The organism is Bacteroides sp. MSK.20.12 (genome assembly GCF_019052435.1).
Lineage (GTDB): Bacteria > Bacteroidota > Bacteroidia > Bacteroidales > Bacteroidaceae > Bacteroides > Bacteroides xylanisolvens.
Genome location: NZ_JAHQVH010000007.1, coordinates 115,344 through 159,057, shown reverse-complemented (window position 1 = coordinate 159,057; position 43,714 = coordinate 115,344). Strand labels below are relative to the sequence as shown.

At 43.7% G+C, this 43,714-nt stretch carries 44 protein-coding genes; 29 read left to right on the top strand and 15 right to left on the bottom strand.

The annotated features are described in order from the left end of the window. Positions 1-73: 73 nt before the first annotated feature. Positions 74-1,051 carry an energy transducer TonB gene (locus KTR06_RS06140; protein WP_217290065.1) on the bottom strand — a complete coding sequence of 326 codons (978 nt, stop codon included), beginning with the start codon at positions 1,049-1,051 and terminating at the stop codon, positions 74-76. A 120-nt stretch (positions 1,052-1,171) separates the two neighbouring features. On the opposite strand from KTR06_RS06140, the gene pheS reads away from it, so the two are divergent. The 8 genes from pheS (at position 1,172) to KTR06_RS06100 (ending at position 11,261) form a co-directional block, all read left to right on the top strand. After that, positions 1,172-2,191, top strand: a complete 1,020-nt coding sequence (pheS, locus tag KTR06_RS06135; protein ID WP_117683590.1) for a phenylalanine--tRNA ligase subunit alpha — start codon at positions 1,172-1,174, stop codon at positions 2,189-2,191. Positions 2,192-2,332: 141 nt separating this feature from the next. Then, on the top strand, positions 2,333-3,532 hold the full coding sequence (locus KTR06_RS06130) for an MFS transporter (RefSeq protein ID WP_151923500.1): 1,200 nt from the start codon (positions 2,333-2,335) through the stop codon (positions 3,530-3,532). Then, positions 3,529-4,206, top strand: a complete 678-nt coding sequence (gene nth, locus KTR06_RS06125; protein WP_217290064.1) for an endonuclease III — start codon at positions 3,529-3,531, stop codon at positions 4,204-4,206. The genes KTR06_RS06130 and nth overlap by 4 nt, the downstream gene beginning before the upstream one ends. Before the next feature lie 93 nt (positions 4,207-4,299). Beyond that, positions 4,300-5,559: a phosphoglycerate kinase gene (pgk, locus tag KTR06_RS06120; RefSeq protein ID WP_004300866.1), complete on the top strand. Its 1,260-nt coding sequence runs from the start codon at positions 4,300-4,302 to the stop codon at positions 5,557-5,559. A 117-nt stretch (positions 5,560-5,676) separates the two neighbouring features. After that, the gene (locus KTR06_RS06115) at positions 5,677-6,654 is read left to right on the top strand and encodes an ABC transporter substrate-binding protein (RefSeq protein ID WP_217290063.1); all 978 of its coding nucleotides are present in this window, start codon (positions 5,677-5,679) and stop codon (positions 6,652-6,654) included. Between the two features lie 24 nt (positions 6,655-6,678). After that, positions 6,679-7,722 (top strand): OprO/OprP family phosphate-selective porin, encoded by a 1,044-nt coding sequence (locus KTR06_RS06110; RefSeq protein WP_217290062.1) that lies wholly within the window; start codon positions 6,679-6,681, stop codon positions 7,720-7,722. Between the two features lie 139 nt (positions 7,723-7,861). Beyond that, positions 7,862-9,046 carry a DUF418 domain-containing protein gene (locus KTR06_RS06105; protein ID WP_004314226.1) on the top strand — a complete coding sequence of 395 codons (1,185 nt, stop codon included), beginning with the start codon at positions 7,862-7,864 and terminating at the stop codon, positions 9,044-9,046. 7 nt (positions 9,047-9,053) lie between these two features. Next, a complete protein-coding gene (locus tag KTR06_RS06100; protein ID WP_217290061.1) occupies positions 9,054-11,261 on the top strand; it encodes a tetratricopeptide repeat protein in 2,208 nt (735 codons plus the stop codon). A 143-nt stretch (positions 11,262-11,404) separates the two neighbouring features. Here the strand turns inward: KTR06_RS06100 and KTR06_RS06095 are convergent, their stop codons facing one another. From KTR06_RS06095 to KTR06_RS06075, 5 genes are all read right to left on the bottom strand, one after another. Continuing rightward, positions 11,405-11,986, bottom strand: coding sequence for a Maf-like protein (locus KTR06_RS06095; protein ID WP_151923497.1), 582 nt, complete (start codon positions 11,984-11,986; stop codon positions 11,405-11,407). A 70-nt stretch (positions 11,987-12,056) separates the two neighbouring features. Then, the gene (locus KTR06_RS06090; RefSeq protein WP_008026011.1) at positions 12,057-12,578 is read right to left on the bottom strand and encodes an HAD family hydrolase; all 522 of its coding nucleotides are present in this window, start codon (positions 12,576-12,578) and stop codon (positions 12,057-12,059) included. Next, positions 12,559-13,353 carry a Rossmann-like and DUF2520 domain-containing protein gene (locus KTR06_RS06085; protein WP_217290060.1) on the bottom strand — a complete coding sequence of 265 codons (795 nt, stop codon included), beginning with the start codon at positions 13,351-13,353 and terminating at the stop codon, positions 12,559-12,561. Before KTR06_RS06085 ends, KTR06_RS06090 begins: the two co-directional genes overlap by 20 nt. Before the next feature lie 7 nt (positions 13,354-13,360). Next, positions 13,361-13,696, bottom strand: a complete 336-nt coding sequence (locus tag KTR06_RS06080; RefSeq protein WP_004314220.1) for a hypothetical protein — start codon at positions 13,694-13,696, stop codon at positions 13,361-13,363. 2 nt (positions 13,697-13,698) lie between these two features. After that, on the bottom strand, positions 13,699-14,235 hold the full coding sequence (locus tag KTR06_RS06075) for a nitroreductase family protein (RefSeq protein WP_008771322.1): 537 nt from the start codon (positions 14,233-14,235) through the stop codon (positions 13,699-13,701). Positions 14,236-14,415: 180 nt separating this feature from the next. Between KTR06_RS06075 and KTR06_RS06070 the strand changes: the two genes are divergently transcribed. Beyond that, complete coding sequence (locus KTR06_RS06070) at positions 14,416-14,640, top strand: hypothetical protein (protein ID WP_008026002.1); 225 nt, start codon at positions 14,416-14,418, stop codon at positions 14,638-14,640. A gap of 89 nt (positions 14,641-14,729) precedes the next feature. On the opposite strand, the gene KTR06_RS06065 is transcribed toward KTR06_RS06070, so the two are convergent. Further along, positions 14,730-15,272 carry a carbonic anhydrase gene (locus KTR06_RS06065; protein WP_004300877.1) on the bottom strand — a complete coding sequence of 181 codons (543 nt, stop codon included), beginning with the start codon at positions 15,270-15,272 and terminating at the stop codon, positions 14,730-14,732. A 150-nt stretch (positions 15,273-15,422) separates the two neighbouring features. Between KTR06_RS06065 and KTR06_RS06060 the strand changes: the two genes are divergently transcribed. The 7 genes from KTR06_RS06060 (at position 15,423) to KTR06_RS06030 (ending at position 22,799) form a co-directional block, all read left to right on the top strand. Beyond that, on the top strand, positions 15,423-16,421 hold the full coding sequence (locus KTR06_RS06060) for a GNAT family N-acetyltransferase (RefSeq protein WP_015533022.1): 999 nt from the start codon (positions 15,423-15,425) through the stop codon (positions 16,419-16,421). A gap of 175 nt (positions 16,422-16,596) precedes the next feature. Beyond that, on the top strand, positions 16,597-17,001 hold the full coding sequence (gene mce, locus KTR06_RS06055) for a methylmalonyl-CoA epimerase (RefSeq protein ID WP_002561104.1): 405 nt from the start codon (positions 16,597-16,599) through the stop codon (positions 16,999-17,001). Positions 17,002-17,029: 28 nt separating this feature from the next. After that, complete coding sequence (locus KTR06_RS06050) at positions 17,030-18,583, top strand: acyl-CoA carboxylase subunit beta (protein WP_004300890.1); 1,554 nt, start codon at positions 17,030-17,032, stop codon at positions 18,581-18,583. Positions 18,584-18,614: 31 nt separating this feature from the next. Beyond that, a complete protein-coding gene (locus KTR06_RS06045) occupies positions 18,615-19,535 on the top strand; it encodes an OadG family transporter subunit (protein ID WP_008644873.1) in 921 nt (306 codons plus the stop codon). A gap of 24 nt (positions 19,536-19,559) precedes the next feature. Further along, positions 19,560-19,991 (top strand): biotin/lipoyl-containing protein, encoded by a 432-nt coding sequence (locus KTR06_RS06040; RefSeq protein ID WP_004300895.1) that lies wholly within the window; start codon positions 19,560-19,562, stop codon positions 19,989-19,991. 1 nt (position 19,992) lies between these two features. Continuing rightward, the gene (locus KTR06_RS06035; protein WP_004300899.1) at positions 19,993-21,153 is read left to right on the top strand and encodes a sodium ion-translocating decarboxylase subunit beta; all 1,161 of its coding nucleotides are present in this window, start codon (positions 19,993-19,995) and stop codon (positions 21,151-21,153) included. Between the two features lie 305 nt (positions 21,154-21,458). Next, positions 21,459-22,799, top strand: coding sequence for a lipopolysaccharide assembly protein LapB (locus KTR06_RS06030; RefSeq protein ID WP_217290059.1), 1,341 nt, complete (start codon positions 21,459-21,461; stop codon positions 22,797-22,799). Between the two features lie 91 nt (positions 22,800-22,890). Here the strand turns inward: KTR06_RS06030 and KTR06_RS06025 are convergent, their stop codons facing one another. Then, positions 22,891-23,895 carry a class II fructose-bisphosphate aldolase gene (locus KTR06_RS06025; protein WP_008648889.1) on the bottom strand — a complete coding sequence of 335 codons (1,005 nt, stop codon included), beginning with the start codon at positions 23,893-23,895 and terminating at the stop codon, positions 22,891-22,893. Positions 23,896-24,329: 434 nt separating this feature from the next. Here KTR06_RS06025 and KTR06_RS06020 point away from each other — a divergent pair, with 434 nt between their 5' ends. Continuing rightward, complete coding sequence (locus KTR06_RS06020; RefSeq protein ID WP_004300906.1) at positions 24,330-24,584, top strand: type B 50S ribosomal protein L31; 255 nt, start codon at positions 24,330-24,332, stop codon at positions 24,582-24,584. 152 nt (positions 24,585-24,736) lie between these two features. Here the strand turns inward: KTR06_RS06020 and KTR06_RS06015 are convergent, their stop codons facing one another. Continuing rightward, positions 24,737-25,951, bottom strand: coding sequence for an ATP-binding protein (locus KTR06_RS06015; RefSeq protein ID WP_211146343.1), 1,215 nt, complete (start codon positions 25,949-25,951; stop codon positions 24,737-24,739). Between the two features lie 193 nt (positions 25,952-26,144). Between KTR06_RS06015 and KTR06_RS06010 the strand changes: the two genes are divergently transcribed. From KTR06_RS06010 to KTR06_RS05990, 6 genes are all read left to right on the top strand, one after another. After that, positions 26,145-26,552 carry a hypothetical protein gene (locus KTR06_RS06010; protein ID WP_004321524.1) on the top strand — a complete coding sequence of 136 codons (408 nt, stop codon included), beginning with the start codon at positions 26,145-26,147 and terminating at the stop codon, positions 26,550-26,552. A gap of 730 nt (positions 26,553-27,282) precedes the next feature. Next, positions 27,283-27,714, top strand: a complete 432-nt coding sequence (locus KTR06_RS06005; protein WP_004311393.1) for a hypothetical protein — start codon at positions 27,283-27,285, stop codon at positions 27,712-27,714. Between the two features lie 307 nt (positions 27,715-28,021). Continuing rightward, entirely contained in the window at positions 28,022-28,387 is a 366-nt protein-coding gene (locus tag KTR06_RS06000) for an SH3 beta-barrel fold-containing protein (RefSeq protein WP_004311392.1), read from the top strand. 338 nt (positions 28,388-28,725) lie between these two features. After that, the gene (locus KTR06_RS24460) at positions 28,726-29,505 is read left to right on the top strand and encodes a Lin1244/Lin1753 domain-containing protein (RefSeq protein WP_254306397.1); all 780 of its coding nucleotides are present in this window, start codon (positions 28,726-28,728) and stop codon (positions 29,503-29,505) included. Between the two features lie 74 nt (positions 29,506-29,579). Continuing rightward, positions 29,580-30,029, top strand: coding sequence for a hypothetical protein (locus tag KTR06_RS24455; protein WP_254306396.1), 450 nt, complete (start codon positions 29,580-29,582; stop codon positions 30,027-30,029). A 28-nt stretch (positions 30,030-30,057) separates the two neighbouring features. Next, the gene (locus KTR06_RS05990) at positions 30,058-31,857 is read left to right on the top strand and encodes a toprim domain-containing protein (protein WP_217290058.1); all 1,800 of its coding nucleotides are present in this window, start codon (positions 30,058-30,060) and stop codon (positions 31,855-31,857) included. Positions 31,858-31,860: 3 nt separating this feature from the next. Here the strand turns inward: KTR06_RS05990 and KTR06_RS05985 are convergent, their stop codons facing one another. Continuing rightward, a complete protein-coding gene (locus KTR06_RS05985) occupies positions 31,861-32,055 on the bottom strand; it encodes a DUF4248 domain-containing protein (protein ID WP_004304415.1) in 195 nt (64 codons plus the stop codon). A 50-nt stretch (positions 32,056-32,105) separates the two neighbouring features. Between KTR06_RS05985 and KTR06_RS05980 the strand changes: the two genes are divergently transcribed. The 6 genes from KTR06_RS05980 to KTR06_RS05955 all read left to right on the top strand — a co-directional run bounded on the left by KTR06_RS05980 (position 32,106) and on the right by KTR06_RS05955 (position 38,608). Beyond that, positions 32,106-32,252, top strand: a complete 147-nt coding sequence (locus KTR06_RS05980; RefSeq protein ID WP_008771318.1) for a hypothetical protein — start codon at positions 32,106-32,108, stop codon at positions 32,250-32,252. Positions 32,253-32,288: 36 nt separating this feature from the next. Then, complete coding sequence (locus tag KTR06_RS05975; RefSeq protein WP_117683581.1) at positions 32,289-32,798, top strand: HU family DNA-binding protein; 510 nt, start codon at positions 32,289-32,291, stop codon at positions 32,796-32,798. A gap of 49 nt (positions 32,799-32,847) precedes the next feature. Continuing rightward, on the top strand, positions 32,848-32,943 hold the full coding sequence (locus tag KTR06_RS05970) for a smalltalk protein (RefSeq protein WP_149939068.1): 96 nt from the start codon (positions 32,848-32,850) through the stop codon (positions 32,941-32,943). 190 nt (positions 32,944-33,133) lie between these two features. Next, positions 33,134-34,189 (top strand): efflux RND transporter periplasmic adaptor subunit, encoded by a 1,056-nt coding sequence (locus KTR06_RS05965; protein WP_004304417.1) that lies wholly within the window; start codon positions 33,134-33,136, stop codon positions 34,187-34,189. A 66-nt stretch (positions 34,190-34,255) separates the two neighbouring features. Next, positions 34,256-37,288, top strand: coding sequence for an efflux RND transporter permease subunit (locus KTR06_RS05960; protein ID WP_195355330.1), 3,033 nt, complete (start codon positions 34,256-34,258; stop codon positions 37,286-37,288). Between the two features lie 48 nt (positions 37,289-37,336). Next, positions 37,337-38,608 carry a TolC family protein gene (locus KTR06_RS05955; protein WP_217290057.1) on the top strand — a complete coding sequence of 424 codons (1,272 nt, stop codon included), beginning with the start codon at positions 37,337-37,339 and terminating at the stop codon, positions 38,606-38,608. A gap of 107 nt (positions 38,609-38,715) precedes the next feature. Here KTR06_RS05955 and KTR06_RS05950 read toward each other — a convergent pair whose 3' ends face one another. The 5 genes from KTR06_RS05950 to KTR06_RS05930 form a co-directional block, all read right to left on the bottom strand. Further along, the gene (locus tag KTR06_RS05950; protein ID WP_217290056.1) at positions 38,716-39,057 is read right to left on the bottom strand and encodes an addiction module toxin RelE; all 342 of its coding nucleotides are present in this window, start codon (positions 39,055-39,057) and stop codon (positions 38,716-38,718) included. Further along, complete coding sequence (locus KTR06_RS05945; RefSeq protein ID WP_217290055.1) at positions 39,047-39,310, bottom strand: hypothetical protein; 264 nt, start codon at positions 39,308-39,310, stop codon at positions 39,047-39,049. Before KTR06_RS05945 ends, KTR06_RS05950 begins: the two co-directional genes overlap by 11 nt. 131 nt (positions 39,311-39,441) lie before the next feature. After that, a complete protein-coding gene (locus KTR06_RS05940) occupies positions 39,442-40,677 on the bottom strand; it encodes a sodium ion-translocating decarboxylase subunit beta (RefSeq protein ID WP_004300937.1) in 1,236 nt (411 codons plus the stop codon). Continuing rightward, entirely contained in the window at positions 40,677-42,512 is a 1,836-nt protein-coding gene (locus tag KTR06_RS05935; protein WP_087322475.1) for a biotin/lipoyl-containing protein, read from the bottom strand. The genes KTR06_RS05940 and KTR06_RS05935 overlap by 1 nt, the downstream gene beginning before the upstream one ends. Positions 42,513-42,538: 26 nt before the next feature. After that, entirely contained in the window at positions 42,539-42,799 is a 261-nt protein-coding gene (locus tag KTR06_RS05930; RefSeq protein ID WP_004300941.1) for an OadG family protein, read from the bottom strand. Between the last annotated feature and the right edge of the window lie 915 nt (positions 42,800-43,714).

Sequence of the window (43,714 nt, the reverse complement as noted above, 5' to 3'; positions counted from 1 at the left end):
GATTCTGTGTAAGGAGTGTACTTCTTTTTTAATTCTTTCATGGGAATTTCGCATTGAAGAAGTGTCAACTTATTTAGTACACTACACTATCCGCCGGCTTTCCTCCCGCCAATGCAGGGGACCATTTCGGCATCCCTTTAACAATGCGGAGAGCCTCCTCTGCAAATTCCGGATGAGTGGAACGTAGAATATGAGGACGAAGGATAACCCCTTCCTTATCAATAGTAAACTCACACAAAGCATAACCCGAAACATTCTTCTCTAAAAGTCCTGCCGGATAAACCATTTCATTGGCAATATATTCTTCCGGACTCTTCGCAGAGAAATGAGCAGGTTCTTCCACCTGCCTTCCGGAAAGCGTCTTTGCGCGGGGACCTACCGGATAAATTCCAACATACATCGGTTGTTTATAAGCATCCGGTTCTTCCTTACTACGCTGTTGCAATGCTTTCAATAAAGAAGCAGCCTCTTCCGCCAATGTCTGTTCCAAAATATTCTCTCCCCGAGATAACATATATGCCGACTGACAAACCAATACAAGACGTTCCATCAACGTTCCTTTTTCCGGCGACCATTTTCGTCCCATCCGCTCTTTGCCTTTTGCGTCCGTAGAAGAAAAATAATAGACAATTCCATCTAAACCAGCCGTAGAACCATCCAGATCCTGCACCTGCTCTGTCACCAAACGAAAGATGGCCCCTAAAGACTGATACAGGGAAGCACTGATGACAACCGATTTAGTATCCACCGTCACTGTCCCCTTCTCCGCCTGCCAATAGGTACGGGATAGTGTATTCGAAATCAGCGTATAACGCCCGTTTTTCCTTTCTACCGACATTGCATACTCCGGCGAAAAGGAAGGGATAGCTGCGAAACGCGCGTATGGCTGTTTCTGAAAGCCAGTATTAAGTAAAGAAAACACACTACGGTAATATTCGCCTAACTCGCCTGTATAAGAAGAAAAAGGTTTCACCGGCTCCAAATAGTCAATCTGGGCCGCCAGGCGAAAAGAAAAGGTTAAAAGCAGAAGACAGAAAACAATCTTTTTCATAAGTTGCCGGATTTTCGGTACATATCGGCAACAAAGATACAAATTATTTCGATGGTTCGTGATAAAATTATATCTTTGCACGGTTTTTACTAAGAAACTGAATAACAATACATCGAAAATATGATAGCTAAGATTGAACAACTTCTGAAAGAGGTGGAAGCCTTACACGCCTCCAATGCCGAAGAACTCGAAGCTCTCCGCATCAAATACCTAAGTAAGAAGGGAGCCATTAACGACTTAATGGCAGATTTCCGTAATGTAGCTGCCGATCAGAAAAAAGAAGTCGGCATGAGACTGAATGAACTGAAAACAAAAGCGCAGGACAAAATCAACGCGCTGAAAGAATTGTTTGAAAGTCAGGACAATGATTGTGACGGATTGGATTTAACGCGTTCGGCTTATCCCGTGGAACTTGGTACACGCCACCCGCTCACCATTGTAAAGAACGAAATCATCGATATCTTTGCCCGCCTGGGATTCAGCATCGCTGAAGGTCCGGAAATTGAAGATGACTGGCATGTATTCTCGGCACTGAACTTTGCCGAAGATCATCCGGCACGCGATATGCAGGACACTTTCTTTATCGAAGCTCACCCGGACGTAGTATTGCGCACGCATACTTCTTCCGTACAGACCCGTGTGATGGAAACTTCACAACCTCCTATCCGCATCATCTGTCCGGGACGTGTGTATCGTAACGAAGCAATCAGCTATCGCGCACACTGTTTCTTCCATCAGGTAGAAGCGTTGTATGTAGACAAAAACGTATCGTTCACCGACTTGAAACAAGTATTGTTGCTTTTCGCTAAAGAAATGTTCGGTGCTGATACAAAGATTCGTCTGCGTCCGTCTTACTTCCCGTTCACTGAACCTAGTGCGGAAATGGACATCAGCTGTAATATCTGCGGCGGTAAAGGTTGTCCGTTCTGTAAACACACCGGCTGGGTAGAAATCCTCGGTTGCGGTATGGTAGACCCGAACGTACTTGAATCTAACGGTATAGACAGCAAAATATACAGCGGTTATGCTCTCGGTATGGGTATCGAGCGTATCACAAACCTGAAATATCAGGTGAAAGACCTCCGTATGTTCTCTGAAAATGATACTCGCTTCCTGAAAGAATTCGAAGCGGCATATTAATTTACGATTGGACAATTTACGATTTACGATTGATGGTAACGTCTCTCGTAAATCGTAAATTTTCAATCACTCTATATTTTCACTATCCGAATGGGCACTCCCAATCGTAAATAGTAAATCGTCTAATCGTAAATAATTCCAATGGCAAAGGATAGACTCATTACTCCCAGTTATTGTTTCATCTTGGCAGCCAACTTCCTGCTCTACTTCGGCTTTTGGTTGTTGATTCCTGTTTTGCCGTTCTATTTATCAGAATTCTTCCAAACTGGAAATTCCACTATTGGCATTGTACTTTCCTGCTATACGGTAGCCGCTCTCTGCATCCGTCCGTTTTCCGGTTATCTGCTCGACACGTTTGCCCGTAAACCTCTTTATCTGTTTGCTTACTTCATCTTTATGATGATGTTCGGTGGATATTTAATAGCCGGCTCCCTTACCTTATTTATTATATTCCGAATCATTCATGGCATCTCTTTCGGAATGGTTACAGTAGGAGGAAACACGGTAGTGATAGACATTATGCCATCTTCCCGCCGTGGAGAAGGTTTAGGCTATTACGGGCTTACCAACAATACAGCTATGTCCATCGGGCCGATGTTCGGACTGTTTCTGCACGATGCAGGAGTCTCTTTTGCTACGATCTTCTGTTACGCATTCGGTTCCTGCATTTTGGGTTTTCTATGTGCCAGTCTGGTAAAAACGCCCTATAAACCTCCTGTGAAACGTGAACCGATTTCACTCGACCGTTTTATTTTGATGAAAGGATTGCCAGCCGGATTTAGCCTATTGTTACTTTCCATCCCTTACGGAATGACGACCAACTATGTCGCCATGTATGCCCGCCAAATAGGATTGAACACGCAAACCGGATTCTTCTTTACCTTTATGGCTGTCGGCATGGCAATCTCCCGCATCTTTTCGGGAAAACTGGTGGATCGCGGAAAAATAACACAAGTAATAATAGCCGGATTATATCTGGTTGTTTGCAGTTTCTTCCTGCTTTCAGCCTGTGTGTATCTGATTCAATGGAATGATACTGTTTGCAATATCCTGTTTTTTGGTATCGCATTGTTGATGGGGGTCGGATTTGGAATCATGTTTCCGGCATTTAATACGTTGTTTGTCAACCTTGCCCCCAATAACCAGCGGGGAACAGCCACTTCCACTTATCTTACCTCTTGGGACGTAGGAATCGGTATCGGTATGCTGACCGGTGGATATATCGCAGAAATTAGTACATTTGATAAGGCTTATCTTTTCGGAGCCTGCCTGACGGTAGTTTCCGCCCTCTATTTCAAACTAAAAGTGACGCCTCATTACCATAAAAACAAGCTACGATGAGAAAGAAAGAACGTTATGAGAAAGTAATCGCCTGGTTTCAGGACAATGTACCTGTAGCCGAGACCGAACTGCATTACAACAATCCGTATGAGTTGCTGATCGCTGTTATTCTTTCTGCACAATGTACGGACAAACGGGTGAATATGATCACTCCCCCTTTGTATAAAGATTTTCCGACTCCGGAAGCGCTGGCAGCCACTACGCCGGAAGTTATTTTCGAATATATACGAAGTGTGTCCTATCCGAACAACAAAGCCAAACATCTGGTCGGTATGGCAAAGATGCTGGTGAATGACTTCAACAGTCAGGTGCCCGACAATCTGGATGATTTGATAAAGTTGCCCGGTGTAGGAAGAAAAACAGCCAATGTCATCCAGTCGGTTGTGTTCAATAAGGCTGCAATGGCGGTAGATACACACGTATTCCGTGTCAGCCATCGCATCGGACTGGTGCCGGATAGTTGCACTACCCCGTTCAGTGTGGAAAAAGAATTGGTGAAGAATATTCCGGAAAAACTAATACCGATTGCCCACCATTGGCTCATTCTGCATGGTCGTTATGTTTGTCAGGCACGCGCTCCCAAATGTGACACCTGTGGTTTGCAAATGATGTGCAAATATTTCTGTAACACCTATAAAGTTACAAAAGAGGAACCAAAAGCCAAGAATAAATAACGATTTAATAGCAAGGAACCGAAATAAATAGTAACTTTGCGGTCGTTCTAAAAGAAGAATTTTAAAAACACTTTTAAATAAAAATAGAGTATTATGCAGACAATTGACAAATTCAATTTTGCCGGTAAAAAGGCATTTGTTCGCGTGGACTTCAATGTACCCCTGGACGAAAACTTCAACATTACAGATGACACTCGTATGCGTGCAGCTCTTCCTACTTTGAAGAAGATCCTGGCAGACGGCGGAAGCATCATCATTGGCTCTCACCTGGGCCGTCCGAAAGGCGTTGCCGATAAATTCTCTTTGAAACATATCATCAAGCATCTGTCTGAATTGCTGGGCGTTGAAGTTCAGTTCGCTAACGACTGCATGGGCGAAGAAGCTGCTGTAAAAGCTGCTGCTCTGCAACCGGGAGAAGTGCTGTTGCTCGAAAATCTTCGCTTCTATGCTGAAGAAGAAGGCAAACCAAGAGGTTTGGCAGAAGATGCAACTGACGAAGAAAAAGCTGCTGCCAAGAAAGCAGTAAAAGAAAGCCAGAAAGAATTTACCAAGAAATTGGCTTCTTACGCTGACTGCTACGTAAACGACGCATTTGGTACTGCTCACCGTGCACACGCTTCTACAGCATTGATCGCTAAATATTTCGATGTAAACAACAAGATGTTCGGTTACCTGATGGAAAAAGAAGTGAAAGCCGTTGACAAAGTATTGAACGACATCAAACGTCCGTTCACTGCTATCATGGGTGGTTCTAAAGTTTCTTCTAAAATCGAAATCATCGAAAACCTGTTGAGCAAGGTAGACAACTTAATCATCGCCGGTGGTATGACTTATACATTTACTAAAGCGATGGGTGGTAAAATCGGTATCTCTATCTGTGAGGACGACAAACTTGACCTGGCTTTGGATTTGATGAAGAAAGCAAAAGAAAAAGGTGTAAACCTGGTATTGGCTGTTGACGCTAAGATTGCTGACGCATTCTCTAACGACGCAAATACTAAATTCTGTGCTGTTGACGAAATTCCTGACGGATGGGAAGGTCTTGACATCGGTCCTAAGACTGAAGAAATCTTCGCTAACGTTATCAAAGAATCTAAGACTATTCTTTGGAACGGTCCTACAGGCGTATTCGAATTTGACAACTTCACTCACGGCTCACGTGCAGTAGGTGAAGCAATCGTTGAAGCCACTAAGAACGGCGCATTCTCACTTGTGGGTGGTGGCGACTCTGTAGCTTGTGTTAACAAGTTCGGTTTGGCTAGCGGTGTATCTTACGTTTCAACCGGTGGTGGCGCATTGCTCGAAGCAATCGAAGGAAAAGTTCTTCCGGGTATCGCTGCTATCCAAGAATAATAGAACTAGATAATTAGTTAATTTTTTAAATAGTTAATGATAAGAGGGCAGTTCTTTGTGAAAAGAGTTGCCCTTATTTATAAAAAACGGAGTTCCTCTTATTTACAAAAACGAGGTATGAAAAGACCGATACTACTCTTTTGGTTCATCCTTCTCTTCCTTTACTCCTGTCAGAGTAAAAAAGGAGACGGCTCTTTTTTACCTCTAACCGAACTGCAACCACTCACCCTGGGCATGATGCCTACACTGGACGGACTCCCTTTCCATATAGCTAAAACACAAGGCATCTACGATTCATTAGGGCTGAACCTGACTATTCTTTCATTCAACTCTGCCAACGACCGGGACGCTGCTTTCCAGGCCGGGAAAATGGACGGCATGATTACCGACTATCCCAGCGCAGTAATGCTGCAAGCTATCCATCATGCTGATTTAGGGCTCGTCCTGAAAAATGATGGTTATTTCTGTTTCATTGTCTCTAAAGAAAGTAATATCAATCAACTGGAACAGCTCAAGGAAAAGAATATTGCTGTGTCACGCAACACAGTTATCGAATATGCTACCGCCCAGTTATTAAGCAAAGCCGGAATCAGTCTTTCAGAAATGAATATGCCGGAAATCGGCCAGCTTCCTCTCCGGCTGCAAATGTTGCAGTACAATCAGATTGACGCCTCTTTCCTGCCCGACCCTGCCGCATCCATCGCCATGAACAGCCAGCATCGTTCATTGGTAAGTACACAGGAATTGGGCATTGATTTTACGGCTACCGCTTTTTCACGAAAAGCGCTCAACGAAAAAAGAAAAGAAATCGAACTACTCATCACAGGTTATAATCTGGGAGTAGATTATATAAAAATGCATCCACAGAAGGAATGGGAGCAAGTGCTGATAGAAATAGGTGTACCGGAAAATCTGACAGGACTCGTCGCCCTCCCCAATTATCAAAAAGCAAAACGCCCTTCGGCTGAAGGGATAGATAAAGCTATACACTGGTTGAAAGAAAACCACCGAATCCCCGAAACCTACTCTGAAAAGAATCTGATTGACACAACGTATATCCCCACAGTATCAACCATAATACAGTATCAACCATAATCAAAATCAAATAACAACTAACTCATGCGAAAAACACTACTCCAATTCTTAACCTTTGTATTATGCATTACAGGTATGCAAAATCCTCTCCTGGCACAGGAGCAGACACCACTAAATCAAGTTGTCAACACACTGAAAGAACGGATTAGTCTCTCCGGATATGCCCAATTGGGATATACTTATGACGATGCAGCGAACCCGGACAATACATTCGACATCAAACGAATCATTTTCATGGCACACGGAAAGATCACCAAACGGTGGACTTGTGATTTTATGTATGACTTCTACAATGGGGGCATGTTACTCGAAGTGTATACCGATTATCAGTTTCTCCCCGGACTTACGGCACGTATCGGTGAATTCAAGGTTCCCTATACCATAGAAAATGAATTATCTCCTACCACAGTAGAACTCATCAATTGTTATTCACAGTCTGTTTGTTATCTGGCGGGAGTAAGCGGTAGCGATAAGTGTTACGGAATGACGTCCGGACGGGATATCGGTATGATGCTTCACGGAAAATTATTTCGTGACTTCCTGCAATACAAAGTGGCCGTAATGAACGGACAAGGATTGAACACCAAAGACAAAAACAGTCAAAAAGATGTAGTCGGTAACTTGATGGTTAATCCGCTGAAATGGTTATCCGTAGGTGGTTCGTTTATCCGCGGAACAGGACATGCCATAGCAGATTCGGAATATACCGGAATTAAAGCCGGAGAAAATTACGCCAAGAAACGCTGGAGTGCAGGAGGGGTTGTCACCACTTCCACCTTTAATCTGCGCACGGAATATCTTGCCGGAAAAGACCGGAGTGTGAAAAGCGAAGGTTTCTATGCAACAGGCAGTGTACGCTTCGCCCGGAATTTCGATTTCATCGCTTCGTTCGATTATTTCAACCCGAACAAAGCTGCTGATTTCAAACAGAATAACTATATTGCAGGCGTACAATACTGGTTCTACCCTAGATGCCGCTTACAAGCACAATATACCTTTTGCGACAAGAAAGGAGACGGACAAAAAAACTCCAATCTGATACAGGCACAGGTGCAGGTAAGGTTTTAATCAAGTATTAAGTATCAAGTATTAAGTATCAAGTATTAAGTATTAGCATCCGGTATTAGGGCTGGAGTAGCAGAATTGAAACAGCGGAATCAAATAATTATAGAATATCAACCTTATAAATAACAGAAACGAAGAAATCATGGAACACAAAATCGCGGAAACCAACGCCCGAATAGACGTGGCCGACGTATTAAGAGGATTAGCAGTAATGGGAATTATTCTCTTACACAGTATTGAACATTTTAATTTCTACTCTTTCCCAGAAGAAGTACCTTTTGAATGGATGAAATTTACCGATCAGGCTATTTGGAGAGGATTATTCTTCACATTCAGTAACAAAGCATACGCTGTGTTTGCCCTGCTCTTCGGTTTCAGTTTCTACATTCAGGACAACAACCAACAACGGAGAGGGAAAGATTTCCGCTTGCGTTTTTTATGGAGATTATTCATTCTCTTCATGATAGGACAGTTCAATGCCGCTTTCTTTACCGGTGAAATATTGACTATGTATGCGATTTTAGGAATTATCCTTCCGATATTCTGCCGGATGAGCGACCGCACGGTTGTCATCTTCGCTACTTTATTAATTCTACAACCTATCGACTGGGTGAAATTGATTTATGCTTTGTGTAATCCTGACTATGTGGCAGGAAAAAGTTTGGCAGGTTATTATTTCAGCATTGCTTTCGACGTACAAAAGAACGGAACTTTCCTCGAAACAGTCCGCATGAATATGTGGGAAGGACAACTGGCCAATATGACCTGGGCACTGGAACATGGACGTATCTTACAGACACCGGGGTTATTCTTATTCGGAATGCTTGTCGGTCGCCGCAAATATTTCCTGTACAGCGAACAGAACGAACGCCTGTGGTTAAAGGCATTGGCCGTTTCGCTTCTCTGCTTCTTCCCCATCTACGGATTGAACAATATGCTGCCGGAATTCATCGAACGAAGTGCCATCCTTGTTCCCTTGCAATTGATATTAAGTTCATTCAGCAGCCTTAGCTTCATGGTATTGCTGGTAACAGGATTACTGCTGACTTTCTACCGTGTGAAAGACCGCAGTTTCTTTATGCGTTTCACATCTTATGGTAAAATGAGTTTAACGAACTACCTCGGGCAATCTATTTTCGGTTCTCTTTTGTTCTATCATTGGGGATTTGAACTTGGACGATATTTAGGAATCACTTACAGTTTCCTTTTTGGCATCCTTTTTGTTCTATTACAAATGGTATTTTGTTCGTGGTGGCTCCGACACCATAAGCACGGTCCTTTTGAAGGTCTCTGGAAACGTTTGACCTGGATTGGAAAAAATAAATAATTAAAGAATGATGAACGAAAAAACGATTAATGAACAATACGCATATATACGTACTTTACTTGAAGAGAAAAGACTCAAAGAAGCCTTAATGCAGTTGGAATCTTTGCTGTGGCAATGTCCTGACTGGGATTTGCGCACTCGCCTGGAACAATTGCAGACCTCTTACAAATATATGCTGGAATACATGAAACAGGGAGCAAACGACCCTGACCGGTGGAATCTGTATCAAAAAATGGTAGCAGACACCTGGGGAATTGCCGACCAATCACGTTTGCTCATGTTGGACAACGCTTCATCAAGATATTATCATGAGGTACGCCGCACTCCCAGATCGACGGACTTGTCGAACTATGGTATCAAAACAATATTACACATATTGGAGTCATTTAATGACGACTTGGCAGTCAGCGGATTACTGTCTGACGAAAAGATGGATGAAGTTTTAAGACGGCATGAAGATACGCTCAAGTTTATGTTTATAAGAACATGGACAAACAGTGCATGGACTCCCGAGGACGAGGAAGACGCAAAAGCTATGCTTGCCTCGGAATTACTTCCGGGAGATGACTTATGCTTATTTGTCAGTGCCCTCACATTGAGCTTGATGGAATGTTTCGACATACGAAAAATAATGTGGCTGCTCAATGCTTACGAACACCCTAACGTCAACGTCAGCCAACGGGCATTGGTAGGTACAATGATTATCTTCCACATCTACAGAAGCCGTCTTTCTTTTTATCCGGAACTTATCAAAAGGGTAGATCTCATGGAGGAAATACCTTCATTCAGAGAAGACGTCGCACGTATTTACCGCCAAATGCTATTGTGTCAGGAAACGGAAAAAATTGATAAGAAGATGAGGGAAGAGATTATTCCTGAAATGCTGAAGAATGTTTCCTCCATGAAAAATATGCGATTCGGTTTTGAAGAAAACGATGAAGAAAACAATGATATGAACCCGGATTGGGAAGATGCGTTCGAGAAGTCCGGCCTGGGAGATAAATTGCGTGAAATGAACGAATTGCAATTAGAGGGCGCAGATGTGTATATGAGCACTTTTGCCGCATTGAAAAATTATCCGTTCTTCCGTGAGGTGCATAACTGGTTTTATCCATTCAGCAAGCAACAGTCCAATGTGCTCAAAGCAATGAAACAAGCGGGAAATCAAGGCGGCAGTTTACTGGACTTAATTCTTCAATCGGGCTTTTTCAGCAACAGCGATAAGTACTCGCTCTTTTTCACGATTCATCAATTGCCACAGTCGCAACAAGATATGATGTTGAGTCAGTTGAACGAACAGCAGGTGGCAGAATTGGCAGAGAAATCGAATGTTGAAACAATGAAGAGGTTCAATGAACGTCCGGGAACGGTCAGTAACCAATACCTGCACGACTTGTACCGTTTCTTCAAACTTAGTGTACGCAAGAGTGAGTTCAGAGATATTTTTAAAGAGAAACTCGACCTTCATCACGTTCCTGCACTCGACAATATCTTGTATTGGGAAGATGTATTATTCCCCATTGCCGATTTTTATCTGGCAAAGGAACGTTGGGACGAGGCTATTGAAATTTATGAAGAACTGGAGTCTATTGGAGGATTCGAAGGAGAAAGTGCAGAATATTATCAGAAGTTTGGCTATGCATTACAGAAAAGAAAGAAATATGCAGAAGCTATTCAGGCTTATCTGAAAGCAGATACGCTGAAGCCGGATAATATCTGGAACAATCGCCACCTGGCTATTTGTTACCGGTTAAACAGAAACTATCAGGCTGCACTCACTTATTATAAAAAGGTAGAAGAAGCTGCTCCGGAAGATACCAATGTGACTTTCTATATCGGTAGTTGCCTGGCTGAACTGGGACAATATGAAGAAGCTCTGAATTATTTCTTCAAATTGGATTTCATCGATAACAATTGTATAAAGGCATGGCGCGGCATCGGTTGGTGCTCGTTCATCAGCCAGAAATATGAACAGGCGATGAAATATTATGAAAAGATTATTGAGCAAAAGCCGCTGGCTATTGATTATATGAACGCAGGGCATGTGGCCTGGGTAATGGGAGATATTCAGAAAGCTGCCGTTTTCTACGGAAAAGCCATTACAGCTAGTGGGAACCGGGAAAGATTCTTGGAGATGTTCCACAAAGATGAAGAATCCCTTCTCACACAAGGGATTCGAGAAGAGGACATTCCTCTGATGTTGGATTTATTATAGTCTCCTGCATCTTTCAATTCGGGATATTCAGCAAATGTCCCTGCTTAAGAATACAGAAAAAGGCTGCCTCATTTTCTATTTTGAGGCAGCCTTCTCATATTATTGGGGTAAGTAGAAATATTCAGATAGATTCAGGATCCTTACTATAACTTTTTCAACTCTCCATACAACTTCTGTATGGGAAGTCCCATAATATTATAGAAGCTACCTGAAATTGATTTCACACCGATATACCCGATCCATTCCTGGACACCATAGGCTCCTGCCTTATCCATCGGCTGATAGAGGTCGACATAATACTGGATTTCATCTTCTGACAAGACATCAAACAATACTTCGGAAGAAGCGGTAAAGCTTTTTTGCCATTCGGTAGTAGTCAAGCAAACACCTGTGAAAACTTGATGAGACTTTCCCGAAAGAGCACGAAGCATTTCAATGGCTCCTTCCCTACCTTCCGGTTTTCCAAGTACTTTTCCATCCATCCAGACAATGGTATCTGCTGTAATCAATAATTCTCCCGGCTGCATCATGGTACGGTAGGCATCTGCTTTTTCACGAGCAATATATTCGGGTATTTCAGCACCAACCAATGTATCCGGATATGACTCGTCTACATCCGGCAATGTTCTGACTACATAGTCCACTCCCAAGCCTGACATCAATTCTTTCCGACGGGGAGAATTGGAGGCTAGTATAATCTGATATTTCTTTAAATTATCAAGCATGATTCGATTTATGATTTATAATTTATGGTTTATGGTTGAAAATACTTTTTATTGATGTCACCAGTTGATTTCACCAGCCGAAAGCATCTTCTGCCATCCACAGACCATGAGCTTTCAGTACTTGCTCCACTACATCACGTCCGCAGCCACGTCCGCCGTCTGCATAAGAGATATACTTTGCTACGGATTTCACTTCCGGCACGGCATCTTTCGGACAACATGGAAGTCCACATTCACGCATCACTTCAATATCCGGAACATCATCGCCCATATAGAGAATTTCATCATCGGTCAGTCCGTATTTATCACGAAAATCACGATAGTCGTGTATCTTGACGGCGGATCCCATATACAGATCCTTCACTCCCAGTCCTTCAAAACGGATACGCACTGCTTCTGTACGGCCACCGGTGATGATGGCTATGTGAAGTCCTTTTTTCACAGCCAACTGGATAGCGTACCCATCTTTGATATTCACAGTACGCATCGGCTCTCCGGAAGGATGCAAAGGTACGGTTGTCGAACTCAATACTCCGTCTACATCAAAAGCTAAAGCCTTGATACGGGATAAATCATAGTTGATGGTGCTCATGGATACTTTTGCTCATTAGTTTATATATTTCCTGCAATGCCGGAGAATCTACCAACATGGCAAGATGATTGTTCATCACATTCTCATCGTAACGAACAGCGGGTCCGGTCTGTGCATCACGTGGTGCCAGTTCGTGTACTTTACGTGCCGTTTCATCTATCAGCGGAAGCATGACATCGAAAGGCAAGTTGTATTTTTCAAGCAAATCAGCAGCTAATGCATACATGTGATTTGTGAAGTTGCAGATAAAAACAGCAGCCAAATGAAGGCTTTTACGCTGCTCGGAAGAAGCTTCGTAAACTTTCTCCGAAAGAGTGGCAGCAACAGCTTTCAAGAACTCTACATCTTCCGGTCGTTTCGCTTCAACAAAGAAAGGCACTTCCTGAAAATTGACTTCACGTTGTTTGCTGAATGTCTGCATCGGATAAAATACTCCATACCGTTCTGCATACCCTTCCCAAATACTCATCGGGATACTTCCCGCGGTATGCACCAACAAAGAATTCTGTTTTCCTTCTGTTATCTGCGGCAACAAATCTACTAAAGCGGCATCTTTCAAAGATACAATATACAATTTGGCATCTTTGGAGACTTCCTGTAAATCTGTAGTATATTCAGCTTCAACTTTCTCGGCTAAAGTACGGGCAGATTCCATGGTCCGGCTATATACCTGCACAATACGGAAGCCTTTATGATAGAGAGCCTTCGCCAGATTAGTAGCCAGATTACCTGCGCCAATAAACACAATCGGTGTATCTTCTATACTTCTCTTCATTATTTCCTTACCGTTTTGCAAACCAGAATAAAATGATGCCGACAATGAGCAAAGTCAATGGCAGCAGATACCCGGATAACGAACCCAGCAATGATATTACCAGACTGATATTCATCACCAGCCAAAGACCAAGTAACACAAAACCAATTGATTTATCGCGTTTGAAAATAAGAAAACAGATCGAAGCATACAATAACATATTGTCTTTATTCATCACCCAAGGTAGTCCAATAGTGGAGAAATGAATCAGTTTATCAATCAGATAAAGTGCTCCGATAACGATAAAGGTAACAGCAGTAGCCAAATAAGTATCTTTGCTGTTACTCGCTTTAGCAGCTCCCATATTTATTTTCCTCCGAATTTATTTATGTGAATTTTCTCCCATTGAAGATGTTCTTCGTTGAAAGGTTTACGTTCCATCCCTTTATGTCCGATAGCAATAACGGAAAGAATTTGAAGTTGCAGAGGAATACCCAAGATTCCATGAACAAATTCATCGGAAGGCATTCCGGTAGCAGTGAAACGTTCGCGGACCTGCACCCAGCAGCTTCCCAAGCCGAGATCTTCGGCCTGCAACTGTATCATGATAGAAGCAATAGAAGCATCTTCAATCCAAACATCACTGGCCAACGGATCGGCCATTACCACAATTGCCAAAGCAGCGTCGGCAATGAATGAAGAAGCCTGTTCCTTACAATGAGACAATTCTTTCAATACCTCTTTATCATCAATCACTACAAACTGCCAACTATTACTACGTTTGGAAGAGGGAGACATCAAAGCTGCTTTCATCAACGTAACGACCTGATCTTGTGTCAACTCTTCATCGGTGAACTTCCGCATACTACGACGGTTCTTTATTAATTCACTGAAATTTTCCATATTATTTTCCGGTTTCATTTGATTAATGTATGCAAAGATAATGCAAACCGAGCGTAATAGGAAATAAAAGTATCTTTTTCATTTCTATTGTCAGAAGGGAATCTATGACATGAAAAGAGTGCCAAATACTCCACTAAATGAAGAATATATTGTATCTTTGCACAGATAAATAATTTCATTATGAAAAAGCGAATTACACAAGACGATTACATTAAAGCGAATCGTAAAGCCAGCCGTGAGGCAGAAATTGAGATGTACGGGCACCCTATTTGTCACAAACGAGTGCACCAGTCAAAGAAAGTATATAACCGCAGAAAGATAAAGGCAGCCGATAAAAAGCTGCCTTATTTTTTTGTCTTCAAAATAGCGTCACTATCCTCCAGACATAGCGACACTATACAATAGGAATGGCGTCACTATCATGATAGGATAGCGTCACTATATTTAAGGGATTAAAAAAGAAGTTTATCTATTTACCTAATCTATCTAATTATCTATACAATCCGAGTTAATTCCCCGGTTGTAGAATCAATAATAAACCCGTAGACTGTCACATCTGAAGGGATCAAAGGATGACGCACGATAAAATCTACTGTTCCTCTCACCGACTTTTCTGTATCTTCGAAACCATCCAGCCACGAATGAAAGTCAACTCCGCAGAAACGCATCATGTCAATATAATCCGGATTGATCCCGCGTGCTTTCATTTTTTCGAGCATTACTTCACTGTGCATGTGGCAAGCTCCACAGTCAGAATGAGCAATCACCATTATTTCCTCTACCCCCAACTCAAAAATAGCAACGAGCAAACTACGTATCACGCTACCGAAAGGATGGGAAATAACGCCACCTGCATTTTTTATCATTTTTACATCACCATTCTTAATTCCTAATGCGGCTGGAAGCAAAGCAGTCAGTCGGGTGTCCATACAGGAAAGAATAGCTATTTTCTTATCGGGATATTTATTAGTAATATACGATTCGTATCCCTTGTTCTCAACAAATTGCTTGTTGTAAGCTAAAATTTCTTCTAACATAGTTCCGCTTTTTAAAAGTTCTGTTCGATTACGCAAAGATAGAAAAAATATATAAAGGTGCATTTTTTACAACTATATATATCAAGCAACTCCAACAAATTCTCCGTTTTGTTGTTGAATAAAGAATAAAAAGTGTAAATTTGTACCTAGATGCCACTTAAACTAACCACATATTATCATGGGAAGGACATTCCTGAATTGCCCGGAAAAAACGCCTTCCATTCCAAAGAGTTATTTCAGATTTATGAAGCGACTCCGGGCTATACTCCTTTATTAATAGTGGCAACAGAAGACGGCAGACCTGTGGCACGCCTGCTTGCCGCCATCCGCAAAGCGAAAAAGTGGCTTCCCTCCTCTTTAGTAAAACATTGCGTAGTATATAGCGAAGGTGAATTTCTGGATGAGTCGCTTTCGACCAACAAAGAAAAGGCAGAAGAAATCTTTGGCGATATGCTCGAACATCTCACACAAGAAGCATCGCGCAGCTGTGTCCTGATCGAATTCCGGAACCTCAATAATTCGATGTTCGGTTACCGGGTTTTCCGTGCCAATGATTATTTCCCTGTCAATTGGCTGCGGGTACGCAATTCGCTGCACAGTATGAAAAAGACGGAAGACCGGTTCAGCCCGTCACGCATCCGTCAGATAAAAAAAGGACTCAAGAATGGAGCCAAAGTAGAGGAGGCACATACCGTGGAAGAAATACACGATTTCTCACGGATGCTGCACAAGGTTTATTCCTCCCGCATACGTAGATATTTCCCTGCCAACGACTTTTTCCGTCACATGAACGATATGCTAATCAAAGGACAACAGGCAAAAATATTCGTAGTAAAATACAAAGAGAAAATCATTGGCGGTTCCGTCTGTATCTACTCGGGAGATGACGCCTACCTTTGGTTCTCCGGGGGAATGAAAAAGACATACGCACTTCAGTATCCGGGAGTGCTGGCCGTTTGGAAGGCATTGGAAGACGCCCGCCAACGGGGATTCCGCCACATGGAATTTATGGATGTAGGACTTCCGTTCCGCAAACACGGTTATCGTGATTTCGTTCTCCGATTCGGAGGAAAGCAAAGCAGTACCCGCCGCTGGTTCCGTGTCAATTGGAATTGGCTGAACAAACTCTTAGTCAAATTTTATGTCTAAATGTAATCTCAAGATTACAAAACAACTCTTCATACTCCTTCCCTACCATTTTTTCTGTTTAATAATCCAATAATTAAATGCAGAAATATTTCTTTATTAGGTAAGAAATGTCTTTCTTTGTGCTGTTTTATGCCATATAAGCACATGATTAAAACCAAATAAAAAAAGTATAGTTATGAAGATTTCACACATTGAACATCTGGGCATTGCTGTAAAAAGCATCGAAGAAGCCCTTCCTTACTACGAAAATGTATTAGGTCTGAAGTGTTACAACATTGAAACAGTGGAAGATCAGAAAGTAAGAACTGCTTTTTTAAAAGTAGGCGAAACCAAAATTGAACTGTTGGAGCCGACTTGCCCGGAGAGTACTATTGCCAAATTCATTGAAAACAAAGGTGCAGGTGTTCACCACGTTGCCTTTGCTGTAGAAGATGGCGTAGCCAATGCTTTGGCAGAAGCAGAAAGCAAAGAAATCCGCCTTATCGACAAAGCTCCCCGCAAGGGTGCCGAAGGTTTGAATATTGCTTTCCTTCACCCGAAATCAACTTTGGGCGTGTTGACAGAACTCTGCGAACATTAATCATAAACTCTAAAACCAACAAGAACTCATGAGTAATCAACTTGAAAAAATTAAAGAGCTTATTGAACGCCGTGCCGTAGCACGTATCGGAGGCGGTGAAAAAGCGATTGCGAAGCAACATGAAAAAGGGAAATACACAGCACGCGAGCGTCTGGCTATGCTGCTTGACGAGGGTAGCTTCGAAGAAATGGACATGTTCGTTGAGCACAGATGCACGAACTTCGGTATGGAGAAAAAACATTATCCGGGAGACGGTGTAGTAACCGGCTGCGGTACAATCGAAGGACGTCTGGTATATGTGTTCGCACAGGACTTCACTGTTTCTGCCGGTTCACTGTCAGAAACGATGTCATTGAAGATTTGTAAAATTATGGATCAGGCCATGAAGATGGGTGCTCCTTGTATCGGTATCAACGACTCGGGTGGTGCACGTATCCAGGAAGGTATCAACGCTTTGGCAGGTTATGCAGAAATCTTCCAACGCAACATCCTTGCTTCAGGTGTTATTCCGCAGATTTCCGGTATCTTCGGTCCTTGTGCCGGCGGTGCTGTTTATTCTCCGGCTCTGACCGACTTCACACTGATGATGGAAGGCACTTCTTATATGTTCCTCACCGGACCGAAAGTGGTGAAGACCGTTACAGGTGAAGACGTTAGCCAGGAAAACCTCGGTGGCGCAAGCGTTCACTCCACTAAATCGGGTGTGACTCATTTCACCGCCCAAACAGAAGAAGAAGGTTTCGAACTGATTCGCAAACTGTTGAGCTATATTCCTCAAAACAACCTTGAAGAAGCTCCTTATGTAGATTGCACAGACCCAATCGACCGTCTGGAAGATTCTTTGAACGATATTATCCCCGACAGCCCTACTAAACCGTATGACATGTACGAAGTGATCGGCGCTATTGTGGACAACGGTGAATTCCTTGAAATCCAGAAAGATTATGCAAAGAATATCATCATCGGTTTCGCCCGCTTCAACGGACAATCGGTAGGTATCGTTGCTAATCAGCCTAAGTATCTGGCTGGTGTGCTCGATAGTAACGCATCTCGTAAGGGTGCACGTTTCGTTCGTTTCTGCGATGCATTCAATATTCCTATCGTATCGTTGGTAGACGTACCGGGATTCCTTCCGGGAACAGGTCAGGAATACAATGGCGTTATCCTTCATGGTGCTAAACTGTTGTATGCTTACGGTGAAGCTACTGTGCCTAAGGTTACTATCACATTGCGTAAATCTTACGGTGGTTCTCACATCGTAATGAGCTGTAAGCAACTTCGCGGTGACATGAACTACGCATGGCCTACTGCCGAAATCGCAGTAATGGGTGGTGCAGGAGCAGTAGAAGTATTGTACGCACGCGAAGCCAAAGATCAGGAAAACCCTGCTCAATTCCTTGCAGAGAAAGAAGCAGAATACACGAAATTGTTCGCCAATCCTTACAATGCAGCTAAATATGGCTACATTGACGATGTGATTGAACCGCGCAACACACGTTTCCGTGTTATCCGTGCTTTGCAGCAGTTGCAGACTAAGAAATTGAGTAATCCGGCTAAGAAGCATGGTAATATTCCGTTGTAATCCTACTTTTCACATTAAAACAAGAACGATTATGAACAAAACCAAAATCGGAATATTCCTTTCTTTGCTGTTGCTGATTGGTCTGACTTCTTGTGGAGAGCAAAAGTCGAACAATAAGCTGGTGCTAAACGAAATCCTGATAAACAATCAGAGTAATTTTCAGGACGATTACGGATTGCACAGCGCATGGATTGAAATATTCAATAAATCATTCGGTAGCGCCGACCTGGCAGCTTGCTTGCTGAAAGTAAGCAGCCAACCGGGCGATACAGTTACTTATTTTATCCCGAAAGGTGATATACTTACCTTAGTGAAACCCCGCCAACATGCACTATTCTGGGCAGATGGCGAACCTAACCGTGGTACTTTCCATACCAGCTTCAAGCTGAATCCGGAAACAGCTAACTGGGTGGGTCTGTTCGACTCCGGCAAAAAGTTGCTCGACCAGATTGTAGTGCCCGCAGGCGCTCTCGGTCCCAACCAATCATACGCTCGTGTAAGCGACGGGGCAGCTGAATGGGAAGTAAAAAGTGGAAGTGGTGACAAATACGTGACTCCGAGCACCAACAACAAGACTCTTGACAGCAATTCCAAGATGGAAAAGTTTGAAGAACACGATGCTGATGGCGTTGGAATGTCCATTTCTGCCATGAGCGTAGTATTCTGCGGATTGATTCTTCTCTTTATTGCTTTTAAGATTGTAGGAAAAGTAGCCGTTAATTTGAGCAAGCGCAACGCTATGAAATCTAAAGGCATTGACAAGCATGAAGCTAAGGAACTGTCACAGGCTCCGGGCGAAGTATACGCTGCTATTTCTATGGCATTACACGAAATGCAGGATGAGGTGCACGACGTAGAAGAAACGGTGCTGACCATCACCCGCGTAAAACGCAGCTACTCACCATGGAGTTCGAAGATTTACACTTTGCGTGAAACTCCTCCCAGAAAGTAAGTCACCTTTTAAAAAGTAAAAACGATGAAAGAATATAAATATAAAATCAACGGTAACTCATATAAAGTAACCATCGGAGATATTGAAGACAACATCGCTCATGTAGAAGTGAACGGTACACACTATAAAGTAGAAATGGAGAAACAGCCGAAGCCTGTTGCGAAACCCGTGACAGTACGCCCGATGCCTAATGCTCCTGCTGCTCCTACTCAAGTAGTGAAACCGACCGCTCCGTCTACCGGAAAATCAGGAGTAAAATCTCCGTTGCCGGGTGTGATCCTCGACATCAAAGTGAATGTAGGCGATACTGTAAAGAAAGGACAGACCATTATCATATTGGAAGCCATGAAGATGGAAAACAATATCAATGCGGATAAGGACGGTAAGATTACTGCCATCAACGTCAACAAGGGAGACTCTGTTCTTGAAGGTAATGACCTCGTAATTATTGAATAATATGGGAGACTTTATAAACTTTTTAGGAAATAACCTGGCCGACTTCTGGACATACACAGGCTTTGCCAATGCTACGGTAGGGCATGTAGTCATGATTCTCGTTGGCTTGGTATTCATCTATTTGGCAATAGCCAAAGAGTTCGAACCGATGCTGCTGATTCCTATCGGTTTCGGTATATTGATCGGTAATATACCTTTTAATATGGATGCCGGGCTGAAAGTCGGTATTTATGAAGAAGGTTCTGTATTGAATATATTGTATCAAGGAGTGACCTCCGGCTGGTATCCGCCACTCATCTTTTTGGGTATCGGTGCCATGACGGACTTCTCGGCACTTATCTCTAATCCAAAATTGATGCTGATCGGTGCAGCTGCACAGTTCGGTATCTTCGGTGCATATATGATCGCATTGGAAATGGGTTTCGACCCAATGCAAGCCGGTGCTATCGGTATCATTGGTGGAGCAGACGGCCCGACGGCCATCTTCCTTTCTTCCAAGCTAGCACCTAACCTGATGGGAGCCATTGCGGTGTCCGCCTACTCCTATATGGCGTTGGTTCCGGTGATACAGCCGCCTATCATGCGTCTGCTCACCACCAAGAACGAACGTGTCATCCGCATGAAACCGCCGCGTGCCGTTTCTCACACGGAGAAGGTGATTTTCCCGATCATCGGTTTGTTGCTGACTTGTTTCCTGGTTCCTTCCGGTCTGCCTTTGCTGGGTATGCTGTTCTTCGGTAACCTGTTGAAAGAAAGTGGTGTAACCCGCCGTTTGGCTAATACTGCCAGTGGTCCGTTGATTGATACAATCACTATCCTGTTGGGTCTGACAGTAGGTGCTTCTACGCAAGCATCCGAATTCCTGACGCTTGACTCTATCAAGATCTTTGCCCTCGGTGCATTGTCATTTGTTATTGCAACGGCATCTGGTGTCATCTTCGTTAAGATCTTCAATATCTTCCTGAAGAAGGGTAATAAGATCAATCCGTTGATCGGTAATGCAGGTGTTTCTGCTGTTCCCGACTCTGCACGTATCTCGCAAGTGATTGGTTTGGAATATGATTCGACCAACTATTTGCTGATGCACGCTATGGGTCCGAACGTTGCCGGAGTGATCGGTTCAGCTGTTGCTGCCGGTATTCTGCTTGGATTCTTGATGTAAGATATAAGGCAAGAGGGGACGCTTGTTTGAACAGTTCTTAAAACAAAAAATAAGATTATCCTAAAAGCCTTGAATTTATAAAATCACCTTTACTGCATCATTGTAGTAAAGGTGATTTTTTATTGTAAGAACTTGCCGCCTAAAAAATATTGCATTTGCTATGGCGTATACATCGTATCGCGTTCCGTTGTGTTATCTTCTCTTATCATTTCGTTAATCTATCTAAAACAACCTACGAACAATTCGTAATTATAATATTTTTAGTAACTTGCAACAGATAAGTCAAACAACTAAAATAAAATATTATGAAACGGATTATCATTCTATTCTTTCTTTGCTCTACTATTCCTTTAATAGCGCAACATACCGACCCTATTCAAGAAGCCATGGCAAATTATGACTATGAGACTGCCCTTTCCCTCATTGCCCAAAAGAAATCCACCCCTCCCCTGCTATTGCAGAAAGGCAAAGCATTGCGCGGACTAGGGCTCACCACAGAAGCACTTGCCACCTATCAGGAAATTATCCGTAATGATACCACAAATACTCGTGCTTTCATCGAAGCAGCCGAATGTTGCCGGACATTAGCTAACTATAATCAAGCCCTGAAATATTATGAACATGCACTCGATCTGAATCCGGAAAACAAATATGCACGTATTCAATATATCAGTTTGCTTCTATCCCAGCAGAAGTTTAGGGAGGCGCTTGGTGAAAGCAGCCTGATGACGGAAAAAGATAGTTCCGCCATTGCCCTGCATTTACAGGCACAAAGCTTTGAAGGGATGGGCGAACTTCTTCCCGCCGCAGGTTGCTATTACAATATCCAGGCTAAATATCCCGACGATTATCTGGCAGCCAGCAAACTAGGCGCTCTAAATATATCCGGTTCTTATTTCGACGAAGCCATCGAAGCTACAGAAAAATACCGGCAAATTGACAGTACCAACATTTCCGTCAACCGGCAGAACGCTTTAGCGTACTGCTTGAAACAAGACTACCCCACTGCCATCCGGCGTTATGAATATCTTGTCAGTCAAGGGGACAGTTCTTTTCATACTTGTTATTATTTAGGCATTAGTTACTATGCAGCAGAGAAGTATTATGAGGCTCATGATTTTTTGGAAGTCGCCCGGAAATATGATCCCAACAATATCAATCTCCTTTATTACCTCGGCCGTGCCTGTTCCAAAACTTCCTGGAAAAAAGAGGGCGTAGACTATTTGGAAAAAGCCATTGATCTATCCATTCCCAAAGACAGCAGTATGACCCGGCTCTATATCGGGATGACCGACTGTTACAAGATGGCACAAATGTACAAAGAACAGATTGCATCCATCAAAAAACGCTATCAACAGTATGACAAACAAAACCACAAATTATTATATGACATGGCCTACATATACTTCTATGACTTGAAAGACAAAAAAAATGCGGAACGCTGCCTGGAAACGTTCCTAAAAACACGTCCCAAAAACGATAAAGAAGAAGCGGAAATGAACGAGAGAGGCGAACTCATTCTAGGAAAATCCAACTATTACAATGCTGCCGCCAACTGGTTGAAAGATATTCAAAGTAAACAAAAAATAGAAGACTTCTTTCAAAATTCCGCTCCCCAGCCCCCTCTCCCAAAGAAAGATAAATAGGGATAGAACTGTAAAGAGACAAAAAAGGCTGCTACCGGTGTTCAAACCGGAGCAGCCTCTTTCTTTTATTTATGGAATAATCCGGAGATTATTACTGTGCCAATTTGTTGTCAGAACCGAGCACGTTGATGATCTTGTGCTTGTACAGTTTTTCCATGTTGTCACGAGCCGGGCCAAGATACTTACGTGGGTCGAATTCAGCTGGTTTTTCAGCGAAAGTCTTACGGATAGCAGCAGTCATAGCCAGACGTGAGTCAGAGTCGATGTTGATTTTGCAAACAGCAGACTTAGCAGCCTTACGCAACCATTCTTCGGGAATACCGATAGCAGCTTTCAATGCGCCACCGTATTGGTTGATAGTTGCCACTTCTTCCTGTGGAACTGAAGATGAACCGTGAAGAACGATAGGGAATCCCGGAAGTTTTTCCATTACAGCGTCCAATACTTCGAATGCCAATGGAGGAGGAACCATTACGCCTGTAACCGGGTCGATGTGGCATTGTTCCGGAGTAAACTTGTAAGCACCGTGAGAAGTACCGATTGAGATAGCCAAAGAGTCGCAACCAGTGCGAGTAGCGAAGTCGATTACTTCTTCAGGGTCAGTATATGTGTGGTGGTCAGCAGAAACTTCATCTTCTACACCAGCCAATACGCCAAGTTCACCTTCTACAGTTACGTCGAACTGATGAGCGTATTCAACAACTTTCTTAGTCAATGCTACGTTTTCTTCGTAAGGAAGGTGAGAACCATCGATCATTACTGAAGAGAAACCTGAATCGATACAAGATTTGCAAGTTTCGAATGTATCTCCGTGGTCAAGGTGAAGAACGATTTCCGGATGTGCGCAGCCTAATTCTTTAGCATATTCTACAGCACCCTGTGCCATGTAACGCAACAAAGTAGCGTTAGCATACTGACGAGCACCTTTAGAAACCTGAAGAATCACAGGAGATTTAGTTTCAACAGCAGCCTTGATGATAGCCTGCATTTGTTCCATATTGTTGAAGTTGAATGCTGGGATAGCATATCCACCTTTGATAGCCTTAGCAAACATTTCTCTTGTGTTTACCAATCCTAAATCTTTGTAATTTACCATTTTGTTTAAAGTTTATTGTTAGTGAATAAAAATTCTACGCAAAAGTAAGCATTATCCATCGAATAACGAACATCGGAAAGAAAAATATAGTAGAAAAAGGTTTAAATCAGACTGCAAAATTTAGCAGGAATACGAGTGTGACATTAGATTGTAATGTCCACCTTGCAAACTTTGGGATTTATGATTTCTGAATTCTGATTGATGCCTTCGGATTTATATCTCCTTATTTATACCTTATTTATACCTCATTTTTCAATTCATTTAATCACCAAAATCTGCATAGCAAATCAGAAATCAGAAATTAGAAATCAGAAATTTTAGAAAACCTTTTTCTATTTCACAGAAAAGCATTATCTTTGCGCTCTGAAAATGACCATTACACTATTTCTTACCAAAATAGTAACAGAATATAAATTAAAAAAACAGATACTGAAATGAAAAAAGGCCTTCATCCAGAATCATACCGTCCGGTAGTATTTAAAGATATGTCAAATGGTGACATGTTTTTGTCTAGATCAACTGTAGCAACTAAAGAAACCATCGAATTCGAAGGTGAAACTTATCCGTTGCTGAAGATTGAAATCTCAAACACTTCTCACCCGTTCTATACAGGTAAATCTACATTGGTAGATACTGCAGGTCGTGTTGATAAGTTCATGAGCCGTTACGGTGACCGTAAGAAGAAATAATTCGATCTTTCGTGAAAGATGAAAAAAGAGGAGATTCTCGCAGAGAATTTCCTCTTTTTCGTTTTCTATCCTGCCCCACATTCGTTTTTCATCCTCTTCTATCCTCCTCACAACAAACAGCAGGTCAGTCCGAAAGCCCCCGCCTGTCAGCGTTAAATATCATCCAATAAGAAATCGGCTATATGACGATGCCTGACACCTTCCATGTTATCCTGCCACAAGCTGTCCATGCTAACTACATATTTAGGATAATGGTCGTTAATGGCGAGCAAAGGAGCAAACTCCCTCTCAACAGTGGCCTGTGAAGCTAACTGATACGTTACTTGCACATAAATCTTTTCTTCCCGACGGATGGCTACAAAATCCACTTCTTTATCATCCTGTTTGCCTACATACACTTCATAACCCCTTCTTTTCAACTCCAGACAGACCAGATTCTCCAACATACCTGCAATCAACCGGTCACGATAGCCCATCACGGAATAAATCAAAGAAAGGTCACTTACAAAATACTTTTCATTCGTCTGCAGAATTTCCTTTCCTTTAATATCATACCGGGGAATACGTTGAATGATAAAAGCACTTTCCAATGCATTCAGATAATTATAGATGGTATTCATATCCACCTTCCGTTGCTGACTTTTGAAGTAATCAGCTATATTTTTAGCGTTCAGCTTATTGCCTATATTATCGAAAACAAACTTCACTACCCGTTCGAGCAGTTCCACATTCCGGATATTGTGACGCTGCACCGTGTCACGAAGAATGACAGAAGAATAGATGTCGTAAACAATTTTATAGATAGCCTCATATCCATAATCGGCAGTATGTATGGCTGGGAATCCTCCCATACGGAGATATTTCTGAAATTCCTCCTTCCGGTTGAGTGTCGGATCATTGGCCTGCAAGTCATGGAAAGTCAGATATTCTCTAAAAGACAAGGTCATGACATGGAAAGCGACATACCGTCCCGTTAAATAAGTTGCCAGTTCGGACGATAACATACGTGAGTTGGAGCCGGTCACATAAATATCCGTATCCAAATCTACCAGAAGTGAGTTGACCACTTTTTCCCAACCGTCCACTTCCTGAATTTCATCCAAGAGAATATAATATTTACCCGCATCTCCTGCCTGCCCCCGAATATAAGTATACAAAGCCTTCGCCTCTTTCAGATCTATCCACTGAAAACTTTCAAAATTCAGATAGATGATACGTTCTTCACGAACTCCTCTCCTCAACAGTTCGTCACGAATCAGACGCAGCACTACCGACTTTCCACTGCGACGAATACCCGTTATCACTTTCACAAACGGCTTATCTATAAAAGGAACGATTTGTTCCATATACTGTTCACGATTAATCATATTCAAAAGTTTTTAGGGTTATAAGCACAAAGATATACTATTTTCGGAAAGTTTTTAGGGTTATAACCCTAAATAAATCCATAAATTCAGATTCTTTTAGGGTTATAAGCCGAAAAATAAATAAAAGAAATATGACTGAATCCGATTTATTACCAAATAAAGAAAGTACCTTTACCCCAATAATTAATAAAAAATGGAAATAACCGATTTAAAACAAATGACAAAGGAAGAAGTTTTTAATTTCATCAGACAACGCCTTTCTTTCAGTAAAGAGCTGCAAGAACAATTCAGGCATGTGAATAAAGACGCTCTCGCAAAAGAACATCGCAGATTCGAAATGTCCGGAAATGAATCAAAGACAGGCCAATGCACGATTTTCAACACAGCGATTCTGAACGAGTTTGCCGATCTTGGCATCTATGATTATACTTCTTATCTTTTTCTCGACTTCCACAATGGCACTCCAACCGTTTATCTCAAATATTTCTCCGAAAATGAAAATTTGGAATATACATTTACCGGATATACCACAACGGAAATCATCTTTGCAATTCTTGAACTGACTATCTTCTCCGGAAAGCCCAAAAGAAATCGCAGCTAAAAAAAGAATTGCACGGAAAGACAATGCGAGGTCAAAAGACTTTTATGGCTTTCATTTAGGCACGGATTACACGGATTTCGCGGTTTTATCTAATGGAACCGTGAAATCCGTGTAATCCGTACCTAAATAATATCAATCTAATAGATGGTTTTACTTTTGCCTCCCTCCTTTTTATCATCACATTATATTTGCCACCCGTATAGCATATTTACCATCTTTATACCATACTCTCTATTCTCATACCATATTTCCTGCATTTATTTCCTCTTTTCCATCCTATTCCGAAAAAAACATATATCTTTGTCATACGCTTTCTGCCCATCAGCGTGATGAAACAGGCAAAAGCGGTTTTTATTCCTTAATGGAGTAAATAACGTATTGTCTCTCAAACTTGAAAATTAGCAGTTCTTTGTAGAGAGAGATGATACAGCAGATACTCCACGTAGATGGTCGTATATCAACATATCGATTAGAGATGTGTTATATATAAACGTTTGGCGTGGGTGTCTGTTGTTATCATTGTCTTCTACAAGGGTGTTGCTAAGCCTCAAGTTTAGATAATGGTACAACAGCACTCACGCTTTATTGTATCCGGTCGGTTTCAACAATCCTTATACCCCAACCAATTCCCCACCCGACCGAAATCATAAAAATCGTGGGTGTTCGTTGCACCTCTCCGGACAATACGTTATTTACTCCTTTTTTTATAACACATTAAAACAAAAGCGATATGCCAAAATGGATTAGTGTAGAAAAAGCAGTGATTAAGTATCACATCGAAAAAGAAGCGATCCTGCTTTGGGTGGAAATGGGACAATTCCCTATGTTATACATAGACAATGTTCCGAACGTTGACGAAGAATGTATTCTGGAACTCTTTCGCCGAAGTAAAGCCGGCATTACAGCAGAATATATTGATACGCTGGAACAACTGTGCATAGACAAAACGATGGTCTGCGAGAAATACGCCCACATTATTCAATTGAAAGAAAAGGAAATTCAGCTGCAGAAGGAAATAAAGACGTTGATAAACGAAATACAGGCAGCAATGAAGAGACAAAATGAACGGATCCGGGATTTGAAAAAAGCGATTGGAGAGAATAACAACGTTATACGTAGTGACAGTTGGATAAAAAGGCTGCGCAAAAGGTTTCAATGGTGAATAATTATCAGTGTACCAATTACCATGTGGGACATTATTGCACGGTTTTCACCACAGAGGATAAGGAGAGCCGTCCTTTGCCCTTTGCAGCCTATTCCCATTCCCTCCACAGCTTTCTTTAAACTCCTCCATAAGCTCTTTAAAGCCTATATTCAGACAATGAAAAATACAAAATATTTTATTCCATTTATTTAACTAATCATCCTTTATATAAGCAATCTTATCCTTTGTAAAGTCAAGTAAATTCACTACATTTACACCACTAACAAGAACTGAAATGTGAGCATTTCAGCACAAAGAAATCTGTATGAAAAAAACGATGAAGAATGACAGTTGCCTGACGGTTTCCCGTCGGGCAGCTATTATCCGCCAAGATGCGGAAGAGAATTACGGCACACTGTTGACACTGGGAGAATCTATGCGCCGTGCATACCAAGTAGAAGAACTGATAGACCGGATGAGATGGGACAACGCCGATTTCTGCCTGCAACGAACAGACGGAACCTGCCTTTCCATTACAGGGACACTGACAGAATATGAACACTATTTCGGCCGCCCCTACTACGAAAACCCCTCCAACAGGTTTCTCCCATACTATGACGTGCATTGTAGAAAATGGCTTACGTGTCGAGTGGCAGGGATTGTATTCGGCTCTTCTGTGAAAAAAAATTAATTTCATGGATTAAATTAGGAAAGTTGTAGGACATATACGAAATAAAGTAGTTACTTTGCAACCGCAAGTAAGAGAAAAAATCATGTCAATGCTGCTTCCTTGTTTTTTGACAGAGGCAGTTATCTGTTTTTCCAGCATTGCTTTTTCAGAACTTCGGAATTAAATCTCCCCTGCTCCGAAAATTCCCTATATTACAGATTACATACACGAAGAGAATACTCCGATTCCATCATGAAGAATGAGTACGATATTTGCTGCTTTCCTAAGAAGTGGCCGGATTCTTCGTATCTGCATTTTCAGAAAAATAGAATTTAAAACAGAAACTAATATATTTTATTATGACAACATCTAATTCAGCAAATACCAAACAATCGAACAACGCATCACAAAAGAGAAAACCGATTCATAACGGTTACTTCAATCACCCCACTTCTTCTTCCAGCAATATACCCATGAGTATTTTGATACGGGAACAAGGACTGGAAATATACGGACTATACTGGGTGATGCTCGAAGAAGCTCATGCACAGCTTAAATGCTGCGTCAATATCCAGACAATGGGAATCATCGCCAATATATTCCATGCCCAACCCGAACATCTTGAGCTCCTCTACCACCATTATTTCCGGCGTCCCGGTAAAGGATACAACTCGCATATACTCTATGCCGACTTTTGCGAAGAATCTGCCATCAGAAGTTATTTTCCGCACCCCCTACTGGCATACACCGACAACGAACTGCTGCGGATGATTATGCAAGACGGACTGAAAGCCTACGGACTATATTGGCTTGTGATGGAAAAGCTCTATCAACAGCCACAACATTTTCTGGCACCGCAAACTGCTTCCTTCATCCAGAGCCTTTATGATGTGAGCGACGAACTGATGGAAAGTGTATTATACAATTACGGACTCTTTTATCTGGATGAGAAAATGAACCTCCATTCTAAAGCAATAGACGATTATAGGGAAGCACTTGACAACATGGAAGATGAAAAAAAGCGCAACACGAAACCGCACGTCAATAACTCTCTGAAAGCCAACGGAAATGCAGAGGATTTTAACACTCGGGAAATGAAAAAAACGTCAAATATACAGAAAAATCCATCCCCATTATAAATAAAGAAATAAACAAAAAAAATTCTTCTTCTGAAGAAAGCGGAAAAGAGAAAGAAGAAGAAAATGGTTTGAAGGTGACGGACTTGAACGCTGTAACACCCGATATGCGCCCCAACGCATGGGAAGAAAATCTACAGGAGGCAATGAACGACACGTCCTGGTATGAAGTCGTAGCCATTCAGTCGGGCATCCCCCGGCTGATGATGGAAGAAAAAGAATGGTTCTTCAACTATTTACGGGAGCAAATCATCTTACGGGGGAATGAAAGCTCGATGAACAGCCTGCACGAAATAAAAAACTATTTCGCCAATCTCACCCGGCAGGGAAGCCATGTGTCATCCACAACGCAGGTGGCACTGAAGAGGTTTCTCAAAAACCGGCAAGAGCAACAGCAATGTTCGCCCTACGAAACCATCACCAACGGAATACGTACCTACGACGGGCATCCCATCCCCGCTTATGCCAAGCCGCGACCTTCGGCGGCACATATCTGGAATCCGGTGACGAACGAATGGACACGATAGCATATTATCTCTCAATCATTTACTAAATATGGATAGATTCAAAGAACTGGGTATTGATACCCACGGTCGCACAAGCGGCAAAATGAAAACAAAATGTCCCTGGTGTCATGCCCAACGGACGGATAAGCGTGATAAATCACTAAGTGTCAACCTCGATACCAAACTGTATTTGTGCCACTACTGCGGCGCACACGGTTCGGCAGCCATATATGCCGGAAAAGGCAGAAAGCTGGGTGATCCGTTGGTCAAATTTCCAACGGCAACAGGTAGCAACTCCAGTTGTCCGCCCACTGAAAAGCCGCACGGCGACCCAGAGCAAGGGGCACTCACACAGAAGCAAATTGAATGGTGTCGTGACGTCCGCCACATTCCGCCGGAAGTATTGGTGGAAGCTGGCGTGGCTTTCGCCTCCATCTCGATGCCTATATCCGGAAAGGAGAAAGGCTGGGAAAAGAGGGACTGTCTCTGCTTCAACTTTTTCGAAAACGGGGAATTGGTGAACACGAAGTTCCGCGACTCACAAAAGCACTTCAAATTGCTGCAAGGAGCGCGCACCATCCCTTACAACATCGACGCCATCCGCGACACGCCGGAGTGCATCCTCGTGGAAGGGGAATTTGATGCTCTCTCCTACATGGCTGTCGGCCGGACGGATGTCATTTCCGTGCCGAACGGTGCCAACAGTCAACTGGACTGGCTGGACGAATTGTCGGAATCTCATTTCGAGCAGAAACAAGTGATTTATCTGTCGGTGGACACCGACCGCAAGGGACAGGAACTGTGCCGGGAACTCTCCCGACGGCTGGGGGTAGACCGCTGCCGTATCGTCACCTACGGCGAAGCATACAAGGACGCCAACGAACTGCTCGTGGCGGAAGGCCCGGACGCACTACTGAAGGCACTGGAGGACGCACCCATCCCCCGCCTGGAAGGTACGTTTACGGCAGAAGACTTACGGGAGCGGTTGCACCAACTGTTTGAAGAGGGGTATACTTCGGGCGTGGAATTGGGAATACCGAATCTGGACGAAATCATGAGGCTGGAAACGGGGCGGGTGCTCACCGTCACCGGCATTCCCGGACATGGCAAATCGGACTTTGTAGATGAGATAGTGCTCCGGCTCTGCACCCGCCAAGATTGGCGAGCGGGATATTTCAGCCCGGAGAACACGCCAATCGAGTATCATCATGCCAAACTGGCGGAAAAACTGCTGGGACACCGTTTCCGCAAAGATTTCTCTACGGAGGAGGAATTCGCCCGCGTAGTGGATTATCTTTCGCAACGCGTCTGGCACATTCTTCCGGACGGGGATTTCACACTGGGCAACGTCTTGTCGAAGGCACGCGAACTGGTACACCGTCACGGCATCCGTGTGTTTGTCATCGACCCGTACAATTACATCAACCATCAGATTCCGGCAGGCATGACGGAGACAGGGTATATCGGTTCATTCATGAATAGTCTGGCACGTTTTGCCCGGCTCAACTCCTGCCTCGTCATTCTGGTGGCGCATCCGAGAAAGATGAACAAGCAATACGGCACGCAGAAAACGGAAGTTCCCACCATGTATGACATCAACGGCTCGGCCAACTTTTTCAACATGACGGACTACGGAATAGTGGTAGACCGTCAGGATGAAATGGGGATCGTGTATATACACGTCGAGAAAACCCGTTTCCGTAATTTCGGAACAAAGGGAAACGCAGCGTTCTGCTACGATGTGACCAACGGAAGATATTCCCCTTGTACGCCGCCACCCGAACCGGGCATGCAGGTGCAACCGTGGAAGGGAGCCAAAGACTTATTCTCGTCAGAGGGATGGATTTAGGGATTAAGGCTCTCCCAAATACTTCTCAATCAGCTCCACCTGCAACGGTGTGAGCCAATGTATCCAAAACGCCCAGCCGGTAGCTTCGAGAGCCTCCAGCAACTCCCGGTTTCGGCGGATGCATTTATTTAAATGTCTTCTTGCCACATCGGCACTTGCATACGGCATATAGAGTAATGCCAATTCCGTTTTCTTCATAGATTTTCTTCTTTTAATTTATTATTTACGTCATGTAAAGATACTGTTTTTTGCGTAGAAATGCAAGCAAATACACAGATATTCAAGCGTTTGCCTTCACTTACCGGCAGATACCGTTTCATGTTTCCTCCCCTGCCGGTTGGGGTATCTTTGCTACTGTAAAAGAGACAGAAAACGTTCGTTTACTGACTCAATAAAATCTTATTTATTCACTTAAAAAGGAGGAAATCAGTATGTTGATTTACAAAGCGGTTCAGTCCAATATCGCATCGAAGGACAAAAAGAAGAAATGGCATCCCTGCCTGATTAAAATGGGAAACGTAGTGGATACGCAAATGATTGGCGAAACGATTGCCGAACGGTCATCACTGACGGCCGGTGACGTGCACAACGTGATCCGAAACCTGATGGCAGTGATGCGCGAGCAGTTGCTCAACAGCAGGACAGTGAAGCTCGAAGGATTGGGCACATTTACCATGGTGTGCCAGTCACGCTGCAAGGGGGTGGATGCGGAAGCCGATGTTAGTCCGGCACAAATCACGGGATTGCGTTGCCAGTTTACCCCGGAATATACGCGGGATGCCGGTGGAAATATCACCCGTGCGCTGATTCAGGGAGCGACATATATCCACGTCAACCAGTTGACGAAAGCACTGGGAGCGGGAGGCGGTGGAAACGCCGGAGGTTCGGGTGATGACAAACCGGGTGGCGGTGGTCAGGAAGCGCCCGATCCGGCAGCGTGATAGAATAGGTAATAGAGGATAATGTGGTATGGAAAGGAGGTGTTGAATTATGAAGAAATCCATTTGGAATACGATTTTAAAAGTCGTCATTGCGGTTGCTACTGCTATTGCAGGCGTCATTGGAGGTCAGAACCTGATGATGTAAAATGACACAAAAGAGTTGGACGGGAATTTTACCTTAGAAACGGTAAAGTTCCCGTTTTTTTTGTGTTCCATATGAAGGTTAAGAGGCAGGATATGAAAAGACAGGAATATTGAACATAAATAAACAGGAGTTGTTTTAGTATATTATTCGCTATTTATCAACGCAAAACCTCTAAACATCAACGTGGTATATGAAAAAGAAATTTGGATTCGTCCTGGCGGCTGCAATCTTGCTGGCTGGCTGCGGACAGAAAAAAGAAACGACAACGACAACTGCACGTCCCGTAAAGACTACGATTGTCGAGTCAAGATCGATTATCAGAAAAGATTTCTCGGGAATCGTGGAAGCGGTGGAATATGTGAAGCTGGCTTTCCGGGTCAACGGACAAATCATCCAGCTTCCTGTCATCGAAGGACAGAAAGTGAAAAAAGGACAACTCATCGCAGCTATCGACCCCAGAGACATCGCGTTGCAATATGCCGCCACGAAATCGGCATACGAAACGGCTTCGGCACAAGTGGAACGTAACAAACGGCTCCTCTCCCGGCAAGCGATCTCCGTACAGGAATATGAAATCAGCCTCGCCAACTTCCAGAAGGCGAAGTCTGAATACGAACTGTCTGCCAACAATATGCGCGACACCAAGCTGACAGCTCCTTTCGACGGTTCTATCGAAAAACGACTGGTGGAAAACTATCAGCGTGTCAACTCCGGTGAGGGTATCGTGCAGCTTGTCAATACACACAATCTGCGTATCAAATTCACCATTCCGGATGCGTATCTTTATTTGTTGCGCGCCAAAGACCCGCGTTTCCTCGTAGAGTTCGACACATTTAAAGGACACGTGTTTCAAGCGAAACTGGAAGAATATCTTGATATTTCTACGGATGGCACAGGAATTCCGGTCAGCATCACGATTGACGATCCGTCATTCGACCGCGATCTGTATGCAGTGAAACCCGGTTTCACGTGCAGCATCCGTTTCACGGCAGATGTAGGGCCGTTGGTGCAGGATAGCTGGACGATTGTACCGCTTAGTGCCGTATTCGGCGAAAGCGAAGGGAATAAAATGTATGTCTGGGTGGTAGAAGACAACAAAGTCCACAAACGGGAAGTGACCGTCAACGCCCCGACCGGAGAAGCACAGGCGCTCATCTCGGAAGGTTTGAAACCCGGTGAAAAAATCGTCATAGCAGGCGTATACCAACTAGTAGAAGGAGAATCTATCACAACTGTTGACAGGTGATAGTTGGTAAATGATTATGTAATCATTTATCCGCTGTCATTCATCAATTATCAACGATCATTTATTATGAGTTTAGCCAAATATTCATTAGATAATACGAAAATCATCTATTTCTTTCTTGCTGTATTGCTGATTGGGGGAATCACTTCCTTCGGCAAGCTGGGTAAGAAAGAGGATGCTCCTTTCGTCATAAAGTCGGCGGTTATTATGACCCGCTATCCGGGTGCCGAACCGGCAGAAGTGGAGCGGTTGATTACCGAGCCTATCTCTCGTGAGATTCAAAGTATGAGCGGTGTGTACAAGATAAAATCGGAATCGATGTACGGGCTCTCAAAAATCACATTCGAGTTGCAACCTTCCTTGTCGGCAAGCTCCATTCCGCAGAAGTGGGATGAGTTGCGACGGAAGGTGCTAAATATACAGCCACAATTGCCGAGCGGTGCTTCCGCACCGACGGTTTCCGATGATTTCGGCGACGTGTTCGGTATCTATTACGGTCTGACGGCGGACGACGGTTACACATACGAAGAGATGCGCAACTGGGCGGAACGGATCAAGACGCAGGTAGTGACGGCGGACGGGGTGATGAAAGTCGCCCTATTCGGGACGCAGACGGAGGTGGTCAATATTTTTATTTCCACCAATAAGCTCGTAGGTATGGGCATCGACCCGAAACAGCTTGCCAGTCTGTTGCAATCGCAGAACCAGATTATCAATACCGGAGAAATCCGTGCCGGCGAGCAACAGCTCCGGGTGACCGCCAACGGTATGTATACCACCGTAGACGATATCCGCAACCAGGTGATTACCACCAAAGCCGGACAAGTGAAACTGGGCGATATCGCCGCCATCGAAAAAGGGTACATGGACCCTCCATCCAACATCATGCACGTGAACGGCAAACGTGCCATCGGCATCGGCGTCTCCACCGACCCGCAACGGGACGTGGTGCAGACGGGCAAGAACGTGAAAGCCAAACTGGACGAATTGTTGCCACTGATGCCTGTAGGACTGGAACTGCAAAGCCTGTATCTGGAGAACGAAATTGCCAACGAAGCCAACAACGGATTTATCATCAACCTGATCGAATCGATTCTGATTGTTATTGTGATTATCATGTTGGTGATGGGTTTGCGCGCAGGTATGCTGATCGGCTCGTCACTGATTTTCTCTATTGGCGGCACATTGCTTATCATGTCTTTCTTCGGTGTCGGGCTGAACCGTACTTCATTGGCGGGATTTATCATCGCCATGGGGATGTTGGTGGATAACGCCATCGTGGTGACAGACAACGCACAGATTGCCATCGCCCGCGGAGTAGACCGGCGGAAAGCGCTGATAGACGGCGCAACCGGTCCGCAATGGGGATTGCTTGGGGCTACGTTCATCGCTATCTGTTCGTTCCTCCCGCTCTACCTTGCTCCTTCTGCCGTGGCGGAAATCGTGAAACCGCTGTTTGTGGTGCTTGCCATCTCACTGGGATTGAGCTGGGTGCTCGCGCTGACGCAAACCACTGTTTTCGGTAATTTCATCCTGAAAGCGAAAGCAAAGGACGGCACGAAAGACCCGTATGACAAACCGTTCTATCACAAATTCGCCTCCATCCTCCGCACGCTGATTCGCAGGAAAACATTGACCCTGGGTTCGATGGTAGTGCTCTTTGTTGCTTCGCTGGTTATCATGGGAATGATGCCGCAAAACTTCTTCCCTTCTCTCGATAAGCCTTATTTCCGGGCGGACGTGTTTTATCCCGACGGGTATAGCATCAATGATGTAGTGAAAGAGATGAAATCCGTGGAAGAGCATCTGGCAAAGCAGCCGGAAGTGAAGAAAGTGTCGATCACCTTCGGCAGCACGCCGTTAAGGTATTATCTGGCTTCTACTTCGGTAGGTCCGAAACCGAATTTTGCCAATGTATTGGTTGAATTGACGGACAGTAAATATACAAAAGAGTATGAGGAAGATTTCGACGCGTACATGAAGGCGAATTATCCGAATGCGATTACCCGTACCAGTCTGTTCAAACTGTCGCCTGCGGTGGATGCCGCTATCGAAATCGGGTTTATCGGTCCGAATGTAGACACGCTTGTGGCGCTCACCAATCAGGCTTTGGAGATTATGCACCGGAATCCGGATTTAATCAATGTGCGCAATTCGTGGGGAAATAAAGTTCCTGTATGGAAGCCTGTATATAGTCCCGAACGGGCGCAACCGTTAGGGGTATCGCGTCAGGGAATGGCACAAAGTATCCAGATCGGAACCACAGGCATGACGCTTGGAGAGTACCGGCAGGGCGATCAGGTGCTTCCTATCTTATTGAAGGATAACACGGTGGATTCGTTCCGCATCAATGACCTGCGCACGTTGCCCGTGTTCGGCACGGGGAATGAAACGACCAGTCTGGAACAGGTGGTATCGGAATTTGATTTCCAATATCGTTTCTCGAATGTGAAGGATTACAACCGGCAAATGGTGATGATGGCGCAATGCGATCCGCGTCGCGGAGTGAATGCGATTGCTGCTTTCAATGAGGTTTGGCCGCTGGTGCAGAAAGAGATTAAAGTGCCGGAGGGGTATACGATGAAGTATTTCGGGGAACAGGAAAGTCAGGTGGAGTCTAACGAGGCGTTGGCCAAGAATTTACCGTTGACGTTCTTCCTGATGTTCGTCACGCTGTTGTTCCTGTTCAGGACGTATCGTAAGCCGACAGTGATCTTGTTAATGTTACCGCTTATTTTTATCGGTATCGTTTTGGGATTGGTGTTGCTAGGCAAGTCGTTCGACTTCTTCTCCATCCTTGGTTTGCTCGGACTGATTGGGATGAATATCAAAAATGCGATTGTACTGGTGGAACAGATTGATCTGGAAGCAAAAACGGGCAAAAAGCCGTTGGATGCTGTTGTCAGTGCTACAACGAGTCGTATTGTCCCCGTAGCAATGGCGTCCGGCACTACCATTCTGGGTATGTTGCCATTGTTGTTCGACGCGATGTTCGGCGGTATGGCGGCTACGATTATGGGAGGTTTGTTAGTGGCTTCGGCACTGACATTGTTTGTTCTTCCGGTAGCTTATTGTGCCATTCAGAGAATCAAAGGCTAATTGCCTTCTCTTATATGAAACTTGAATTTATTGTTTAGATTGAATAAAATGAAAACTCAACTTATAACTCTGTCTCTGCTGCTCCTCGGCCTCACAGCCGGGGCACAGCAGCCCTATCTTAGCCGGGAAGCTTACCGGGATAAAGTGGAAGCTTACAGCCAAATTCTGAAGCAACAGAAACTAAAGACGATGGCAAGTACGGAAGCACGGAAGATTGCTCACACGGGATTCTTGCCAAAAATTGATGTCAATGCGGACGGGACCCTCAACATGAGCGACCTTAGCGCATGGAACGAACCGGTAGGCGAATACCGCAACCACACCTATCAAGGTGTATTTATCGTCTCGCAACCGTTGTACACGGGCGGGGCACTCAACGCCCAGCACAAGATTGCCAAAGCGGACGAAAAGCTGAATCAACTAAATGAGGAGCTTACCATCGACCAGATTCATTATCAGAGCGATGCAGTTTATTGGAATGCTTCTGCTTCACAGGCTATGTTGCAGGCGGCGGACAAGTATCAAAGTATTGTGAAGCAACAGTATGACATCATTCAGGATCGTTTCAACGACGGGATGATTAGTCGCACGGACTTATTAATGATTTCCACCCGGCTGAAAGAAGCGGAATTGCAATATATCAAGGCGCGTCAGAATTATACCCTGGCGCTGCAAAAGCTGAATATCCTGATGGGAGAAGAGCCGAACAATCCCGTAGACAGTCTGTACACGATTGACACAGCTTCCGCTCCGGTGCAGATCCTTTCTCTGGAGAATGTACTGCAACGTCGCGCGGATTACGAAAGTACGGAAGTAAACATCATGAAAAGTCAGGCGCAACGCAAAGCGGCTCTTAGCCAGTTCAACCCGCAATTGAATATGTATTTCAGCGGTGGATGGGCTACAGCTACACCTAACCTCGGTTATGACGTTTCTTTCAATCCCATCGTCGGCATTAACCTGAATATACCGATCTTCCGTTGGGGAGCCCGGTTTAAAACAAACCGTCAGCAGAAAGCGTATATCGGCATACAGAAACTGCAACAAAGTTATGTGACGGATAATATCAACGAGGAACTTTCTGCCGCCCTGACCAAACTGACGGAAACGGAATATCAAGTGAAAACCGCCAAAGAGACTATGAATCTGGCTAATGAAAATCTTGATTTGGTTTCTTTCTCGTATAATGAGGGAAAGGCAAATATGGTGGATGTACTCTCCGCACAATTGTCATGGACGCAGGCGCACACCAATCTGATTAATGCGTATCTGTCGGAAAAGATGGCGGTAGCGGAATACAGAAAGGTTATCAGTGAATAAATTTAGAAACAAAAGAAACTTGTTCACAAAGTCTTAGTCTTATAAAAGAAATCGTCCTGTTATCACGTAACCGTGAAACAGGACGATTTCTTTTTATATCATAAGGACTACAAAATACCGTTTTGCTTCAAGATATCTTCTATTTCCTTATCTGTCAAACTTTCACATTCGGACTTGTCATAGATAGTAAGCAACTTTATTTCCGAATCTATCTCTGTCAGAATCACCGTATAGGTTATCACTCGCGCACCTCCGCTCTTTCCTTTATTCTTCGAAGTAATGGCCATGCGAATCTTACGAAGATTATTACCCAAGCTGACTCCTTGTTCAGGATTCGCTTTCAGAGATTCCAATAAATTGGCATAATCCAACTTCAGAGATTTGTAATGTTTGCTCAATTTTTTCAATTCTCTCGCAAAACGAGGAGAATACGTTATATCACAACTCATCCAGCAAATCCTCCGCTGGCTTAAAATCCAGCTTACCTTCCAGATTCAACTTCAATTCCTTGCACGCCTCATCAAGGCTTTCCAGAATTTCGGTCTTTGTCCGATAATGAGTTGCCTCTTCAGCAACCACCCTCACCTCTTCTTCTTCATGATTCAACATTGATCTTATCTTTTTCAGGATAGCTATATCATCCACATCCAGAATCTGACGAATCAGTGCATTCTTTTCCGCCTCTAATGACATTGTGCTCATACGCTTTCCGTTTTTACTGTTATACATTACTCACAAAGGTAGCGTTATCAAATGAGTCTGCCAAACTTGAATGTATAAAAAGTATTTCTCCGTGAAGAAATAAGATCTTCAATGATGAAGATTCTCCCCGCTTACGCAAGGAAGGAGATCAACACACCCGCAGCTACGGCAGAACCGATTACTCCGGAGATGTTGCTTGCCATGCAATACTGCAATACGTGATTCTTCGGATCGTATTTCAAAGCAATCTCATTGGCTACACGGCTCGCCATCGGAACGGCACTCAAACCAGTGGCGCCGATAAGCGGATTGATTTTCTTCTTCGAGAAGAGATTTACCAGTTTCACAAAGAAAATACCACCGGTTATAGAAAGTGCAAATGCAAGGAATCCACCGATCACAATACCGATTGTTGTCCAATTGAGGAATGCTTCGGCTGTCATCGTTGCTCCTACAGACAGTCCGAGGAAGATGGTGGCAGCATTCATGATGCTATTGGAAGCGGCATCGAACAAGCGGAATGTGTTGGTTCCGATTTCTTTCACCAGGTTACCAAACATCAACATACCCACCAAAGGCACTGCACTTGGCACGAAGAGGGCAACAATAGTAGTTACCACGATCGGAAAGATAATCTTCAATACACGCAGGTTCTTGATTTCAGTCTTCGAAGGGTACTTCTTTTCCTGTTCTTTCATGTTGATGCTCAACTCTTTCTTCGTACAGAACAGTTTCACTACCAGCGGAATAATCACCGGAACGAGCGCCATATACGAATAAGCGGCAATGGCAATCGGGCCCAGCAAATGCGGCGCCAGTTTGATGGTGGTAAAGATGGCTGTCGGACCATCCGCACCACCGATAATGCCCAGAGAAGCGGCTTCCTGTGGAGTGAATCCCATCAGGATGGCTACCAGCAACACGGTAAAGATACCCAACTGTGCGGCTGCACCGAATATAGAAAGATGCAGGTTACGCAACATCGGTCCGAAGTCCGTCAACGCACCGACACCCATAAAGATGATCGGAGGCAGGAAACCTGTTTTAATCAACATATAGTAGATGAAGTTCATGATTCCCAGTTCGTGGGCAATGTCATGCAAAGGCATCTCCCAGATGTTCTTCAACACTCCGTTTACCATCACCATACCATTTTCGTCGGCCTGAATCACGCCCATATCTCCTCCGGGGAAGTTGGCTAGCAACACACCGAAAGCGATGGGGACAAGCAGCAACGGCTCGTACTGTTTCTTAATACCCAAATAGAGCAGAACGAACGCGATGGCATACATTATCAGGAACTGCGGTTCGGCAATGATATTACTGAACGCAGTCATGTCATATAAGTTCTCAAATATTTCGTTCATTATCCTATCTTCATTAATACGTCATCTTCTGAAACAGCATCTCCCGGGTTGACACAGATAGCAGTCACTGTACCGCCAAACTCTGCACGGATGGCATTGTAGGTCTTCATCGCTTCTACATAGCAGATTACATCACCTTCTTTCACAGTGTCACCTACTTGCAAAGGAATTTCCTGCGCACCTTTCACTAAGAAGAACTTGCCTTCCAACGGAGAAAGTACTTCTTTTCCCTCTCCTGCCGGAGCAGCGGCAGCACCCGCAGAAGCAACAGGTAGTTCGGCATCACCGTATGCTACCGTCACACGATAGGCCTGTCCGTCCACTTGTACAGTCAGCGTCTTCGGTTTGGCATCTTCTTCCGGAGATTTATCTTTTTCGGCACGACGTTTGGCTACATCTTCCAGGAAGTCTTCTTTTGCTTTGCCACTCTTGTAAGCCTCATATTGAGCCGGGTGCATAGCATATTCGAAGAGTTCTTCGTCGTCCTGTCCCACTTCCCATTTGTTCTCTTTCATCAGTTTGCGATATTTGTCGAGAGCATCAGGATAGTTATTCTGCGGATCACCTTCAAAGAACTTACGGCCTTCACGTTCTGCCTTTTCAATGATTTCGGGAGCAAGTTTGCCCGGCAGACGTCCGGCTTTACCCAGAATCATATCCCAGATATCATCGGCAATCATTCCCCAACGTTCTTTTCCTTTTTCCATTGCCATCACGTTCATCATGGCGAGGTTCTTCACGTATTGGCTGAACGGAGTCACCAATGGAGGATAACCGACACGAGGCCATACGTAAGCTACTTCATCAAAGAGCTTGATGAGCAACTGGTCTTGTGTCATAAACGGCAGATTGTGTTTTGCCTTATATTTATTGATTGATTCCAAATTGGATTCGAGGTCGGCCATCAAACTACCCATCATACCGCCGGGAAGTCCGGGAGCAATCAGCAAGGAATTCATCAGACGGTTTTTCGGGCTGATATACAAGCCGAGGAAGTCGTCCATAAATTCCTGAATCATGCCGCGCACTTTCATGTAGGCTTCCATATTGATTTCGGGCACTTGATATCCGGCGTCTTTCAACATCGCCTGCACACTAAGCAAGTCAGCATGGCCTGTTCCCCAGGATAGCGGTTCCATGCCTACGTCGATGTAGTCGCAACCGGCTTCGCATACTTCGAGGATGCTTGCCATATTGAATCCGGGACCTGCATGACTGTGATACTGAACGGGGATTTCGGGATGTGCCGCCTTGATATTTGCTACGATCTTACCTAACGATACGGGACGACCGATACCTGCCATGTCTTTGATACAGATTTCGTCTGCTCCCAGTTTGATAAGTTCCAGCGCCATATTGGTGTAGTACTCTACGGTATGGATAGGCGAATGAGTGATGCAAAGCGAGCATTGCGAAATCATGCCTGCTTCCTTTGCGTATGTGATGGAAGGAGCAATGTTACGCACGTCGTTCAATCCGCAGAACGTACGGGTAATGTCTGTTCCTTGTGCTTTCTTTACTTTGTAGAATAATTTGCGGACATCTGCCGGAACGGGGCTCATACGGAGCCCGTTCAGTGCGCGGTCGAGCATATGGGTTTGAATACCGGCTTCGTGGAACGGTTTTGTCCATTCGCGCACCGCTTTATTCGGGTTTTCACCAAACAATAAATTTACCTGTTCAAAACCTCCGCCGTTTGTTTCTACGCGGGCAAAACAGCCCATTTCAATGATGGCAGGAGCTACCTTTACGAGTTGGTCTACACGAGGTACGTATTTTCCGGCAGATTGCCACATATCTCGGAAAACCAAACTAAACTTTACTTCTCTTTTCATGTCTTTCAGTGATATTCTTTATAGATTTATAATTTTTCTACTTTAGTGATTTTTCCTTTACCTTGTGTCACCACATTTACAGCAGCTGTAATGGCGGCTAAGATGTTTCCCGGAACAGGGGCAGGACCTTGCGATGCTTCCCGCTTCACAGGAACCACTTCTTCAGGAGCATACTTGTTGACTAATGTAATCAACAACTTACCTAAATAAATCACAATCAGCAGAATAACAAATACGGTAGCCATTCCGACCACCATCAGCAGGATCGCTGTTTCGATATTTTCCATATAATAAACTATTAGTATTTTAAGTTGTTCGTCTAAAAAGCGTCCGAAAATACCAAATTTTTATTATAAAATAAATTAAGAAAGGAATATAATGTATAAAAACGTCATTTCTCTGATTGGAAAACTGGGGAAGTTTAATGATTTATGATTTATGATTTATGATTTATGATTTATGATTTATGATTTAGCGTGCCATCCACATCTAAACTAAATTCCCATTTATCTTATTTACTATCTGCTTCTATTGCATAACCCAAATAGTAAATGGTAAATAGTCCAATAGTAAATCGTCCTATCTATTGTTCCTACAAAAAATGTGAGAGAAAGCCCCTCAACTTTCTCTCACACTCTGATAAAACAATTATTAAATAAAAATACTCAATGATAGACCGGTTCAGCCCTTTTCTGGTTTCATACTCTCTTAACCTACTATTAAACTACCAGATAAAACCGGCCTTGTTAAACCTCTCATGCGCCATCACGGCTTTCATTCTTTTAATTAGCGTAGCAGTCTAGTTGAAAAACCCTTTTTTTAAGCCAACTAAGTCTGTTTAATCGGAAAAAACAAGCCTCTAAAGCTCATATCACGTCCGATGAGGGAATCTTTCCAGCTTACGTTTGTGGCAGGAATAATTCATCTGCCGCTGTCTATTGTTTGCTTTGAGCCCTAGTTTGCATTTCTTTTAAAACATTGTTTGTTTTGGGTTAAATTTAAATTTTATAAAAAGCATCTATTGTTTGTTTTGAGTTTAGCTTGTAATTCTCTATAAAACATCTATTGTTTGTTCTGAATCCCGGCCTTATTTCTGCCGGATAATTTCTAATTTCTTCTACTACAACATTTAATCTTCTAATCAATTCTACCGTTTTCTTCAAATATCATTAAATAGCTCATCTATTAGAAAGAGAAGCATC

Coding starts and splice junctions, on each gene's coding strand:
- KTR06_RS06140 (WP_217290065.1), bottom strand. CDS start 1,051: ATGAAAAAGATTGTTTTCTGTCTTCTGCTTTTAACCTTTTCTTTTCGC.
- pheS (WP_117683590.1), top strand. CDS start 1,172: ATGATAGCTAAGATTGAACAACTTCTGAAAGAGGTGGAAGCCTTACAC.
- KTR06_RS06130 (WP_151923500.1), top strand. CDS start 2,333: ATGGCAAAGGATAGACTCATTACTCCCAGTTATTGTTTCATCTTGGCA.
- nth (WP_217290064.1), top strand. CDS start 3,529: ATGAGAAAGAAAGAACGTTATGAGAAAGTAATCGCCTGGTTTCAGGAC.
- pgk (WP_004300866.1), top strand. CDS start 4,300: ATGCAGACAATTGACAAATTCAATTTTGCCGGTAAAAAGGCATTTGTT.
- KTR06_RS06115 (WP_217290063.1), top strand. CDS start 5,677: ATGAAAAGACCGATACTACTCTTTTGGTTCATCCTTCTCTTCCTTTAC.
- KTR06_RS06110 (WP_217290062.1), top strand. CDS start 6,679: ATGCGAAAAACACTACTCCAATTCTTAACCTTTGTATTATGCATTACA.
- KTR06_RS06105 (WP_004314226.1), top strand. CDS start 7,862: ATGGAACACAAAATCGCGGAAACCAACGCCCGAATAGACGTGGCCGAC.
- KTR06_RS06100 (WP_217290061.1), top strand. CDS start 9,054: ATGATGAACGAAAAAACGATTAATGAACAATACGCATATATACGTACT.
- KTR06_RS06095 (WP_151923497.1), bottom strand. CDS start 11,986: ATGCTTGATAATTTAAAGAAATATCAGATTATACTAGCCTCCAATTCT.
- KTR06_RS06090 (WP_008026011.1), bottom strand. CDS start 12,578: ATGAGCACCATCAACTATGATTTATCCCGTATCAAGGCTTTAGCTTTT.
- KTR06_RS06085 (WP_217290060.1), bottom strand. CDS start 13,353: ATGAAGAGAAGTATAGAAGATACACCGATTGTGTTTATTGGCGCAGGT.
- KTR06_RS06080 (WP_004314220.1), bottom strand. CDS start 13,696: ATGGGAGCTGCTAAAGCGAGTAACAGCAAAGATACTTATTTGGCTACT.
- KTR06_RS06075 (WP_008771322.1), bottom strand. CDS start 14,235: ATGGAAAATTTCAGTGAATTAATAAAGAACCGTCGTAGTATGCGGAAG.
- KTR06_RS06070 (WP_008026002.1), top strand. CDS start 14,416: ATGAAAAAGCGAATTACACAAGACGATTACATTAAAGCGAATCGTAAA.
- KTR06_RS06065 (WP_004300877.1), bottom strand. CDS start 15,272: ATGTTAGAAGAAATTTTAGCTTACAACAAGCAATTTGTTGAGAACAAG.
- KTR06_RS06060 (WP_015533022.1), top strand. CDS start 15,423: ATGCCACTTAAACTAACCACATATTATCATGGGAAGGACATTCCTGAA.
- mce (WP_002561104.1), top strand. CDS start 16,597: ATGAAGATTTCACACATTGAACATCTGGGCATTGCTGTAAAAAGCATC.
- KTR06_RS06050 (WP_004300890.1), top strand. CDS start 17,030: ATGAGTAATCAACTTGAAAAAATTAAAGAGCTTATTGAACGCCGTGCC.
- KTR06_RS06045 (WP_008644873.1), top strand. CDS start 18,615: ATGAACAAAACCAAAATCGGAATATTCCTTTCTTTGCTGTTGCTGATT.
- KTR06_RS06040 (WP_004300895.1), top strand. CDS start 19,560: ATGAAAGAATATAAATATAAAATCAACGGTAACTCATATAAAGTAACC.
- KTR06_RS06035 (WP_004300899.1), top strand. CDS start 19,993: ATGGGAGACTTTATAAACTTTTTAGGAAATAACCTGGCCGACTTCTGG.
- KTR06_RS06030 (WP_217290059.1), top strand. CDS start 21,459: ATGAAACGGATTATCATTCTATTCTTTCTTTGCTCTACTATTCCTTTA.
- KTR06_RS06025 (WP_008648889.1), bottom strand. CDS start 23,895: ATGGTAAATTACAAAGATTTAGGATTGGTAAACACAAGAGAAATGTTT.
- KTR06_RS06020 (WP_004300906.1), top strand. CDS start 24,330: ATGAAAAAAGGCCTTCATCCAGAATCATACCGTCCGGTAGTATTTAAA.
- KTR06_RS06015 (WP_211146343.1), bottom strand. CDS start 25,951: ATGATTAATCGTGAACAGTATATGGAACAAATCGTTCCTTTTATAGAT.
- KTR06_RS06010 (WP_004321524.1), top strand. CDS start 26,145: ATGGAAATAACCGATTTAAAACAAATGACAAAGGAAGAAGTTTTTAAT.
- KTR06_RS06005 (WP_004311393.1), top strand. CDS start 27,283: ATGCCAAAATGGATTAGTGTAGAAAAAGCAGTGATTAAGTATCACATC.
- KTR06_RS06000 (WP_004311392.1), top strand. CDS start 28,022: ATGAAAAAAACGATGAAGAATGACAGTTGCCTGACGGTTTCCCGTCGG.
- KTR06_RS24460 (WP_254306397.1), top strand. CDS start 28,726: ATGACAACATCTAATTCAGCAAATACCAAACAATCGAACAACGCATCA.
- KTR06_RS05990 (WP_217290058.1), top strand. CDS start 30,058: ATGGATAGATTCAAAGAACTGGGTATTGATACCCACGGTCGCACAAGC.
- KTR06_RS05985 (WP_004304415.1), bottom strand. CDS start 32,055: ATGAAGAAAACGGAATTGGCATTACTCTATATGCCGTATGCAAGTGCC.
- KTR06_RS05975 (WP_117683581.1), top strand. CDS start 32,289: ATGTTGATTTACAAAGCGGTTCAGTCCAATATCGCATCGAAGGACAAA.
- KTR06_RS05970 (WP_149939068.1), top strand. CDS start 32,848: ATGAAGAAATCCATTTGGAATACGATTTTAAAAGTCGTCATTGCGGTT.
- KTR06_RS05965 (WP_004304417.1), top strand. CDS start 33,134: ATGAAAAAGAAATTTGGATTCGTCCTGGCGGCTGCAATCTTGCTGGCT.
- KTR06_RS05960 (WP_195355330.1), top strand. CDS start 34,256: ATGAGTTTAGCCAAATATTCATTAGATAATACGAAAATCATCTATTTC.
- KTR06_RS05955 (WP_217290057.1), top strand. CDS start 37,337: ATGAAAACTCAACTTATAACTCTGTCTCTGCTGCTCCTCGGCCTCACA.
- KTR06_RS05950 (WP_217290056.1), bottom strand. CDS start 39,057: ATGAGTTGTGATATAACGTATTCTCCTCGTTTTGCGAGAGAATTGAAA.
- KTR06_RS05945 (WP_217290055.1), bottom strand. CDS start 39,310: ATGAGCACAATGTCATTAGAGGCGGAAAAGAATGCACTGATTCGTCAG.
- KTR06_RS05940 (WP_004300937.1), bottom strand. CDS start 40,677: ATGAACGAAATATTTGAGAACTTATATGACATGACTGCGTTCAGTAAT.
- KTR06_RS05935 (WP_087322475.1), bottom strand. CDS start 42,512: ATGAAAAGAGAAGTAAAGTTTAGTTTGGTTTTCCGAGATATGTGGCAA.
- KTR06_RS05930 (WP_004300941.1), bottom strand. CDS start 42,799: ATGGAAAATATCGAAACAGCGATCCTGCTGATGGTGGTCGGAATGGCT.